Here is a 54,869-nt window from a genome sequence, read left to right as displayed (position 1 = left end):
CGAGGGTGCCGATGCCGAGATACAGGCCGCCCTGGAGACCGAACCCCTCCGCCGTGTCCTGGTCGGTCAGGGCGCCGACGGTCAGGTCGCCCCGGCGTCCGCCCTGGAACTCGGCGGGCACCGCGGTGCCCAGCCGCACGCCGTGCTCGCGCGCGAAGCCCACGTCCATGGCCAGGTGCCCGCCGGCCAGCGCCGTCGCGGTGTTCCCGGCCGCGTACGTCATGTGGGCGACGTCGTCCAGCTGACGGTCGTAGGCGGAGGCCACCGTCTCGACCCGCTTGCCGTCCGGCAGCCGCACCGCGATCGCCGCCAGCCGCTGCCGGACCACGAGACCCGCCCCGGAAGTGGCCCGGACGGTGTGTGTGACCTGCTGCGGGAACGGCATGAACGTACGGTTCTGCACGATGTAGTCGGCGCCGAGCGTGCGTTCGATCTGGTGGTCGATGGAACCGGTCATGGAGGCGCTGGCCACGGACATCCCGCCGACCAGGGCGAGGCCCACCATCAGGGCGGCGGCCGTGGCACCGGTCCGGCGCGGGTTGCGCAGGGCGTTGCGCTGGCTCATCCGGCCGACCGCGCCGAAGAGCGCGGGGAACCAGCCGCCCAGCACCCGGATCAGCGGACGCACCAGGAGCGGCCCCGCGATCACGGTCGCCACCAGCGTCAGGACGACACCGGACCCGAGGAGCGTGACGGCGGTCGCGGTCCGGCCGGCCGCGGCGCACCCCCCGAGCGCGACCGCACCCGCCGTGCCGAGCACTGCCCCGGCCACCGCGCGGACCTTCAGGGGGCGCCCCGCACCAGCGACCTCGGAGTCCGCGAGGGCCGCCATCGGGGAGACGGCCGCGGCGCGGCGGGCCGGGAGGCAGGCCGCCACGAACGTCACGCCGACCCCGATGACGTACGCGGCCAGGGGTGTCGTCCACCCGATCACCATCTCGGTCGTGCGCAGGTGCATGCCGAAGACGCCCAGAAGACGGATGAGGCCGGCCGCGAGACCGATGCCGGCCGCCACGCCCACCGTGGAGCCGGCCAGCCCGAGCAGCACCGCCTCGGTCAGCACCGACCGGCGCACCTGCCGCCGGTCGGCGCCCAGGACGCGCAGCAGACCCAGCTCGCGGGTGCGCTGGGCGATCAGCATCGCGAAGGTGTTGACGATCAGGAAGACACCGACGAGGACCGAGATCCCGGCGAAGCCGAGCATCACGAACTTGATGATCGCCAGGAAGGGGCCGAGGCTCGCCGCGGCCGACCTGGCGTGCTCGGCCGCCGTCTTCACGTCGTACGCCCCGCCGCCGCTGCCCAGCGCCGCCACGATCCGCTCTCGCAGCCGGGCGTCCGTGACGCCCGCCGCCGCGTCGACGGAGATGCTGGTCGCGCGGGCCGTCGAGCCGAGCAGCCGGGTCTGCGCGGTCGGCGTGTCGAGGTACAGCAGGGCCGCGCCCGGATTGGTGGTGGTGAAGGTGGCGATGCCCACCACCCGCACCCGGAAGGTGCCCGGCTGCGCCTGGACCGTCAGCACGTCGCCGGTCCGCACGTGCTGGTGCGCGGCCGTGTCCGCGTCCAGCAGGGCCTCGCCGGGGCCGTGCGGGGCGTGTCCCGAGGTCAGTCTCACCGGGCTGTGGTCGGTGACCTGCCAGTTGCGGGCGACGGTCGGGGCGCCGGTGGTCGGGCCGACCGGCCGGTTCCGGCTGTCGACGACGGCCACCGTGTCGACCGAGGCGTCCACGTGGGTGGCCGCGACGCCCGGCACGCGGGACAGCCGTCCGGCGAGCGAGGCGGGCAGGGTCTGCACGGCCCCTGTGTGCAGGGGCGATCTCAGCTCCTGCCGGGGCGCCACGGTGACATCGGCCGCGGTGGAGGCGAAGAGCCGGTCGAAGGTGCGGGAGACGGTGTCGGAGAAGATCGTGCTGCCCGCGACGAAGGCCACGGACAGCACGATGGCCAGGGCGGAGAGCAGCAGCCGCCCCTTGTGGGCGAGGAAACTGCGCAGCGTCGCCTTGAGCACGCCGGTCAGGCCTCCTCGACGGCGGTGCCGTCCCCGTCGCGCAGCAGCGGGCCGCCGGTCAGACCGGGGGCGGGCGTGCGCCGGTCGACCCCGGCGAACAGGCGCACGCGCTCCAGCACCGCCTCGGCGGTCGGTCGGGCCATCTCGTCGACGATCCGGCCGTCCGCGAGGTAGAGCACCAGGTCGGAGTGGGCGGCGGCGCCCGGGTCGTGGGTCACCATGACGACGGTCTGTCCGAGGCGGTCGACGGCGTTCCGCAGGAAGCCGAGCACCTCCAGGCCCGCCCGCGAGTCGAGGTTGCCGGTCGGCTCGTCCGCGAAGATCAGTTCCGGCCGGGAGGCGAGGGCCCGCGCGCAGGCAACCCGCTGCTGCTGGCCGCCGGAGAGCTGCGCGGGCCGGTGCCCGAGCCGGTCCCTCAGCCCCAGCGTGTCGACGACCTGGTCCAGCCACCGCGCATCGGGCCTGCGGCCCGCGATGTCCATCGGCAGGGTGATGTTCTCCAGGGCGTCGAGCGTGGGGATGAGGTTGAACGACTGGAAGACGAACCCGATCCGGTCCCGCCGCAGCCGGGTCAGCTCGCGGTCCTTCAGGGCGGTGATCTCGGTGTCGCCGATCCACACCCGCCCGGCCGACACGGTGTCCAGCCCCGCCAGGCAGTGCATCAGCGTGGACTTGCCGGAGCCGGAGGGACCCATGACCGCCGTGAAGCGGCCGCGGGCGATGTCCACGTCCACCGAGTCCAGGGCGAGGACGGCGGTCTCGCCCGCCCCGTACGCCTTGGTCAGCCCGCGGGCACGGGCCGCCGCGCCCGCGGCCGGCGCACGGCCCGGCGTGACGTCGGGTGGGGACACGGTGGCCTCCTCGGCGGCGGGTCGGACCGGAATGTCCTGACTCATTACTTTTCTCTCCCCGGTCGAGCGTAGTGTGACCGACCACCCGGCCGGTATCCCTCCAAGGGCCGAGCCGGTTCCGCGGGCGCCGCCGCCGTTCCTGTCCTCCTGTCCTCCCTTGCCGTTGCTAGCGGTCCGGCGCTAGCGTCGAGGCATGGCGAAGACCCAGCTGAACGTGCGGGTGGACGAGGGCACGGCCCGCGCCGCCCGCGAACGCGCCCTCGCCCGCGGCATGAGCGTCAACCGCTACATCGAGGAACTGGTCCGTCAGGACACGGGCGAGATCGGCCGCACCTTCGTGGAGGCCGCCGCCGACTTCATGAAGAGCTACGAGGCCATCTTCGCGCAGGAGTTCGACGGAGCGTCCGTACGCCGACCGGTGCCGGGCGCGGCCGAGGACCCCGCGGCCGGCGCGGACGAGGAACACCCGAAGGCGGCGGACGGGGGACACCCGACCGTCGGCGACGAGGACCGCGCCCTCGCCGTGGGCGAGGGTCCCGCGACCGTCGCCGGCGAGGAGCGCGCGAGCGTCGCGGACCGCGCCACGCACCACGGCGAAGGGCGTCGCTGAGCCCTTGAGCGACGTCCGCATCGACCTTGCCTGGCTGCTCATGCTCGCCGAGCGCATGACACCCGGAGACCCCCAGGTCACCGACTGGGGCGCCCTGGTGGCCGCGGTGGCGCGCCACCGCGCCGAGATCTTCGACGTGCCCGTCTACGACTCCCCGCAGGCGCGCGCCGCCGCACTGCTGCAACTCCTCGTCCACGTCCCCGCCCTGGAGCGCTCCAACGCGCTGTTCGCCTCCGCGGTGGCGTACGCGTACCTGGTCGCCAGCGGACTGAAGGTCTCCCCCTCGCCCGAACAGGTGCGTGATCTGGCGCGACTGGTCAAGCGGGGGGACGCCTCGGTGCACGAGATCGCCCGGGAACTGCGCCGGTGGAGCGCGTGACCGACTGATCAGGGGCCTGCGCCGGACCGGCCCCCTGCGCCCGGCTCGCCTGCCGCCCGGGAGCGGGGCCCTGGGCCGGGCCCGTCGCCCGGGTTCCGCCGTCCGTCCGCGGCCGGGCGCCAGGCCGTGCCCAGCGCGCAGTACGAACTCGGCAGGACCGGTCCCGTCTGCGGCAGCAGCACCCGGCGGTAGGGGCCCAGGACGAAACCGGCCGCCCGCAGCGCGGCCACCGGATCGCGGGACAGGTGGCAGCCGCCGCTCAACGGCGGCCACACCGTGCGGTCCAGGGCCCGCTGAGCGAGGCCCATCACCCGGCCGCCGCCCACCCCGTGCTCGAAGAACCGCACCTCGCCGCCCGGCCGCAGCACCCGCCGTGCCTCGGCCAGGGCCCGGGACACGTCGTGCACGCTGCACAGCACCAGCGAGAACACCACCGCGTCGAATGCCTCGCTCTTGACCGGCAGCGCCTCGGCGCACCCCGGCACCACGTCGACCGGCACGTCGGCGCGCAGGGCAGCCGCCACGGCCTTGTGCCGCAGCAGGCGCTCCGGCTCGATCGCGACGACCTCCGCGACCCCGCCGGGGTAGTGGGCGAAGTTCAGCCCGTTGCCCGCCCCGATCTCGATCACCCGTCCCGTGAGACCGGCCAGCAGCCGCTCGCGCAGCCCAGCCATGCCCAGCCGGGTCTCCGCGGCCACGCTGAAGCGGGCGTAGCAGCGGGCGAACAGCGGATGACGGACGGGATCGCGCCCGGCCCTGCCGGAGCCCGCGGTGGAGCAAGGCGGCATGGCGACCTCCCGGTCCTTAGCGGTGCCTGGGGTGAGTGTCCCCCGCCCGGCCGCCCGGCACGCGCGGGAACGCCCCGCGCCGGGAGCACGGCCGCTGCCACGCGCGGGAGCGCGAGGAGCTGTCAGTGCGCGGGAGTACGCCCGGCCTGACCGAACGGCGCGGGTGCCTCGCGCACCGTGAAGGCCGCCGCGTCCCAGCTGCCGTCGAGGCGCGGCGCGAGCCACTGCCCGGCGTCCCGGCGGAAGGCGGCCGGCGCCAGCGCCCCCGCACCCTCGGGCAGCGCGCCGAGCAGGGGGGCGCCGGCCACCAGCGGGAGGTCGGCGACGTTGCACCGGCAGGCGAGGTCGGGGCGGGCGGGCCAGCTGCCGATCACCACACCGAGCAGGGCCAGCTCGCGCTCGCGCAGCGCACGGGCGGTCAGCTCGGTCGTGTTCAGCGTGCCGAGCCCGGCGGAGGCGACCACGAGCACCGGGGCCCGCAGCAGCTTCGCGGCGTCCGCGAGGGTCCCGCCCGCCGCGTCGAACCGCACCAGGAGGCCGCCGGCGCCCTCCACCAGCACCAGGTCGTGCTCGGTCGCCAGCTTGGCGGCGGCCTCGGCCACCTCCTCCGGCCGCACCGGCGCCCGTCCGGCGCGCAGCGCGGCCGTGCCCGGAGCCAACGGCTCGGGGTAGCGGGCGACCTCACGCGCCGTCACCGGACCCGCGAGCCGCGCGACCTCGTCGGCGTCCCCGCGCTCGTCCGGGCCCACACCCGTCTGCGCGGCCTTCAGCACGGCCACCGACCGGCCGGCCGCGAGAGCCGCCGCGGCGACGGCGGCCGTCGCGACGGTCTTGCCGACCTCCGTGCCCGTCCCCGTGATCACCAGTACCGGCATCTCATCCCTCCCGCGCCGCCGCGCACACCGCGCGGGCGATCCGTGCCAGGTCCGCGTCGTCCGTGACGTACGGCGGCATCGTGTACACCAGGTCCCGGAACGGCCGCAGCCACACGCCCTCGCGCACGGCGGCCCGGGTCGCCGCCGCCATGTCCACCGGACGGTCGAGCTGGACGACTCCGATGGCGCCCAGCACGCGTACGTCCCGCACGCCCGGCAGCCGCGCCGCCGGAGCCAGTCCCTCCCGCAGGCCCGCCTCGATCCGTTTGACCTCGCCGAGCCAGTCCTGCCCCAGCAGCAGTCCGATCGAGGCGCACGCCACGGCGGCGGCCAGCGGATTGCCCATGAACGTCGGGCCGTGCGCCAGCACCGGCACCTCGCCGCGCGAGATCCCGTCGGCCACCCGCGCCGTGCACAGCGTCGCGGCCATGGTCAGGTAGCCACCGGTGAGCGCCTTGCCCACGCACATCACGTCGGGGGTCACCGCCGCGTGGTCGGCCGCGAACAGCGCGCCGGTGCGGCCGAACCCGGTCGCGATCTCGTCGAACACCAGCAGCACCCCGTGCGCGTCACACGCCTCGCGCAGCACCCGCAGGTAGGCGGGGGAGTGGAACCGCATCCCGCCCGCGCCCTGCACCACCGGTTCGACGATCACGGCGGCCAGTTCGCCCGCGTGGCGTTCGATCAGCTCATGCAGGTGCGCCGCGTACGTCTCGTCGTACCCGGCCGGCGGCGCGTCCGCGAACACCTGGCGCGGCAGCACGCCCGACCACAGCTCGTGCATCCCGCCCTCGGGGTCGCACACGGACATCGGCTGCCAGGTGTCCCCGTGGTAGCCGCCCCGCCAGGTCAGCAGCCGCCGCTTCTGCGGGCGGCCGAGCGAGCGCCAGTACTGCAGGCACATCTTCACCGCGACCTCGACCGAGACCGAGCCGGAGTCGGCCAGGAAGACGTGCTCCAGACCGTCGGGAGACATGTCGACAAGGAGCTTCGCGAGCCGGACGGCGGGCTCGTGGGTGAGCCCGCCGAACATCACATGGCTCATCCGCGCCAACTGCGCGCGGGCGGCCTCGTCGAGCACCGGGTGGCGGTAGCCGTGGATCGCCGCCCACCACGACGACATCCCGTCCACCAGCTCGCCCGCGCCCTCGGCGAGTCTCAGCCGCACCCCGCTCGCCGACTCCACGACCAGCGGTTCCTGACGGCCCGGCATCGGGCCGTAGGGGTGCCACACGTGCCGCCGGTCGAGGTCCAGCAACTCCGGCACCCGCCGGCCGGACGGGTCAGGCATTGGGCGCGAGGTCCGTTCCCGCACCGCGGTGGCGCAGCGCGACCAGGTCGGTGCGGGGCTCGGCCGGGCTCGCGGGGCCGGCCGGGGCCGTCGCCGCACCGCAGACACCACCGTCCGCGTGCGAGGCGCACCCGCCGCTCCCGTGCGAGGCGCACCCGCCGTCCCCGTGCGATCCGCACCCGCCGTCCTGCGGGGCGCCGGCGTCCGCGCCCGCGTGCGAGCCGCAGCCGGCCCCGGCCCGCGCGCGGTGTTCCGGCAGCGTCACCTGGTCGGTGCCCTCCACCTCGAAGCCCGCGTCCGCGATCATGTCCAGGTCGTCCTTGCCGGCCTGGCCCTCGGTGGTCAGGTAGTCGCCGAGGAAGATCGAGTTGGCCAGGTGCAGGGCGAGCGGCTGCATCGTCCGCAGATGGACCTCGCGGCCACCGGCGATGCGCACCTCGATGTCCGGGCACACGAACCGCACCATCGCGAGGATCCGCAGGCACCGCTGCGGGGTGAGGTTCCACTCCGCGGCCAGCGGGGTCCCCTCGACCGGGATGAGGAAGTTGACCGGCACCGAGTCCGGGTCCAGCGCGCGCAGCGAGTAGACGACGTCGACCAGGTCCTCGTCGCTCTCGCCCATGCCGGCGATGAGTCCCGAACACGCGGACAGCCCCGCCGCGTGCGCCTTGTTCACCGTGTCCACCCGGTCGGCGTAGGTGTGGGTGGTCGTGATGTCGCCGTACGTCGACTCGGAGGTGTTGAGGTTGTGGTTGTACGCGTCGGCACCCGCCGCGCGCAGCCGCTCGGCCTGGCCCTCGGAGAGCAGTCCGAGACAGGCGCACACCTCGACGCCCTCGTTCTGGTCCTTGATCGCCCTGATGGTCTCCGAGACCCGGTCCACGTCCCGGTCGGTCGGCCCGCGCCCGCTGGCCACCAGGCAGACCCGCTTGGCACCGCCCGCCAGGCCCGCCGCCGCGGCCCGGGAGGCGTCGTCGGGCTTGAGCCAGGTGTACTTGAGGATGTCCGCCTTGGAGCCGAGCCGCTGCGAGCAGTACGAGCAGTCCTCGGGGCACAGGCCGGACTTGAGGTTGACGAGGTAGTTGAGTTTCACCCGCCGGCCGAACCAGCGGCGGCGCACCTTCCCGGCCGCGGCCACCACATCGAGCAGGTCGTCGTCGGAGGTGGCCAGGACGGCCAGAGCTTCCTCACGGGTCGGCAGTTCGCGCCGAAGCCCCTTGTCCACCAGCGTGTTCAGCAGGTCCATGAGAGCCGATCCTGTCCTACGGGGCCGTCCGGGGCCAAGGAGAGTTTGCACAACAGAGACGGTTCGACGTGTGGGTATTGCCACACCATGCGGGGCGTTTCCTGCGGCTAGTGTCTGTCCACTGCCTACAAAAGTCCCGGAGGAGCCATGGCGTTCGGCTGGATCGACGAGCAGGCGGACACCCGCCGCCGCGCCGGGCTCGTACGGACGCTGCGGCCCCGCCCGGCCGGCTCGCCCCTGCTGGACCTGGCGAGCAACGACTACCTGGGCCTGGCCCGCCACCGGGAGGTCACCGAGGCCGCGGCGGAGGCGGCCCGCACCTGGGGCGGCGGCGCCACCGGCTCCCGCCTGGTCACCGGCACCACCGCGCTCCACCGCGAACTGGAGGGGGAACTGGCGGAGTTCTGCGGTGCCGAGGCGGCCCTGGTCTTCTCCTCCGGGTACGCGGCCAACCTCGCCGCGGTCACCGCGCTCGCCCCGCACGGTTCGCTCATCGTCTCCGACGCGGGCAACCACGCCTCGCTCATCGACGGCTGCCGGCTGGCCCGCGCCAGCACGCAGGTCGTCGCCCACGCGGACCCGGACGCCGTGCGCAAGGCGCTCGGCACGCACGCGGGTGAGGCCGTCCTCGTCTGCGACACGGTGTTCTCCGTCGACGGCGACGCCGCCCCCCTCGGCCGCCTCGCCGAGGTCTGCCGGGAGCAGGGCGCCGGCATGGTCGTCGACGACGCGCACGGTCTCGGCGTCCTCGGCGCCGGCGGCCGGGGAGCCCCCCACGCGGCGGGACTCGCGGGCGCGGACGACGTGGTCGTCACCGTCACGCTGTCGAAGTCCCTGGGCAGCCAGGGCGGAGCGGTGCTCGGACCGGCCCGGGTGATCGACCATCTGGTCAACACGGCCCGGACGTTCATCTTCGACACCGGACTCGCCCCCGCGGCGGCGGGCGCGGCCCTGGCCGCACTGCGCCTGCTGCGCCGTGAACCGGAGCGCGCGGCGCGGGCGCGGGCGGTGGCGGCCGGACTGCACGCGCGCCTGACCGCCGCGGGACTGCGGGCGGTGCGCCCGGACGCTGCGGTGGTCTCCGTGCGCGCGCCCTCTGCGGGGGACGCCGTGCGGTGGGCGGCCGACTGCCGCGCGGCGGGCCTGGCCGTGGGCTGCTTCCGTCCTCCTTCCGTGCCCGACGGCGTGTCACGGCTCAGGCTGACCGCCCGCGCGGACCTGTCCGCTGCACAGATCGAACGTGCTGTACGAGTGATCGGGGAGACCCGGCCACGAGAGGGCGGGACGCGACCGTGAGCCGGGGGGACACGGCCGTGCGCCGCGGGTGACGGCGGGGGCCGGGAAACGCCCGACGGTGTCGCGACGAACCTCAGAGGTGGCGCACCGCGGCCGTGAACTCCGCCCAGCTCCCCGGGGAGAAGAGCAGTGCGGGCCCGGCCGGGTCCTTGGAGTCGCGCACGGCGAGCAGTCCGGGGTACGGCGGCGCGGCCGGCCGGGCTGTCTCGACGCAGTTGTTCGCTCCCGTGCTGTAGCTGCTGCGAAGCCACCGCACGCCGGGCAGACCGGTCGCGGAAGGTACGTGACGAGGCAGAGCGGACATGGTGCCTCCTTGACGTCCGACAAGGCGTGACCCGTTCGCGCGCCGTCACCTGCCCTGGTGCATCCCGGCGATGAAGGCCGACGAGTCCTCGATCGACAGTGCGTGGAACCGAAGGGTGTCGAAGGCCTCGGTGTAGGCCTCCACATCTTCTTTCCGCTCCAGATGGAGGCTACTCGTCAAGTGGTCAAGAACGACCACATCCAGATCAGAAGTGTTCTTAAATGAGAAGATGACGAAAGGGCACGTGAGGCCGATATGCGCCCCCGCGGTGAACGGCAGGACGCGCAGGGTCACTTGGGGCAGCCGCGCCGCCTCCGACAGCCGCTCGAGCTGCCGCGCCATGATCTCGGGGCCGCCGACCTCCCGGCGCAGCACCGCCTCGTCCAGCACCGCCTCGAGTGTCAGCGGCGGGTCGCCCCGCAGCACGGCCTGACGGGCCAGCCGCACCTCCACCAGCGCGTCCAGCCGGTCCTCGTCGAGCCCGTCCACGGCGGCCCGGGTCACCGCGCGGGCGTACTCCGGTGTCTGCAGCAGCCCCGGGACGACCGTCGTCTCCAGCGTGCGCATCGCGCTCGCCTGCGACTCCAGACTGATGAAGTCCCGGTACGTCGGCGGCAGGACCCCGCGGTAGGCGTGCCACCAGTGGTGCCTGCCGTCACCGTCGTCGGAGCCGGCCAGCATCATCAGCAGGTCCCGCAGCTGGGCGTCGCGGACCGCGTACGCGTCCAGCAGGGAGCGCACGTCGGACGGTTTCACGCCGCTGGCGCCCGTCTCGATCCGGCTCACCTTCGACTGGTGCCAGCCCACGAGCCGGGCCGCCTCGCCACTGGTGAGACCCGCATCGCTGCGCAGCGCGCGCAGTTCGGCGCCGAGCTTGCGGCGGCGCACCGCGGGACCGTGCTGCATGGAACCGGCTCCTCACTTCTTCCCGAACGGGCGTCACCCACGGCCTCCCGCCGCAGAGTTCACCGCTTCGAGGGACAGATATATGCACATCTTGGCGGATCGCCACCCGTGACCCGCCCGGCGGTGGCACTCTGACGGCGAAGCACCAGTCCGGGACCGTACTCGAAACCATCCGCTCCGTGTCCGACCGCGGTCCCGCGGGAAAGGGACGACGTCGCCATGGCAGACCACCTGGAAGCATCCGTCACCCTGCCGAGCGATCCCGCCTCGGTGGCGGCCGCCCGTACCTACGCGGTCGGCGCGCTGGCGGAGTGGGGTCTGCCGTCGGACACGGACACCGCCGACACCGTGCGGCTCATCGTCTCGGAACTGGCCACCAACGCGGTACAGCACACCCTCGGCCAGTCGCCCACCTTCAGGGTGGACCTGGTCCTCGACCGCGACGAACAGCTGCGCATCGGGGTCACCGACAGCCACCCCCGGTTCCCCAGACGCCTGCCGGCCGCCGTCCAGCAGGACAACGGCCGGGGCATGGTGATCATCCGTTGGCTCACCGCCGAGTGCGGCGGCAGGGTGACCGTGCGTCCCACCCGCGAGGGCGGCAAGACGGTCAGCGTGGACCTGCCGTGGCCGGTGCACACCCACCCGGTCACGGCACCGGGCGTGCGGCAGCCCTAAGAGCTGCGAAGGACCTGGGTCCCGCCGTCACCCGCGCGGCACGGCAGCCGCCGCGGTGTACTCAGCCGTCAGCCGTCAGCCGTCAGCCGTCAGCCGTCAGCCGTCAGCCGTCAGCCGTCAGCCGTCAGCCGTCAGCCGTCAGCCGTCAGCCGGCCGCGTCGTTTTCGCGCCCGTGGCCCGTCGGGCGTGTGCGCCGCCCGGGGGTGCCGGCGGTCTTCCGCGGCGCCGCCGGCACCCCCGGGCGGGTCAGCTGACCCGGCCGTACCAGACGCTCCTGGTCCAGATCTTCTCCAGCTTCACCACGTCCCCGGTCTTCGGCGCGTGCCAGATCTTGCCCGAGCCGGCGTAGATGCCGACGTGGTAGACGTACGAGCCCGAGTGGAAGAACACCAGGTCCCCGGCCCGGCGGCTCTTCGAGGAGATGTGCCGCGACTTGTTGTACTGCTGCGCGGCCGTGCGGGGCAGCTTCTTGCCCGCCCTCTTGAAGGAGTACAGCGTGAGCCCGGAGCAGTCGAACCTGCGGGGTCCCGTGGCCCCCCACTGGTAGGGGGAGCCCTTCTTGGACGCCGCGATCTGCAGCGCCTTCGTCGCCATGGTCGCGGCCGAGGCGTCGGAGGCGACGCCGGGCACCACGATCGAGCCGCCGACGGCGGCGAGGGTCAGGGCCGAGGCCGTGCCGGCCCGGGCCATGAGCGACGGGACACGATTGAGCGCAGTCATGCGCAACCCTTCGTCAGCCGCCTGTGAAGGATGACCTGTCGGATTCGGGCTGGCGAAGTAGCCCGGCCGCGCGGCGCGCGGCTTCACCCCAAGGGCAGCTCGATCCGGCCATGGCGTGACCGTTCCGGCGACCCGTCGTGCTTGGGTCCTCCACTCCTGCCGATCCACTCCTGTCGACCGGTCATCCGGGCGGCGGCAGGACTCGGCGTCCGCCCGGACCGCCCCGCCGTTGTGGCGGGGGCTTGTCGTCAGACAGGGATCTTCACCTATGGATGTCCGAAAATCCCAACGGAACCGGAGGTTTGTGTTGTTACTCACCGCTCGCCCGTTCGGGTGGACACCTCTGCGCTCGAACGGCTGTCCCCACCTCCGGCGAGCCCCGGACCAGCAGCGGAAGAAACCGTTCCGCCATCCGGGCAGACGCGCCGCGCAACCCGAACGGCCCCGGAAAAAGGACGTTTTCCTACGCCGAAAGGCGGTACGTCATTTGGGCCGTTTCGGCTCCGCCGGCGCAGCGGCGGGGCCGGCCCGCGGCGCCGGGGAGCCCGTGCCGCCCGTTCCGGTCGTGCGCGTGGCCCTCATGGAGCAAGCTGGAGTCGGAACTGTGGCCGCTCGACGACCCAGGGGATCTCCATGGCGTTCTTCGCGATGTCCAGGCGGCATCCGCTCCAGCCGCTGTCCGTCACCGACCTGGTGGCGGAGCACGAGCGGCTGCACGAGGAGAACGAGCAGTTGCAGCGTGCCCTGACCTCGCACGCCGTCATCGACCAGGCCATCGGGGCCCTGGTGGCCGTCGGACGCGTCCCTCCGGAGAGCGCCTGGCGGGTCCTGCGCGAGGTCTCGCAGCGTACGAACACGAAAGTGCGTACGGTCGCCGAGCACATCCTGAAGTTCGCCCAGGGCGGCGCCCTGTCCGGCGCCGAACTGGAGGAGCTGAGACGGGCGCTCGACCGGCACGCCGCGCGCGGGCCGGCGCGCCACTGCGCGCCCTGAACGCCACCGGAAGCACCCCTGCCACCCCGGCCCGGCCTCCCGGCCAACCCGCCCTCCCTGTCCTCCGTGCCGTCCACCCCGCCTTCCTGTCCTCCGTGCCGCCGGCCCGGGGACCGGCCGGTCCCCGGCCACCCCTCTCGTCGGCCGGCACCGGACGGCGCGGCCCCGCCCCTGGCGGCACCAGGGCCGCCCCCGGACTCCGCGACGCAGCCCGGGCGGTACCGCCCCCACGGCCCCGATCGCCCGGCCCCGGCCGGGCCCCCCTCCCGTCTCCGCTGAGCGGAACACCATACGCCGGTTATCGGATTGGCAAAGAAGGTCAACGACCCCTGTTCTCAGGCGCCTCACAGCCGGAAGGATCCCCCGTACCCAATTCGCAACGATGTACGGGGAGGTCCCACTTGAGGGCTATGAGACCGAAGAACCGCGCTGTGGTGTTCGGTTCGGCCGGCGCGCTGGTCACGGCGACCCTGATAGCCGGTGCCGTGGCGGCCCCCGCGGCCAGTGCGGACAGCCGTCACGGCCAGGACCGGGAGGCCCGCGGCGCGGCCGTCGCCGCGGACCGCGCCGCCAGGGCCGGCATCGACTGGCAGGACTGCCCCGCCGACTGGGGGCTCGCCAAGCCGATCCAGTGCGGCTACGTCTCGGTTCCGCTCGACTACGCCCACCCGTACGGCAAGCAGATCAAGCTCGCCGTCGACCGGATCGGCAACACCGGCACCAAGGGCGAGCGCCAGGGCGCCCTCGTCTACAACCCGGGTGGTCCGGGCGGCTCCGGCCTGCGCTTCCCGGCCCGGGTCACCTCCAAGAACCCCGTCTGGGCCAACGTGGCGAAGGCCTACGACTTCGTCGGCTTCGACCCGCGCGGCGTCGGCCACTCCACGCCCATCTCCTGCGCGGACCCGCAGGAGTACGTCAAGGCGCCCAAGCCGGACCCGGTGCCCGACTCCGAGGCCGACAAGCTGGCCCAGCGCAAGCTGGCGCGTGAGTACGCGGAAGGCTGCTACGAGCGCACCGGCCGCGCGATGCTCGAGCAGATGACCACCCCGAACACCGCCCGCGACCTGGACGTCATCCGCGCCGCGCTCGGCGAGAAGAAGATCAACTACCTGGGTGTCTCCTACGGGACCTACCTCGGCGCCGTCTACGGCACGCTGTTCCCCGGCCACGTGCGCCGGATGCTCGTCGACAGCGTCGTCAACCCGGCCCGGGAGAACATCTGGTACGAGGCCAACCTCAACCAGGACATCGCCTTCGAGGGCCGCTGGAAGGACTGGCAGGACTGGGTCGCCAAGAACGACGCCAGCTTCCACCTGGGCACCACCCGGGACGCCGTCCAGGCCAAGTGGCTCCAGCTGCGCGCCACCGCGAAGAAGAACCCGATCGGCGGGGTCGTCGGCCCGGCCGAACTGCTCGGCTTCTTCCAGACCCCCCCGTACTACGACTCCTCCTGGGTGCCGGTGGCCACGGCGTTCAGCAAGTACTTCGCCGGTGACCCCCAGCCGCTGATCGACGCCGCCGCCCCCGACATGTCCGACACCGCGGGCAACATCGCCACGGAGAACGGCAACGCGGTGTACACCGCCGTCGAGTGCGCCGACGCCAAGTGGCCCACGAGCTGGCACAAGTGGGACCGGGACAACACCCGGCTCAACGCGAAGTACCCGTTCCTGACCTGGTCCAACGCCTGGATGAACCTGCCGTGCGCCACCTGGCCGGTCAAGCAGCGGACCCCGCTGGAGGTCAAGACCGGCAAGGGGCTGCCGCCGGTCCTGATCGTGCAGTCCACGCGTGACGCCGCCACCCCGTACCCGGGCGCCGTCGAGCTGCACCAGCGCTTCAAGGGTTCGCGTCTGATCACCGAGAAGGACGCGGGCTCCCACGGGGTGACCGGCCTGGTCAACCCGTGCATCAACAGCCGCGTGGACGCCTACCTGCTCACCGGCGAGGTGGACGGGGCGGACGTGACCTGCGGTCCGCACGCCACGCCGAAGCCCTAGCGGTCCGGCAGGCGCGGTGAGGGGCGGCCGGATCTCCCGGCCGCCCTTTCGCCGTGCCGCAGCCGCCGGCGGTAGCTTCACCGTGCGGCAGCCGCAGACGGTCCCTTCGCCGTGCGGCAGCCGACGGTCGTCCTTTTGCGTGCGGCGCCGCTGGCCGTCCTTCGCCGTGCCGCAGCCCGCGGCTGTCCTTGGGCCGTGCGGCGGCCGCCGGTCGTCCCGTGGCCGTGCCGCAGCCGCCGGTCGTCCCCTCGCCGTGCCGCAGCCGCAGGCCGTCCTTTCGCCGTCCGCCGCCGGTCAGGTCAGCGGCGCCCGCGGGAACCTGCGGTCCCGGCCGGCCTGTGCCGCGCTCTGCTCGGCCTTGGCGTCGGCCGCGTACCGGTCGACGTACTCCTGCCCGGACAGCGACAGGATGGCGTACATGATCTCGTCGGTGACGGCGCGCAGGACCGCCTTCTCGCCCTCCATGCCGGCGTAGCGGGAGAAGTCGAGCGGCTCGCCGAAGCGGATGACGACGGGGTGGATCCGCGGGACGGCCCGGCCCGGCGGCTGGGCCTCGAACGTGCCGATCATCGCGCACGGAACCACCGGCACCCCCGCATCGAGCGCCATCACCGCGACGCCCACCTTGCCCTTGTACAGGCGGCCGTCGTGCGACCGGGTGCCCTCCGGGTAGATGCCGAGGAGTTCGCCCCTGCGGAGCACCCCGAGGCCCTCCCGGATGGCGGCCCGGCCCGCTTCCTTGCCCGACCGGTCGACCGGGATCTGCCCGGCGCTGCGGAAGAAGGCGGCGGTGAGCCGTCCCTTGAGACCGGGGCCGGTGAAGTACTCGGCCTTGGCCAGGAAGGTGATGCGCCGCCGGAGCACCGCGGGCATCAGGAAGTGGTCCGAGAACGACAGGTGATTGCCCGCGACGATGGCGGGACCGGACCGGGGCACGTGCTCCAGTCCTTCGATGCGCGGCCGGAAGAACAGCCTCAGCAGCGGGCCCAGCAGCACGTGTTTCAGCAGGTGATAGAACACGACTCGCCCCTCACTCCGGTGTCTTGTACAGCCATGCCCCCTCCGTTTCCCGCCGACTCCTCGCCCGCCGCCCGGGCCGCCCCCCGCCACGGTCCGCCGCCCGTGAGCGGGGCGGTAGCGTCGCCTCATGGCTGACGTGCGGTTGACGACCTCCTCCTTCCTCGTGCTCGGGATCATCGACGAACTGGGCGAGGCCAGTGCCTATGACGTCAAGGTGCAGGCGGCGCGGACGGTGGCGCCGTTCTGGTCGGTGCCGCACGCGCAGGTGTACGCGCAGTGCGACCGTCTGCTGGAGGCGGGGCTGCTGGAGCAGGTACGGCAGGAGAGCGGGCGCAACCGCAGGGTGCTCGCCCTCACCGAGCACGGCCGGACCGCCCTGCGGGAGTGGCTCGGTGACCCGGAGTTCGAACCGGTGGAGGCCAGGGAGCGCGGCATCCTCAAACTCTGGTTCGGGGCGCGGCCGCAGGTGCTGGCCCCGGTCCAGCTGGACGAGCACCGGAGCACCCTGCGCTCGTACGCCGAACTCGCCGAGGAAGTGGGCGAGTTGCTGACGCCGGGGCAGCGGGAGGCGCTGGAGTTCGGCATCCGCTACGAGCAGATGATGGTCGACTTCTGGACCTGGGTGCGCGGACGCGAGGAACTGCGCGGACCGGCCGAGGACTCCTGAACCGCGACGGACCGTTGAGCCCGCGCGGACTGTTGAGACCACCACGGACTGCTGAGACCACGACGGAGTGTTGAGCCCGCGACGGACCGTTGACCCGGGCCGCGGCCCGCTCTACCGTGTCCATGGTCCAGCCTGGACAGTCCAATCCGGACTATTGAGGGATCGGGGGCGGGGGCGCCGACCGTCCGCGCCGCGGCCAGGAGAGGGGGTTCGCCGTGCGCCGTCCGACGGGCAGCACCTGGCGCCGGGCCGCCGCGGTCACGGTGACCGCGGTCTGCCTGGCCTACGCGCCGGTCGCGGCGACCGGGCTGTGGCCCTACGCCCGTCCCGGTGCCCCCGCGTTCGGCGAGTGGCTGCTGTCGCACGCCGTCTCACCGCGTTACGTGGCCGACGCCGTGGCCACCCGGTCCGGGCCCTACCGGCACGGCCTGCTGCCGCTGGTCCTGCACACGGTGCTCGGAGGTGCGCTCATGCTGCTGGGCCCCGCGCAGTTGCTGACGGCGGCACGGCGGCGCGTACGCCTGCACCGGGCGCTCGGCGTGGCCTTCGCCGTCACGGTGTACGGCTCGATGGCGGGTGCCGGGCTGTACCTCGCGCGCACCGCTCCCGAGGACGCCTTCAGCGGGGCGGCGTTCTGGATCGTGCTCGCCACCCTCCTGGCCGGCACCGTGATGAGCGTGACCTGCGGCGTCCTGGCCGCAGTCAGAGGCCGGCCCGACCTGCACCAGCGGTGGATGCTGCTGTGCTGCGCCTTCCTGCTGACCGCGCCCCTGCTGCGGCTGGAATGGGGCGTCCTGCCGTGGCTGCTGCCGGGACTGTCCCTGGCCGAGATCAACCAGGTGGCGATCCTCCACCTGGGTTCGGTGGCCGTCCTCGGCGCGCTCGTCGCCTCGCGCGGCCTGGACCGGCGCGGGCGGCTCGCCGGCCTGTCCGGCACCTGGGCACCGCCGCCGGTGGCGGCCGCGGCCCACCTGGCCGGGGCCGCGGCGCTGGCCTGGACCGTCCGCTCCTGTCTGACCTGGGGAGCGGGGGGACGGCGGATGCTGGCGGCCTCCCTCGTGCCCTACGCCCTCTCCTACACCGTCATGGCCGTCTGCGGGCGGCGCGCGGCACGTCAGGGGCGTACCTGGGCAGGCGAGGAGTGGCGGCTGCACCTGACGGCGCTGTGTCTGGCACCGGTGCTGACGGCCGGCACGGCGCCGGTCTTCGAGCGGGTCATGGGCCTGGACGCGCGCACCGCGCTCTTCGCCGCCGTCGCCATCGGCTGCGGAGTCCTCGCCACCGCGGCGACCGGGGTGGTGAGCCTGCGCGTCCTGCGGGCCGCGCGGCCCGCGCCGGAACGCCGGCCGTCGGCCCGGTCCTCGTCGCCGCCGTCTCCCGCGTCTTCCACGTTTTCCACGCCTTCCGCGGGTGCGGAGGCAGCCCAGAGGAGTGCCGATGAAACTCTCACGCATCGACCGGTCCGTCACCAAGCTGCTGCAGCGGCGGAAGCTCTTCCTCAAACAGGAACGGGAGGACGGCCTCGGTGACGTGGTGTACGTCTGCGTGGACGACGGCGAACCGGGGGGCTTCCCGGTGGGCCACGTCATGCCGGTGGCCGGTGGACGGGCGTGGCTCGCGTTCGCCCGGGTACGTCCCGGCCACCCCTTTGGCACCGACCAGGTGGCCGCCGGGCTGCCGAGCGTGGAGGACGCCCTGCGTGCCGTCCTCGACCACGCCCACTACGGGGACATCATGGCTTCCCTGGCACAGGAGTCCGGCTCCAACGCGACGTACACCGCCGACGTGGACGTCGAACAGGCCGTCTGGCTCGCCAAGCTGGACGAACCGGCGGGCATGACCCACCTCGGCAGGGGCCGGGTCCGGTTCACCGAGTCCGCCGTGGCCTACCTGCGCAGCCTTCCGGAACACCTCGACTGCCACGTCGACCACAAGGACCGGCTCTGGCTGGCGGGCGACGCGTACCCGTTGAAACGGGAGTGACGGCCCGGCGTGGACGTACGGTGGGGTCCATGGCTCCTCCGCTTCCGGGTCCGCTGGAGCACCTGGCACCGCTGCTCAGCCACTACGGCTACCTTGCCGTCGGGGGCGTCGTCCTCGTGGAGGACTTCGGGGTCCCCGCGCCGGGGGAGACGATGCTCATCGCGGCGGGCGTGTATGCCGGGGCGGGGGAGCTGAACGTGGTGGCCGTGGGCCTCATCGCCTTCGCCGCCGCGGTCGTCGGTGACAACATCGGCTACCTGATCGGCCACTTCGGGGGCCGCGCCTTCGTGCACCGCTGGGGCAAGTACGTCTTCCTGACGCCGCAGCGGTTCGCGACGGCGGAGCGGTTCTTCACCCGCCACGGCGGAAAGATCGTCACGGTGGCACGCTTCATCGAGGGGCTGCGGCAGGCCAACGGCATCATCGCGGGCACCACCGGCATGCACTGGCTGCGCTTCCTCGCCTTCAACGCCCTGGGCGCGGCCCTGTGGGTGGGGCTGTGGGTCTCCCTCGCCTACTTCGCGGGGACCCACATCAACGCCGTCTACGACACGATCAAGCGGTACGAGGTCTACGTCCTGGTGGCACTCGCCGTCCTCGTCGCCGCCTTCGTCGTCCGGCACCTGGTGCGCCGCCGCCGGCAGCGGCGGCAGGAGCAGTGAGCGTCCGCGCCGTCCGGTCCACCGGGGCAGGGGGGCGCCGCGCCGGGCGGCCGGCCCTCCGTAGGATGGGCCCATGACGTCCGGCGCCCGCCCCCGCTCACCCGAGCACCGTGCCCGCCGGACGCTGCTCCTCCTGGCCGTGCTGGCCGGGATCCTGGCGATGCACGGGCTGGCGCCCGGCGGGATGTCCGTGCCGGGCGGCCGCGGGAGGACCTCCCTGGGGCACCTCGGCGGGATGTCCGCGACGGGGCACCACGGTGAGGCGGTCGCGGCGGTGAGCCGCGGCGAGACGTCCGGGCCGGGGGAGCACGGCGCGAGCGCGACGACCGCGGCCGCGGAATCCGCCGGAGGCGACGCCTGCCGGCATGCGTCCGGTGCCGGCGGCGGCACGACCGTGCACCACGCGGACGCCACCTGCGCGGCCGCCGGTACGGCCACGGGGTACGCGCCGCCCGCGCTGCTGCCCACGCCGGTCCCCGCTGCCGCGCCGCCCCCGGCCCGCCCCGCCCCGGCCGGCCGCACCGTCGAGGGCCGGGCGCCGCCCGACCTGGCCGAGTTGCAGCTCCTGCGGATCTAGAGGCACCCGCGCGGCATCCCGCTCGCTCCGGGGTGGCGTGCTCCGGTCCCGCACCTGATCCGTCGTTCCCGCGCGCCCGCGCGGGTGTTCTCCAAGGAGCTGTACGTCCATGGCAACTCGCCTGACGACCCCCCGAATCCGTCTCCGTTCCCGGCGCACCGCCGCCGCGGCCGCGGCCGTGACCGCCGCCCTGGTGCTGGCCGGCTGCGGCAGCAGCGGCACCTCCACGCCGGCCCACTCCGCCCCCGGGAACGGTTCCACCGCCCACCCGTCCGCCGCCCCCTCGGCGGGCAGGGGCGGCCACAACGCGCAGGACGTGGCGTTCGCGCAGCAGATGATCCCGCACCACCGCCAGGCGGTGGCCATGGCCGCCCTCGTGCCGACGCGCGCCGCGTCACAGCAGGTCAAGGACCTCGCCACGAGGATCAGGAAGGCCCAGGACCCGGAGATCGCGACCATGACCGGCTGGCTGAAGGCGTGGGGCGCGGCCGTACCCGGCGCCGGCGCCACGGACACGACCGACATGCCGGGGGACATGCCCGGCATGGACCACTCGGGCTCGACGGCGTCCGGGCACTCCGCCTCCGGGGACTCCGCTTCGCCGATGCCCGGGATGATGTCGGACGCCGCCATGAGCGAGCTGGCGAAGCTCTCCGGGAAGGCCTTCGACCGCGCGTTCCTGCGCATGATGGTCGACCACCACGCGGGCGCCGTCGCCATGGCGCGCACGGAACGGGACAAGGGCGCCGACAGCGCGGCCACCGCACTGGCGGAGTCGGTCATCACCTCGCAGTCGGCGGAGATCGCCGAGATGCGCAGGGCGCTCGCCGGGCAGTAGGCCCTGACTCCTCCGGGACGGCGGCTGTCCGCACCCGCCGTCCCGGAGGACGCCGTACACGGGATCCAGCAGCCGGAATACCCCCCGGGGGTATGACGTTCTGTACTCCCGCAGCCACATCGACAGGGGAGCGAAGATGGCACACCACGAACACCACGGCCTCGGCGACGACGCACACCACGGTCCCGGCCACGACGCACACCACGGGCAGCAGACACGGCACGCACGGCACGACCCGCATCACGCTCCTGACGGGCACGGCGGCCATGACGGGCCTCATCACCCCGCTCTCGGGGCCACTTCCTGGCGCATGGCCGCGCAGGCCACGCTGCACTGCCTCACCGGCTGTGCGATCGGCGAGGTGCTCGGCATGGTCGTCGGGACGGCCGCCGGCCTGCACAACGGTGCCACCGTCGCCGTCTCCGTCGCGCTGGCCTTCGTCTTCGGCTACGCGCTGACCATGCGCGGCGTCCTGCGGGCCGGTCTGCCCGTACGGCAGGCGCTCAAGGTCGCACTGGCCGCCGACACCGTGTCCATCGCGGTCATGGAGCTGATCGACAACACCGTCATGGTCGGCGTGCCCGGCGCCATGGACGCCGGTCTGGCCGACGCCCTCTTCTGGATCTCCCTGCTTCTCTCCCTGGCCCTCGCCTTCCTGCTGACCACCCCCGTCAACCGGTGGATGATCGGCCGGGGCAAGGGCCACGCCGTGGTGCACGCGTACCACTGACCCGCACCCGGGGCGCGTCACGGACGGCCGCGTCCCGGGTCACGTCAGGGATAGCGGCGGTCGTCCGGACGGGTCGTCCCGCTCGCCGGGCCGGTGTCGGTCCGGCCGCCGTACCGCGCGACGCGGTGGTTGTGCCGGTGGTGGGTGGCCGCGCCGGCCAGCAGGGACAGGCCGAGGCAGAAGAGCAGGGCGAGCGCGAGTCCGGTGCTGAAGATCGCGAGGGTGTTCATCGTGACGATGTCGTTGCCGAGTATCGACACCGTGTACCGGGGGCCGCCCGACATGTTGCCGGCGATGGCCAGTCCGGTGAAGGCGCCCGTGGCAGCGAGGAGGAGCAGGCCGATGAGCAGCATGGGAGTCATCTCCTCAAGGGAAGTGCCGTCGCCGCTCGGGTACCCGCATCCCGCGCGGCCAACGTTCGCGTGTGAGGGCCGGAGGCCCCTGGGGAACGGGGGCGGGCCGGGGCCGATGTGCGGTGCGGTGCGGCAGGTGCGGCGCGGCTCGGGCCGGGTACCCGGCCGGAGCAGTTGCGGTGAACGGCATCGCAGGACCCGACGAAGGGAGGCGTCATGGCTCAGCACGTACGCGACATCATGACCAGCCGACTGGTGACGGTGGAGCCGCAGGCCTCGGTCACGGCGGTGGCCCAGAAGATGCGGGACGAGGACATCGGGATCGTCCTGGTCACCGAGGGCGACGAACTGCGCGGCCTGGTCAGCGACCGCGACCTGGTGGTCCGCTCGCTGGCGGAGGGCGGCGACCAGGAGCAGAGGACGGTCGCCTCCGCGTGCAGCGGCGACCTCTTCACCGTGGGCCCCGACGAGGAGGTCGACCACGCGGTGGAGCTGATGCGCGAGCACTCCGTGCGCCGTGTGCCGGTCGTCGACCACGGCCACCCGGTGGGGATCGTGTCCATCGGCGACCTGGCCATCGAACGGGACCCGGGCTCCGCGCTCGGGGACATCAGCGCGGCACGGCCCAACGACTGAGGTTGCTCGTCGCTCGTCCGAGCCGCGCCACCGAGCGGCGGCGGCACCCGGGCCGCGACGACACTGGGGGCGCCCCCGAGCGGGGCGCCCCCAGCCGTGCCGTCCGTCCGCCAGGCGGTCAGGCGGCCGGACCGTCAGGTTCAGGAGGCCAGTACCCTCTCCAGGGAGCCCAGGGCGGAGCGCAGTTCGTCCTCGGTGACGGTCAGCGGCGGCGCCAGGCGGATCGTGGAACCGTGGGTGTCCTTGACGAGGATCCCCTCCCGCATCAGCCGTTCGCTGATCGCGCGGCCGGTCCCGAGGGCCGGGTCGACGTCGACGCCGGCCCACAGGCCGCGGGAGCGGAAGCCCACCACGCCCTTGCCGACCAGCTCGGTCAGGCCGTCGCGCAGGACCGTGCCGAGGCCGGCGGCCCGGCGCTGGAACTCGCCCGTCTCCAGCAGCTCGACCACCGCCGTGCCGACCGCCGCCGCCAGCGGATTGCCGCCGAACGTCGACCCGTGCTCGCCCGGCCGCAGCACCCCCAGCACCTCCCGGCTGCCCACGACCGCCGACACCGGGACGATGCCGCCGCCGAGCGCCTTGCCGAGCAGGACGACGTCCGGCACCACGCCCTCGTGCTCGACGGCGAGGGTCCGGCCCGTGCGGCCCAGACCCGACTGGATCTCGTCGGCGACGAACAGGCAGCCCGCCCGCCGGGTCAGCTCCCGCACCCCGGCGAGGTAGCCGTCGCCCGGCACGATCACCCCCGCCTCGCCCTGGATCGGCTCGATCAGGACGGCGGCCGTGGTCTCGTCGACCGCCGCCTCCATCGCCGCCAGGTCGTCGTAGGGGACGATCCGGAATCCGGGCGTGAAGGGGCCGAAGCCCGACCGTGCGGTCTCGTCCGTGGAGAAGCCGACGACGGTCGTCGTGCGGCCGTGGAAGTTGCCCGCCGCGACCACGATCGTCGCCCGGTCGGCCGGGACGCCCTTGACCTCGTACGCCCACTTGCGGGCGACCTTGATGGCGCTCTCCACCGCCTCGGCGCCGGTGTTCATGGGCAGCACCATGTCCTGCCCGGTGAGCGCCGCCAGCCGCTCGGCGAACTCGGCGAGCCGGTCGTTGTGGAAGGCCCGGGAGGTGAGGGTCAGCCGGTCGAGCTGGTCGCGGGCCGCGTCGATCAGCGCGGGATGGCGGTGGCCGAAGTTCAGCGCCGAGTAACCCGCCAGCATGTCGAGGTAGCGGCGGCCCTCGACGTCCTCCACCCAGGCGCCCTCGGCCCGGGCGACCACCACGGGCAGGGGATGGTAGTTGTGCGCGAGCACCGGCTCCTCCGCCCGGATCAGCTCGTCGGAGGTACGGGTGTCTGCGGGTGCGGTCATGAGCGGATCTCCTGGGTGCAGCACTTGATCCCGCCGCCGGCCTTGTGGAACTCCGACAGGTCGACGGGAACGGGCAGGTAACCGAGGTGCGCGAGGCGGTCGGCGAGGGCGGTCGCGCCGGGGGAGATGAACACGTGCCGCCCGTCGGAGACGGAGTTGAGCCCGAAGGCCGCGGCGTCCTCCTGGGTGGCGATCACCGCGTCCGGGTACAGCCGGGCCAGCACCTCGCGGCTGCCGGGCGAGAACGCCTGCGGGTAGTAGGCGATGTTGTCGTCGTCGAGGACGAACAACGCCGTGTCGAGATGGTAGAAGTACGGGTCCACCAGGGTCAGGCCGATCACCGGCACCCCCAGGAACTCCTGGGCCTCGCGGTGGGCCTCCCGGGTGGTGCGGAAGCCGGTGCCGGCCAGCAGCCAGCGGCCGGCCGGCACGAGGTCGCCCTCGCCCTCGCACACCGACTCGGGCCGGTACACGTCGAACCCGGCGGACTTGAACCAGGTGTCGTAGGGCACGGATTCAGGGCGCCGCTCGGGTGCCTTGAAGAGGGAACCGAAGACACGGCCGCCGACGACGACCGCCGCGTTGGCGGCGAAGACCATGTCGGGCAGTCCGGGGACGGGTTCCACGGTCTCCACGAGGTGACCGTGGGCGCGGTAGGCGTCGGTCAGCGCCTGCCACTGGGCCTGGGCGAGTCCGGTGTCGACGGGTCGGTCCGGGTGCATCCAGGGGTTGATCGCGTACTGCACGGCGAAGTGTCTGGGTTCGCAGACGAGGAAGCGCCGCCGGCGCGGCACACGGGATTCGGGCACAGAGGGGTTCCTCCGCTTCCTGGGGTGTCGACTGAGGGTTGACACCACGGTAGGAAGCGGCGGATACGACCGACAAGGAACGGAAGCTGCGTGTCGGCGCAGGAATACTGCGTCTTCCCTCCCCTCAGCGCACGTCTGCTGCGCCTTCGGGGGCGGCCTGGCTGGCCCCCGCCTCCGGGCTGTCCGGCAGCAGATGGGAGAGGACCATGACGCTGATCGTCTTGCGGATGAACGGCTCGACCCGGATCCGCTCCAGCACCTCCTCGAAGTGCGCCACGTCCCGCGCCCGCACGTGCAGCAGCGCGTCCGCGCCGCCGGTCACGGTCATCGCCGCCGTGATCTCCGGGTGGTTGCGCACCACCTCGGCCAGCCGCCGGGGCGGTGCCGCGCCCTCGCAGTACACCTCGACGTACGCCTCGGTGCGCCAGCCCAGCGCGGAGGGTTTCACCGTCGCCGTGAACCCGGTGATCACCCCCGTGTCGCGCAGCCGGTCCACCCGGCGCTTGACGGCCGTGGCGGACAGCCCGACGGCCGCACCGATCTCCGCGAAACTCGTACGGGCGTTTGCCATCAGAGCGGTGAGGATCTTGCGATCCAGCTCGTCGAACGGCGTGGGCCTGCTGTTCATGCCCGCACTGTATCCAGCGTGGCGGCCCGCGCCCGTCGAGCGTGCACGCGCACGCCGTCGGAGGGTCAGCGCCCCCGCTGCCCGGCAGGAACGCCTGCGACGGCCGCGGAGGAGCGCCCGCGACAGCCGCCGCGCGCGCCCGCGACGACCACCGGGAACGCCTGCGACGGCCACGGGGAGCACCTGCGACGGCCGTCAGCAGCGCCCGCGACGGCCGCCGTGAGCGGCCGGCGCCGTCCGGCATCAATGCCCGCACCCTCCGACGTGAGCGCCCCTTCCCTTCGACAGGAATCCCCGCGTCCTCCGGTGGGTACCGCCGCGCCCTCGAACGGGAACCCCGGCGCCCTCCGGCAGGAACCCCCACACCCTCCGGCGCGAACGGCCGTGCCCGTCGCATGTCCAGGGCCGCCGCCGGCCCCTACACTCCACGTTCATGCTGCGCGCCCTCGCCGTCGACGACGAACGCCCCTCCCTGGAGGAACTGCTCTACCTGCTCGGCGCCGACCCCAGGATCGCGGGCGTCGAGGGCGCGGGGGACACGACCGAGGCGCTGCGCCGCATCAACCGGGCGCTGCGGTCGGGGCCCGGCGGGCCCGACGCGATCGACGTCGTCTTCCTCGACATCCAGATGCCCGGCCTCGACGGCCTCGACCTGGCCCGGCTGCTCACCGGTTTCGCCGAGCCGCCGCTGATCGTGTTCGTCACCGCCCACGAGGACTTCGCCGTGCAGGCCTTCGACCTGAAGGCCGTCGACTACGTCCTCAAACCCGTCCGCGGGGAACGCCTCGCGGAGGCCGTGCGCCGCGCGGACGAGCTGCGCCGTACCGCCGTACGGATCCCCGTCAGCGAACCCGACCCCGACCAACTGCCCGTGGAGCTCGGCGGCGTGACCCGCTTCGTCGCCGTCGAGGACATCACCCACGTCGAGGCGCAGGGCGACTACGCCCGGCTGCACACCGCCCGGGGCAGCCACCTCGTCCGCATCCCGCTCTCCGCGCTGGAGGACCGCTGGCGCGCACGAGGCTTCGTCCGCATCCACCGCCGCCATCTCGTCGCCCTGCGCCACATCCGCGAACTGCGCCTGGACGCCGGTTCGGTGAGCGTCCTCATCGGCGCCGAGGAACTCCAGGTCAGCCGCCGCCACGCGCGTGAACTGCGGGACCTGCTGATGCGCCGCACCGCGCGCTAGGGGACGCCCGCCATGCCGCAGGACCCCGCCGAACGCCGCGTCACCGTCACCGGTCCGCCCCGCCGCACCCGCCGGGCCACCGGCCACTACCGGCCACGCACCGAGATCGACGAACAGACCACCCTCGGCCACACCTACGTCCGCTCCCTCATGCGCACCCAACTGCGCACCGCGCTCGCCGCCTTCGGCGTGCTCGTCCTGCTCGTCGGGCCGCTGCCGCTGGTGTTCGCCGCGGCCCCCGACGCCCGCCGCCTGCGCTGGGCGGTCCTCGGCTTCTGCCTCTACGCCCCCCTCGTCCTGCTCGCCCGCTGGTACGTGCGCCGCGCCGAACGCAACGAGCGCGACTTCGTCCGCCTGACCGAGGACCGCTGAGGCCGCATCCCCGTGAACTCCGCCTACACCGTCCCCGCCGTCGCCCTCGTCGTCGTGGCCACCGTCCTCGTCGGCGCCTTCGGCCTGCGCATATCGCGGACCACCTCCGACTTCTACGTCGCCTCCCGCACCGTCGGCCCCCGCCTGAACGCCGCCGCGATCAGCGGCGAGTACCTCTCCGCGGCCTCCTTCCTCGGCATCGCCGGACTGGTCCTCGTCCAGGGCCCCGACATGCTGTGGTACCCGGTCGGCTACACCGCCGGCTACCTCGTCCTGCTCCTGTTCGTCGCCGCCCCGCTGCGCCGCTCCGGCGCCTACACGCTGCCCGACTTCGCCGAGGCCCGGCTCGCCTCCCAGGGGGTGCGGCGGCTGGCGGGCGCCTTCGTCGTCGGGGTCGGCTGGCTGTACCTGCTGCCCCAGCTCCAGGGCGCGGGACTGACGCTCGCCGTGCTCACCGGAGCACCCGGGGCCCTGGGCGCGCTGATCGTGGCCGCCGTCGTGGTGGCGACCGTCGCCGCGGGCGGCATGCGCAGCATCACCTTCGTCCAGGCCTTCCAGTACTGGCTGAAACTGACCGCCCTGCTCGTCCCCGCCCTCTTCCTGCTCCTGGCCTGGCAGGGCGACGGCGCGCCCCGGCACGCCTTCGACGAGCCCGCCGCCTTCCGCGAGCGGCGCACCGTGCGCGTCGACGCCGCCCTCGGCCTGCGGCTGGAGCGTCCGCTCACCGTCACCGTCCACGGCACCGTCGACGGCCGCCCCCACCACGGCGAACGCGTCAGCCTGCCGGCCGGCACCCATCACGTCCAGCGCGGCACCCGCCTCACCTTCGACCCGGGCGCCAGGGTTCCCGCCGCGGACCGGGCCGGCGCCGGCGGCCTGTCCAGAACGCCGGCCGCGAGCCGTGAGGAACGCCCGCTGTACGCCACGTACGGACTCATCCTCGCCACCTTCCTCGGCACCATGGGCCTGCCGCACGTCGTCGTCCGCTTCTACACCAGCCCGCACGGCGTCGCCGCCCGCCGCACCACGGTGGCGGTGCTCGGCCTGATCGGCGCCTTCTACCTGCTGCCCCCGGTCTACGGCGCCCTGGGCCGCCTCTACGCCCCCGAGCTGACGCTCACCGGCGACGCGGACGCCGCCGTGCTGCTGCTGCCCGACCGTCTGGTCGGCGGTCTCGGCGGCGACCTGCTCGGCGCGCTGGTCGCGGGCGGCGCCTTCGCCGCGTTCCTCTCCACCGCCTCCGGCCTGACCATGGCGGTGGCCGGAGTGCTCACCCAGGACGTCCTGCCCTCGCGCGGCCCGCTGCCCGCCCGCGGCGTCCGGCACTTCCGGCTCGGCACGGTGCTCGCGATGGCCGTGCCGCTGGCCGCGAGCGCCCTGGCCGGAGGACTGCCGGTGGCCGACGCCGTCGGCCTCGCCTTCGCCGTGTCCGCCTCCTCCTTCTGCCCGCTGCTCGTCCTCGGCATCTGGTGGCGGCGGCTGACCCCGCCCGGCGCGGCGGCCGGGATGCTGGCGGGCGGCGGGGCCGCGTTCGTCGCCGTCGCCGTGACCATGGCCGAAGTCCCGGGCACCGGCCCGCTGCACGCGCTGCTGGCCTGGCCGGCCCTGTGGTCGGTGCCGCTGGGCTTCCTCACCATGGTGCTGGTGTCCCTGGCCACCCCGGGCCGGGTGCCGGCCGGCACGGCGGCCGTCCTCGCCCGCTTCCACCTGCCCGAGCAACCGGAACCGGCCACGGAGGTGAAGGGGTGAGCGGTTTCCTCGCCGGGCTGTGCGTCGCCGTCCTGCCCCTGCTGGCCGCCGGGTTCTGGCTGGGCCGGCGCACCGCCCGCCCGCGCCACCTCGGCGGACTGGGAACCCCCGTCGAGCACGCCACCTTCCGGACCCTGCACACCGCCTCCCTCGCCGCGCCCCCGCTGCGGGCCGGCCTGACCGAGGAGACCGCGCGGAAGGCGGCCCGCCGGCTGCGCTCGCTGCTCGGCACCGACGCGCTCTGCCTCACCGACGACAGCCGGGTGCTCGCCTGGGACGGGACCGGCAGCCATCACCGCGACGAGATCATGGACCGCCTCACCGGGGCGCTGGACACCGGCCGCGGCGAGGCGTTCCCGCTCACCTGCCGGGCGCCCCACTGCCCGGTGCGCTGGGCCGTCGTCGCCCCGCTCACCGTGGACGACCGGGTGCACGGCGCCCTGGTCGCCTGCGCGCCCCGCGAGTCCGCCGTCCTGGTCCGCGCCACCGCCGAGGTCGCCCGCTTCGTGTCCGTCCAGCTCGAACTGGCCGAACTCGACCGCTCCCGCACCCGGATCGTCGAGGCCGAGATCAAGGCCCTGCGCGCCCAGATCTCCCCGCACTTCGTCTTCAACTCGCTCGCGGTGATCGCCTCCTTCGTGCGCACCGACCCCGAGCGCGCCCGCGAGCTGCTGCTGGAGTTCGCCGACTTCACCCGCTACTCGTTCCGCCGGCACGGCGACTTCACCACGCTCGCCGACGAACTCCACGCCATCGAACACTACCTGGCGCTGGTCCGGGCACGCTTCGGCGACCGCCTCGCCGTCACCCTGCAGATCGCCCCCGAGGTGCTGCCGGTCGCGCTGCCCTTCCTGTGCCTGCAACCGCTGGTGGAGAACGCGGTCAAGCACGGTCTGGAGGGCAAGGCCGGAACCTGCCGCATCCGCATCACCGCCCAGGACGCGGGCGCCGAGGCGCTGGTCGTCATCGAGGACGACGGCGCCGGTATGGACCCCGGGCTGCTGCGCCGCATCCTCGCGGGGGAGGAAAGCCCCTCCGGCGGCATCGGCCTGTCCAACGTCGACGACCGGCTGCGCCAGGTCTACGGCGACGACCACGGCCTGGTCATCGAGACCGCGCCGGGCGCCGGCATGAAGATCACCGCACGGCTGCCCAAGTACCAGCCGGGCGTGCACTCCGGGCGGCCCGGGAGCCTCTCCGGGGACTGACCGGCGCGGCAGCGCCAGGGCGGCACAGCGCGGGGGAGGGGGCTCACGTGCCGTGGGAGACGATCATCCCCAGGGTGGCCAGGCCCAGCACGACCCAGCCGAACCACAGCCAGCCGTTGCCGCCCAGCGCCACCGTGTACGCCGTCACCGCGACCAGCGTGCCGACGGTGAGCACCCCCATCGCTCTCGTGGAACCGTCCGTCGAGCCGGGCATCGGCACCCTCCTCCTCGTCCGTCCTGCCTCCATGGTGCCCCGGTTCCGCGTTCCGGGAGGCGGTGGTGCGCGCAGAGGACGCGGGAGAAGGGGGAGCGGTCAGTTGCCGCGCGCGTCCAGCGAGGCCAGGTAGGCGTTGTAGGCGGCCAGCTCCTTGTCGCCGTCGCGCTCCGCGGCCCGGTCCTTGCGCCGGGCCTGCCGCTGCTCGGAGCGGTACCACTGGAACAGCAGCGCGAGGAGCACCAGCACCGAGGGCACCTCGCTGAACGCCCAGGCGATGCCGCCGGCCGCGGTCTGGTCGGACAGGGCGTCGATGCCGAGCGAGGCGGGCGGGTTGCGGAAGGTGTCCACCATGGGCGTCGACCCCATCATCAGCGCGATGCCGAAGAACGCGTGGAACGGCATGCCCGCGAACAGCTCCAGCATCCGCATCAGGTAGCCCGGCCGGTGCGGACCCGGGTCGATGCCCATGATCGGCCAGAAGAACGCCACCCCCACCGCGAGGAAGTGCACCATCATCGCGATGTGCCCCGCCCTGGACCCCATCAGGAAGTCGAAGATCGGCGTGAAGTACAGCGCGTACAGGCTGGCGACGAACAGCGGGATGGTGAAAGCGGGGTGCGTGATGATCCGGACGTAGCGGCTGTGCAGCAGGGCGAGCAGCAGCTCGCGCGGACCCTTGCGGCCCCGGACCGCCGCCACCGGCAGCGCGCGCAGCGCCAGCGTGATCGGGGCGCCGAGCAGGATCAGGATCGGCGAGAGCATGCTGATGACCATGTGCTGCACCATGTGCACGCTGAACATGACCATGCCGTAGTCGTTCAGCTTGGTGCACATCACCAGCGCCACCGTCAGCACCCCGACGACGTATGCGATCGTGCGGCCCACCGGCCAGGAGTCGCCGCGCCGCCGCAGCCGCACCACACCCCAGCCGTACAGGCCCAGACCGAGCAGGCAGGCGACGAGGAAGAACGGGTCCGCGGACCATTCCAGGCCGCGTCCCAGCGTGAACGGCGGCAGATCCATGGTCATGCCGTGCCCGCTGTGATCCATCCGCCGGCTCCTGATTCGTGGGGGTGCGCACTGTCCGACCACAGCTGGGGGTGTCCGTGACCGTCTGTCCCCAGCTGTCTGTCCGCACCCAGGGTAGAACCGCCCCCGGCCGCGCTCGCGACCGGGGGCGGCCCGCACCGGCCGTGTCCTACAGCACGCACTCCGCCTCGGCGTACCGGTCGGCGGGCACCGTCTTCAGCGTCTCCACGGCCTCGGCCAGCGACACCATCACGATGTCCGTGCCGCGCAGCGCCGTCATCCGGCCGAACTCGCCGCGGTGCACGGCCTCCACGGCGTGCCAGCCGAACCGGGTGGCCAGCACCCGGTCGTACGCGGTCGGGGTGCCGCCGCGCTGGACGTGCCCGAGGATGACCGGCCGCGCCTCCTTGCCCAGGCGCTCCTCCAGCTCCACGGAGAGCTGCCGGGCGATCCCGGCGAACCGCTCGTGGCCGTAGACGTCCTTGCCGCCCTCTTCGAAGTCCATCGTGCCGGGCAGCGGCTTGGCGCCCTCGGCGGCGACGACGATCGCGAACCGCTTGCCCGCCGCGAACCGCTCCCCGACCTTCTTCGTCAGCTCGTCGATGTCGAAGGGCCGTTCGGGGACGACCACGGCGTGCGCGCCGGCCGCCATGCCGGACTGCAGCGCGATCCAGCCGGTGTGGCGGCCCATGACCTCCACGATCAGCACCCGCTGGTGGGACTCGGCGGTGGTCTTCAGCCGGTCCAGGGCCTCGGTGGCGACGGTCACGGCGGTGTCGAAACCGAAGGTGACGTCGGTGACCGCGATGTCGTTGTCGATGGTCTTGGGCACCCCGACGATGGGCAGCCCGTTGTCGGACAGGAGCCGGGCCGCCTTCAGGGTGCCCTCGCCGCCGATCGGGATGATCGCGTCGAGCCCCAGTTCCTCGACGTGGCCCCGGGCCCGCTCCACCCCGTCGCGCAGGTGCTCCGGCCGGACCCGGGAGGAGCCGAGGATGGTGCCGCCACGGGCCAGGATGCCGCCGACGGCGTCGAGGTCGAGCTTGAGGTAGTCGCACTCCAGGAGGCCCTTCCAGCCGTCCCGGAAGCCGATGACCTCGTCGCCGTGGTCGGCGACGGCGCGGTGCACGACGGACCGGATGACGGCGTTCAGGCCGGGACAGTCGCCGCCGGACGTGAGGACACCAATGCGCATAGCCCGAATAACCTTCTCCACGTGGGCCGGGACCGGACCGCGCTGTCCGGCTCGATCCCGGCCACCCTACCGGCGTCAGGGGGTGGTGCCGCACGGCCCGTCCGGCTGGTGGACGCGGGTGCACAGGTGAGCGGCCGCCTCGTCAGGCGGGCCCCGTCACGAGCCTCGCGCACCCGCCTTGCGGGCAGCTTGCGAGGAGGTGGAGAGCACGCTGCGCACGGGCGAAGACGACGGAACGCGCCCGGGGTCGTCCCCGGGCGCGTTCCGGTGCGGCGGCGCGGTGGTGCGCGGTCAGGCGGGCTGCTCCGCCGCCGCGATGCGCTCGGCGCGCAGCGCCTCGTACCAGCGGTCGTCGATGGGCGGCAGCGCGTTCACGTCGAGCGCCAGCTTCAGCAGCAGGTCCGCGATCTGCGGGTTGCGGGCGAGCACCGGGCCGTGCATGTAGGTGCCGAAGACGGTGTCGTTGTACGCGCCCTCGGTGCCGTCGCCCGTGCCGTTGCCCCGGCCCACGCGGACCTGGGCGAGCGGGCGGGCGGCCGGGCCGAGGTGGGTGACGCCCTGGTGGTTCTCGAAACCGGTCAGCGGCGGCAGCCCGAGGCGCGGGTCGACGTCGCCGAGGACGTCGCCCACGCACCGCTCGCCCTCGCCGCGCACCGACACCACGTCGAGCAGGCCGAGACCCGGCTCGCGCTGGCCGAGGTCGTTGACGAACTCGTGGCCGAGGATCTGGTAGCCGGCGCAGACCGAGAAGACGATCGCGCCGTTCTGCACCGCCTGGTACAGGTGCCCGTCCCGGCGCAGCCGCTCCGCCGCGAGGCGCTGCGGACGGTCCTCGCCGCCGCCGATCAGGTAGATGTCGCCGGAGGTCGGGATCGGCTGGTCGCTGCGCACGTCCAGGCGGGCCACGTCCAGGCCGCGCTGGCGCGCCCGGCGTTCCACGACGAGCGCGTTGCCCTGGTCGCCGTAGGTGCTCAGCAGGTCCGGGTAGATCCACACCAGCCGCAGTTGGTTGTCGCTCATGAAGTGGTCGTCCTCCGTGATCAGTTGCCGACGCGGCGGCGCAGGTCCTGGAACGCGGTGTAGTTGGCGATGACCTCGATCCGGCCGGGCGGCGCCTGCTGCACGGCCTGGTCGAGGTTCTCGCAGACCTGGAAGTGCTGGTTGGCCACCTCCAGACGCACCGCGAGGTCCAGCTTCCGGTCGCCGATCACCAGCAGCGGGTGGCCGGTCAGCCGCGTGTAGTCCACGTCCCACAGCCAGGAGGTGTCGGTGCCGTCGGCGCCGCGCGCGTTCACGGAGAGGATGACGGGGGTGGGCGGCGGGTCGATCAGGGAGAAGGTCTCCAGCCAGCCGGCCGGGTTCTTCGCCAGCAGCAGGCGCAGGTCACGGCCCTGGAACTGCACGACGTCATAGCGTCCGGCGACCGCCTGCACCTGGTACATCCGCTCCAGGGCCACCTGCGGCGGCACACCGAAGACGGCGGCGACGGCCGCGGAGGAGGCGGCGTTGGCCTTGTTGGCGCGGCCCGGGAGCTGGAGGTGGATCGGCCAGCCCGAGCCGTGCGGGTCCAGGACGTGGTCGCCCGACAGCGCCCAGCTCGGCGTGGGCCGGCGGAAACCGCACTCGGCGCAGAACCAGTCGTCGCCCGGACGCTGCATCACACCGCCGCAGGACGGGCACGACCAGGCGTCGTCCTTCCACATCTGGCCGGCGGCCACCCAGATCACGTTCGGCGAGGAGGACGCGGCCCACACCACCAGCGGGTCGTCGCAGTTGGCGACGACCACGGCCTTGGAGCCGGCGAGCCCCTCACGCCAGTTCTCGGCGAGCATCCGCGTCTCGGCGGCCCGGTCGAGCTGGTCGCGGGAGAGGTTGAGCAGCGCGATGCACTTGGGGTCGGTGTCCCGGGCCACGCCCGCGAGGTACTTCTCGTCGACCTCGATGACGCCGAACTTCGCGTCCGAGCCGCCCGCCAGCGCCGAGGTGATGCCCGCGGGCATGTTGGCGCCGAGCGCGTTGGAGACCACCGGTCCGGCGGCCCGCAACGCCTCGGCGATGAGCCGGGTGGTGGTGGTCTTGCCGTTGGTCGCCGACACCAGGACGACGTCCAGGTTCTGGGCGAGCCGGGCCAGCAGGTCGGGGTCGAGTTTGAGCGCCACCCGGCCGCCGATCACCGAACCGCTGCCGCGCCCCGCGGCGCGCGATGCCGCCGCGACCGCCTTGCCCGCGGTCACGGCCAGCTTGGCCCGCGGCGTGAGCGGGTCCGAGTTGCCTGCCATCAGTTCTCGATCCTCCTTGCGTACGCGCCGCGCCTGAGCCATCCGGCAACGTGGTGTGGACCTCAGCCTATCGAGATCCGATCGTGCTCCCGAATCCCGGCACCCACGCGGCGCCCGCGCGCCGTTCGCGCGTGCAGAGAGGACCGTACCCTTGCCGCCATGCGACACGGCTCGATCCCGGGCGCCCGCGGGCGCGTACGGCCCCTCACCCTGCTCGGCGACGACGCGCTGCGTGCGCCCTGCCGGGAGGTCACCGACTTCGGCCCCGGACTGGCGGCGCTCGTCGAGGACTTGTTCGCCACGATGTACGCCGCGCGGGGCGTGGGACTGGCCGCGAACCAGGTGGGGGAGGCGCTGCGCGTCTTCGTCTACGACTGTCCGGACGACGAGGACGTACGGCATGTGGGGCATGTGGTGAACCCCCGGCTGGTGGCCGCCGACGGTGTGGTACTGCGCGGCCCGGAAGGCTGTCTCTCGCTGCCGGGACTGGAGGCGGGCACCGAGCGCCACGACCGCGCGGTCGTGGCGGGTCTCACAGTGAGGGGGGAGCCGGTCACCGTCGAGGGGACGGGCTTCTTCGCCCGCTGCCTCCAGCACGAGTGCGACCATCTGGACGGCCGCCTCTACGTCGACCGCCTCACCGGGTGGCGCCGGCGCAGGGTGCTGCGGCAGGCGGCCAGGGCGTCCTGGGGGCGCCCGGGGTGAGCCCCGGGGCGGGACCTGGCCGGGCGGCGGCGGTGTCGAAGGCGCGGCCGGGAGCGGCGCGGGGGCTCCGGAAGCCGGGTTCCGTCAGAAGCCGGGGCCGCCGGCCTTGTCGCCGGCCGCCGCGAGCCGGCCCCACAGGAGGTCGGCCAGGCTGCGCACCAGTTCCGCGCGCGAGCAGGGGCGTTCGCCCAGCCACCAGTCGCCCGCCGCGTGCATCATGCCGACGATGCCGTGGCCCCAGACCCGGGCCAGTCGCTGTCCGCCCGGTCCGAGGTCGACGCGTTCCTCGATGACCTGGGCCAGCTCCTCGCCCATGCGGCGCAGCAGCGGCGCGGAGTGCTTGCCGACGTCGAAGCCCGTCTCGCCGCCCTGGCCGCCCTCGGCCGGGTGCATCAGGAACCGGTACACCTGCGGCCGGGCCTCTATGGCGGCGAGGTAGGTGTCCAGCGTGGCCTCGACGCGCTCGCGCCGTTCGGCCGGGGCGTCGAGCGCGGCCCGCAGCGAGTCGAGCAGGGCGTCCGTGTGCCGCTTGGCGAGGGCGGCGTACAGCCCGCCCTTGTCGCCGAAGTGGCGGTAGAGGATCGGCTTGGTGATGCCGGCCTCGGCGGCGATGGCGTTCATGGAGGCGTGCGGGCCGTCGCGCAGCACCACCCGGTCGGCGGCCTCCAGCAGCTCGCGCCGTCTGCGGTCGGCGGACCGCTGCTGCTCGGTCCGCTGCGTGGTGTCCATGATCTCTCCCCACCCGTGCTGATTCGGTGACGCCTGCGCAAACTAACACTGACCGGGCCCCGGACCTCGAACTGGCTGCCGAGACGACGGCGGGGGAACGGCGGGACTTGACTTCTCCTACTGGTCGGTAACACAGTACGGTTACCGCAAGTAACACCGCATGGGTACCGCTGGAGGGGACATGGCCGAGTTCACCATGGAGCTCAACGACGAACAGAAGGAGGTCCGCACCTGGCTGCACGGCTTCGCCGCCGACGTGATCCGCCCCGCGGCCGCCGAATGGGACGAGCGTGAGGAGACTCCCTGGCCGGTCATCCAGGAGGCCGCCAAGGTCGGCATCTACTCCCTCGACTTCTACGCCCAGCAGTACTTCGACCCGACCGGTCTCGGCATCCCCATGGCCATGGAGGAGCTGTTCTGGGGCGACGCGGGCATAGCCCTGTCCATCGTCGGCACCGGTCTGGCCGCGGTCGGCGTCCTCGCCAACGGCACCGAGGAGCAGATCGGCACCTGGATCCCCCAGATGTACGGCGACGCCACCGACGTCAAGGTCGCCGCCTTCTGCTCCTCCGAGCCCGACGCCGGCTCCGACGTCGCCGCGATGCGCACCCGCGCCGTCTACGACGAGGCCAAGGACGAGTGGGTCATCAACGGCACCAAGACCTGGGCCACCAACGGCGGTATCGCCAACGTCCACGTCGTCGTCGCCTCCGTCGACCCGGAGCTGGGCTCCAAGGGGCACGCCTCCTTCATCGTCCCGCCGGGCACCCCGGGCTGCTCGCAGGGACAGAAGTTCAAGAAGCACGGCATCCGCGCCTCGCACACCGCCGAGGTGATCCTCGACGACGTGCGCGTCCCCGGCTCCTGCCTGCTGGGCGGCAAGGAGAAGCTGGACGAGCGCCTCGCCCGCGCCCGTGAGCGGGCCAAGGCGGGCGGGGAGAGGGTGAAGAACGCGGCGATGGCCACCTTCGAGGCGTCCCGCCCCGCCGTCGGCGCCATGGCGGTCGGCACCGCCCGCGCCGCCTACGAGGTCGCCCTCGACTACGCCAGGACCCGCGAGCAGTTCGGCCGGCCGATCATCGACAACCAGGGCGTGGCCTTCCAGCTCGCCGACATGGCCACGTCCATCGACGCGGCCCGCCTGCTGGTGTGGCGCGCCTCCTGGATGGCGATCAACGGCAAGCCGTTCACCGCCGCCGAGGGCTCGATGTCCAAGCTGTTCGCCAGCGAGACCGCGAAGAAGGTCACCGCCCAGGCGGTCCAGATCCTCGGCGGCAACGGCTACACCCGGGAGTACCCGGTGGAGCGGATGCACCGCGACGCGGCCATCTACACCATCTTCGAGGGCACCAGCGAGATCCAGCGGCTCGTCATCTCCCGCACCGTCTCGGGCCTGCCGATCCGCTGACGGCCCCGGCCGGCGGCCGCCACCACGCCCTCTGGTCCGCCCCCGGCCGCCCGGCTGCCTTGAGGGCGCAGACGTCACCGGCAGCCAGGGGGGATTCGTGGCGACGACCGCGCAGCAGCAGCTCAAGGACGCGGAGAGCAAGCACCAGCAGGTGTCCGGGCGCAACGCGCTCACCGCCCATCCCACGGCGATCGCCGAGGCCGAACGCACGATCGGCCTCGGCGTGGCCAGGAGCAACCTGGAACTGGCCGCGGCCGTCCAGGGCCTGACCGAAGCGCTGGGCAAGAGCCAGGCGGACCTCGGCAAGGCCGTGGACGCCCTGACGGCCAAGGTGGCGAAGCTCGCCGAACGCTGAACCGCCCGCAGCACCCGTGCCCCGCCCGTCGTACACGGGCGGGGCACTCGGTGCCGGGACTCAGCGGTGCCTGAGCGGCGTCAGCTGCTCGATGTCGTAGCGGCGTCGCAGGGCCTCGATCGCCGCGTGGTCCGGCGGGCCCCCGTTGCCGAGGATCTCCAGCAGCTCCTCGAAGTACCGCTCGTGGTCCGGCGGCGGGGACGCCTGGAAGAACATCTTCGCCGGGCTGTCCGTGGGGTTGGCGAAGGCGTGCGGGCAGCCCGGGGGCACCACGATGACCGTGCCCGGCGTCGCCCGCACCACACGGTTGCCCGAGCGGGACTCCCACTTCTGCCAGCGGTCGGGCGTCCGGATCCGCGGCTCGAAGGCGAGCACGTCCAGCTCACCCTCCAGTACGTAGAACAACTCCTCGCTGCGCGTGTGCACATGGGCCCCCACGTCGAAGCCCGGCGGGACCTCCACCTCGAAGGTGGAGGCGGTCCGCGAGTGCGAACCGGTCACCTTGAACGTCACGCGCTGGGCGGCCGTCTCGACCACCCGGCCGTGGCCCGGCGGCACGAGCAGACCGTCCGCCGCGCCGACGCCGGACACGGCCAGCTCCGGATCGTCGAGCGTGGTCAGCGGCGGCTCGATCGTCGTCATCGGCGCTCACCACGCCACCGGCAGGGCCTCGGGCCCGCGGATCAGCGCGCCCTTCCTGAACGGCACCTCGTCCGGCGCCACCGCGAGCCGCAGGGCCGGCAGCCGGTCGAGGAGGGCGTCCACCAGCAGCTCGGACTCCATCCGGGCCAGCTGGCCGCCCGGGCAGTAGTGCGGGCCGAAACCGAACGCCACGTGCGGGTTGGGGCTGCGCGAGAAGTCGATGCTCTGCGGGTCGGTGAAGACGTCCGGGTCGCGGTTGGCGGCCAGGTAGGAGACGTAGACCGGATCGCCCGCCCGGATCCGCACCCCTTTGATCTCCACGTCCTCCAGGGCGATCCGGGACAGCCCGACCGCGTTGCGGTGCGGGATGTAGCGCAGCAGTTCGTCGATGGCCTGCGGGCGGACCGAGGGGTTCGCGCGCAGCCGGTCGGCCAGCTCCGGTCGGGTCAGCAGCAGGTAGAACATCTGCCCGCTGTTGTTGGTGACCGCCTCGCCGCCGATCTGCAGGAGCACCGCGAGTCCCACGGCCTCCTCCAGGGTGATCTCACGGCGCCCCACGGCGGTGCCGAGCAGCGAGGCGACGTCCTCGCCCCCGCCGTCCGCGCGCGCGTCGATCAGTTCCGTGAAGTAGGCGCCCATCTCCTCCTTGGCCTGCTCGCTGACGTCGGCGCCGTGCGAGGAGGACAGGATCAGCTGGGTCCAGGTGTGCATGCCGTGCCGGTCGGCCGCCGGGACGCCCATCAGTTCGCAGATCACCGCGATCGGGAACGGACTGAGCACCGCGGCGGTGAGATCGGCGGGCGGGCCGGCCGCGATGAGGCCGTCGACCAGTTCGTCCAGCATCCGCCGCGCGCTGTCCCGTACCCGGTCCACCCCGCGCGCCGTGAAGGCGGGGGCGACCGAACGGCGCAGCCGGTTGTGGTCGGGCGGGTCCAGGAAGCCGACGGCGCCGCGGGACGGGATGAAGTGCGGGGCCAGCCGCGTGACCTGCTGGTCCATCACGGCCTCCCGGCTGAACCGGGCGTCGTTGGTGACCAGCCGGACATCGTCCATGCGGGTCACCAGCCAGGCCCAGCCCTCGCCGTTGGGCAGTTCGATCCGGGTGACCGGCCCCTCCTCCATCAGGTCGGCCAGCACCGGGTCGAAGTCGACACCGGTCAGGTCGAGGGCGGGCCAGTGCCGTACCGGGCACAGTTCCTCACCGGCCCGGTCGGGCGGGACGAGTGTGTTCTCGGTCATGCCCCGTCCCCGATCTGCCAGTTGCCCAGGGACATCTCGGCGGTGATGCCGGGCCCGAACCCGGCGAGCAGTCCGCGGGCACCGTCCTCCACGCCGCCCTCGTCGCACAGCCGGCGCAGCGCGTCCAGGACGACGGCGCTCGCGATGTTGCCGTACTCGGTGAGCGTGGCCCGGCTGAACCGGAACGCGTGCGGGTCGACCTTCAGGAACTTGCTGAGGTCGTCGAGGATGCGCGGACCGCCCGCGTGGATGACGTAGAAGTCGAGGTCGGAGGCGTCCCAGCCGTGCGTGCCCGCCAGGTCCTGAAGAGCCGGCGCGAGCGGCTCCATGGTGGCGGGCACCCGCTTGTCCAGCAGGAAGTGGAAGCCGGTCTCCCGGACGGCGTACGCGATCCAGTCCTCGGTCTTGGGGATCAGGTACGAACCGTTGCGCTCCAGGCGCACCCCGGTGCCGCCGGTGCCGCGGACCACGGCGGCGGCGATGCCGTCACCGAACAGGCCGTTGGACAGGAGCGAGCCGACGCCGAGGTCGGTGGGCTGGTAGCACAGCGAGCAGAACTCGCAGGCCACGATGAGCGCGTTGGCGTCCGGGTAGGCCGTGCAGAAGTCGTGCGCGCGGTTGATCGCCGCGCCGCCCGCCGCACAGCCCAACTGGGCTATGGGTATCTGACGGGTGGTCGAGTCGAAGGCCATCTCGTTGATCAGCCACGCCGTGAGCGAGGGCATCATGAAGCCCGTGCACGAGACGTAGATGATCACGTCGATGTCGGTGGTGAGGAGTTCCGCGTCGTCGAGCGCCCGCTGGATGACCGCGGGGACCCGGGCCTTGGCCTCGTGTTCGTAGAGCTTGTTGCGCTCCTCGAAGCCCGGGTGCTTCAGGGTCTCCTCGATGGGCTGCACGATGTGCCGGGTACGCACGCCGGTGTTCTCGATCAGCCGGAGGGCCAGCGCGAGTTGCGGGTGGTCCGCGTGGTGGGACCGTGCGAGTTCCAGCGTCTCCTCCATGGTGATGACGTGCTCTGGAACGGACACCGAGGGCCTGCACAAAGTCGCCATGATCCGTGCCTGCTTTCGCCTTCCGGGAGGCGGGTGGCCTCCCGGTCAGAGGGTGGTGCACCCAGAAGGGTGGTCCACCCACGATCACCCGGGAGAGCGACGATCTCGCGCCGGACTACTCCAATCCGGCGACGGCGGCGCGGGGCCCCACGGGCCCGGCAGCCCCGCCGGCGCGGTGCGGACACCGGGCTCGGCGGCGGGTGAACTGCTGGTCAGAGGGGTCGGCCCGGAAGTCCGGAGGGGACGGCGTGAGCGGGCGGAGGCGCCGCTCGCCGACGGCACGACGAACGGGGCCGCGCGCGCCGTGTGCGGGGGGCGAGGGAGGACCGGACGCCACGGGGGAGTGAGCGCGGGGGCCGGGCCGGTGTCGCGGGGAGGGGGCGGCGTGGCCGGCGAGGCGGCCGGCAGGCGCGGGGCGCGCGGCGCCGGGCGATGTGGCGAGGCGGCCGGGAGGTGTGGTGCCGGGCGGTGCGGTGTGGCCGGCGAGGCCGGTCGGGGGTGATGCGCCGTGAGGTGCGGTGGGGTGCGGCCGCGAGGCGGGCCGGGGAGGCGCGGGAACGTGCGGTGCGTGCGGTCGGCGTGGCCGCTGGTGATGCGGTGTGCTCCGGGAAGTGCGGTGCGATGCGCCGGGTGTTGCGGTCGCCTCGCCGGACGTCGCGGGGTGCGCGCCGCCCGCCCCCCGTCCGCGGTGGTGAGGCCGCCCGCCCCGGGGCCGCCCGCGCCGCGCGACTCAGCCCGAGGCCGCTCCGCTGCTGTGCGCGATGCACGCCACGTCGATCCGGTCGGCCAGCTTGGCCAGTTCGATGGTCAGGGCGGCCACCGTGTCCTCGTCGAGCCCCTCCTGCCCGGCCTCCACCAGCCGCAGCCACCGGCCGCCCACCGTCCGCAGCAGCTTGCTCACGTCGGCCGCGGACACCTGCAAGGTACCGCGGTCGTCGACGATCAGAGGGAGTGTCACTTCGCGGTTCACAAAGGCGATCGTAGCCGCGGAAGCCTCACGCTCCGTGCCACACCGTGGTGATGTTGCAGAACTCGCGGATTCCGTGCCCGGACAGCTCACGCCCGTACCCCGAGCGCTTCACCCCGCCGAACGGGAACGCCGGGTGGGAGGCGGTCATCCCGTTCACGTACACCCCGCCCGCCTCCAGGTCCCGTACGAACCGGTCCACGTCGGCCTCGTCCCGCGTCCACACGTTCGAACTCAGGCCGAAGGGCGAGTCGTTGGCGATCAGCACCGCCTCGTCCAGGTCGGCGGCGCGGTAGAGCGTGGCGACCGGGCCGAAGGCCTCCTCGCGGTGGATGCGCATCTCCCGGGTGATGCCGGCCAGGACGGTCGGCGGGTAGTACCAGCCGGGGCCGTCGGGCCGTTCGCCGCCGCACAGGACGGCCGCCCCGCCGCGGCGGGCGTCGTCGACCAGTTCCTCCAGGTCGGCCCGGCCCCGCTCGCTGGCGAGCGGCCCGACCTCGGTGTCCTCCCGCATCGGGTCGCCCGTCCGCAGAGCCCGCATGCCGGCCACGAACCGCTCGGCGAAGGCGTCGTGGACGTCCGTGTGCACGATGAACCGCTTGGCGGCGATGCACGACTGCCCGTTGTTCTGCACCCGCGCGGTCACCGCGACCTCGGCGGCCCGGTCGATGTCGGCGGACGGCATCACGACGAAGGGGTCGCTGCCGCCCAGCTCCAGCACCGTCTTCTTGATCATCTCCCCGGCGGTGGACGCCACCGCCCGGCCCGCCGGTTCGCTGCCCGTCAGGGTCGCCGCCTTCACCCGCTCGTCGCGCAGGATGTCGTCGACGGCGCCGGAGCCGATCAGCAGCGTCTGGAAGCAGCCCTGCGGAAAGCCCGCCCGGTGGAACAGGTCCTCCAGGTACAGGGCGGTCTGCGGCACGTTCGAGGCGTGCTTGAGCAGGCCCACGTTCCCGGCCATCAGCGCGGGGGCCGCGAACCGCACGACCTGCCACAGCGGGAAGTTCCACGGCATCACCGCGAGCACCGGCCCCAGCGGCCGGTAGCGCACCAGGGCGCGCGAGGCCCCGGAGTCCTCGACGTCGGCGGCGGCCGGTTCCTCGTCGGCGAGCAGTTCCTCGGCGTGCCCGGCGTACCAGCGCATCGCCTTCGCGCACTTGGCGGCCTCCGCGCGCGCCTGCTTGACCGGCTTGCCCATCTCGGTGGTCATCACCCGGCCGATCTCCTGCTGGTCCTCGTCGAGCAGATCGGCGGCCCGGTTCATCAAAGCGGCCCGCTCGGCGAAGGACGTCGTCCGGTACGTGCGGAAGGTGGCCTCGGCGAGCTGGAGCCGGCGCTCGGTCTCCTCCTCGCCCATGGCCTCGTACGTCTTGATCGTCTCGCCGGTGGCCGGGTTCACCGTGGCGATGGACATGGCTGACCTCCCTGCAGGCGGGCTGTGCTTCGACCTTCGCGCGCCGCGCTGCCCGCCGCAACGCGTGCGGCCCTCCTCAGCGCGAGTGCTCCGCCAGCCGGTCGAGAAACGCGCTCTGGGCGGTGACGATCAGCGCACGGGCACGGTCGAGGCCGAGCCACGCCACCCGGTCCAGCTCCGGGAACTCCTGCGTCCGCCCGGAGCGCGGCGGCCACTCCATCGTGAAGGTGCCGGGGACGACCGCCGCCGGGTCGAGATCGCCCTCGACCGCCCAGACGGTCACCGTCTTGCCGCCCGCCTGCCGGACCTCGCCGAGCGGCAGCGCCGGACCGTCGGGCGGTGCCACGCCCAGCTCCTCGCGGAACTCGCGCCGGGCGGCCCGCAGCGCGGGTTCGTCCGGCGCGTACTCGCCCTTGGGCACGGTCCAGGCGCCCGCCTCGCGGCGGGACCAGAACGGGCCGCCCATGTGGCCGAGCAGCACCTCGAGGCCGCCGTCGCCGGCACCGGCGCGCCCGGCGCCGTCCGTCCCGCCGCACCGCGTGTCTTCCGCGCCGGTGCGCCGGAACAGGAGCAGCCCGGCGCTCCGTCTGCTCCGCCGGTCCGCTCCGCCCCGTGTGTCGGTCACGGCCGTACCTCCGGGTGCGCGGCCAGCAGCGTCTCCACGGTGTCCGCGTCCTCGGGGCGCTTGTCCTCGCGGTAGCGCACGACCCGGGCGAAGCGCAGGGTGACGCCGGCCGGATAGCGGGTGGAGCGCTGCAGGCCGTCGTAGGCGATCTCGACGACCAGTTCGGGACGTACGACCACGCCCCACGCCTTCTCCTCGACGGCCAGCTCCTGGAGCCGCCCGGTCTGCCAGGCCAGCAGGGCGTCGGTCATGCCCTTGAACGTCTTGCCGAGCATCGCGAAACCGCCGTCGGCCCTCCGGGCGCCCAGGTGCAGGTTGGACAGCCTGCCGGTGCGGCGGCCGTGTCCCCACTCGGCGGCCAGCACCACCAGGTCCAGCGTGTGCACCGGCTTCACCTTCAGCCAGGAAGCGCCGCGCCGGCCCGCGCTGTACGGCGCGTCGAGCGCCTTGACGACCACGCCCTCGTGACCGCGCCCGAGGGTGTCCGCGAGGAAGTCCTCCGCCCGGCCGACGTCCTCGGGCCCGGCGACCAGCGCCCGTCTGACCCGCATCGGCTCGGGGACCAGCCGGGCCAGCTCGGCGTGCCGCTCGGCGAACGGCAGGTCGAGGAGGTCGCGGTCGCCGACCGACAGGGCGTCGAAGAAGACCGGCGAGACGGGAACCGCCCCGGCGGCCGTGGTCACGTCCAGCCGGGAGCCGACGCGTCCCGCGGTCTCCTGGAAGGAGCGCGGCCGGCCGTCGGCGGTGAAGGAGAGCACCTCGCCGTCCAGGACGAACCGTTCGCCCGGCAGTTCCAGGGCGGCCGCGCTCACCTCGGGCAGCCGGTCGGTGATGTCGTCCAGCGTGCGGGTGTGGATGCGGACGGTGCCGCCGTCGCGGTGCACCTGGACCCGGATCCCGTCCAGTTTCTCCTCCACGGCGCAGGCGCCCAGCTTCTCCACGGCCTCCGCGACCGAGGAGGCGCTGTGCGCGAGCATCGGCAGCACCGGGCGCCCCACGGTGAGCCGGAAGTGCGCCAGCGCCGGCGGGCCCTGTGCCAGCAGTGCCTGCGCCACCGTCTGCAAGGACCCCGCCAGCATCACCGCCCGCCGTACGTCCGCCGCCGGGGTGCCCGTCGCCGCCGCCAGCCCCTCCGTCGCGACCGCGTCCAGCGCGCCCTGGCGGACCTCGCCGGTCAGCAGCCCCCGCAGGAACCGCTGCTCGTCCGGCGTCGCCGCGCCCATCAGCTCGCCCACCAGCCGGGCGCGTTCGCTCTGCGCACCGGCTCCGGAGACCTTGCCCAGCTCGCCGAGCCGGGCGTCCACCTCCCGCACGGTGAGGGAGGGCTCGGTGGCCGGCGGCACCGGGCGGCCGAGCGCCTTCCACCCGACGCCGATCCGCCCCTGCGGGAGCCTGCCGGCCAGGTACGGGATGACGATCGGCACGTCCTGCGCCGACGCCTCCCGGAACAGTTCCGCGAGCAGGGCGGTCTTGCGGGACCGCGCGGAAGTGGCGGCGACTTCCTGGGACACCTGTGCGAGCCGGGCGAGCAACATGCAGTAAGGGTGCACCGCCGGGCGCGCTCCTACACCCCTCGCGCCGGTGTGCGGTGCGTGGTGCGTGTGCGCGGGTGGACGGACCGGGCGGGCCGGGGGCGGTTTCCTGGCGCTGTGCTGTCCCGCGCCGCCGCGCGGGGGTACGGGGCCGTAGCCCGCACCGCCGCGACGCGGGCTACGGCTTCGCGGGCCGCTACGCCTGCGCCGCCCCGATCGCCGCGTCCAGGTCGGCGAAGAGCAGTTCACCGTTGATCGCCGCGCCGGCGCGGTAGCCACGGCTGGCCGAGTTGATCACCTGTTCGGCGAAACCGCTCGCGTTGCCCGCCGCCCACAGACCGGGCACGGTGGTCAGGCCCCGTTCGTCGGTCACCGGGTAGGCGCCGAACGGTGTCTCGCGCAGTTCCGCGCCCAGCCGCAGCAGCAGGTCGTTGCGCGGCACCGCGCGCGGCGCGACGAACAGGACGTCGCGGGGGTGCGTCGCCCCGTCCGCGAGGCGGACCCCGGTGAGCCGGCCGGATCCGGTGACCACCTCCGTCACCTCGCCGGGCACGACCTTCACGCCCGCCGCCGCGAGCCTGCGCAGATCGGTGTCGGACAGTTCGTCCTCGCCGACCTGGTGCAGGAACAGGACCACGTCCTTGGACCACTGGCTCACCATCAGCGCCTGGTGCACGCTCAGCGGGGTGGTGGCGAGCACGCCGAAGGCCTGGTCGCGCACCTCCCATCCGTGGCAGTAGGGGCAGTGGAGCACGTCCTGGCCGAACCGCTCGGCCAGGCCCGCGATCCCGGGCAGTTCGTCCCGCAGCCCGGTGGCGAGGACCAGGTGCCGGGCGTGGACGGTGCGTCCGCTCGCCAGGGTCACGTCGAACTCCCCGTCCGCGTCCCGCACGGCGTCGACCGCCCGGTCCCGGACCAGACCGACCCCGTACCGTGCGATCTCCTCCCGGCCGACGGCCAGGAATTCGGCCGGTGACATCCCGTCCCGGGTCAGGAAACCCTGCATGTGCGCGGCGGGCGCGTTGCGCGGCTCGCCCGCGTCGACGACCAGCGTGCGCCGCCGGGCCCTGCCGAGCACCAGCGCGGCGGACAGCCCGGCCGCGCCGCCGCCGACGACGACGACCTCGTGCCTGTCGGGCCCGCCGGTGACTTCGTGTCCTGCGGCCGCGGCGGCGTTCTCGGTCTCGGTCATGGTGACCACCTCCCTCTCCGGCACGACGGTCGCGCGAAGGCCGCGGGATTGACAAACGCCTTTGCCGAAACTGCAATGGCTGGATGACGACGGACGATGTACTGGCGGGTGTGGGACCGAGACTGCGGCGGATCCGCAAGGAGCGGGAGGTGACCCTGGCGGCCCTGTCGGAGACGACCGGGATCTCCGTCAGCACCCTCTCGCGGCTGGAGTCCGGCCTGCGCAAGCCCAGCCTGGAACTGCTGCTGCCGATCGCGCAGGCCCACCAGGTGCCGCTGGACGAACTGGTCGGCGCGCCCCCGGTCGGGGACCCCCGGGTGCGTGCCAAGCCGATCGTGCGCGGAGGGCGCACGCACTGGCCGCTGACCCGGCAGCCCGGCGGTCTGCAGGCGTACAAGGTGCTCGAACCGCAGCGCAAGGAGGAACCGGTCACGAGCTCCCACGAGGGCTACGAGTGGCTGTACGTGCTGTCCGGGAGGCTGCGGATCGTGCTGGGGGACCACGACGTGGTGCTCGGGGCGGGGGAGGCCGCCGAGTTCGACACGCGCGTGCCGCACTGGTTCGGTTCGACGGGGGAGGGGCCGGTGGAGTTCCTCAGCCTGTTCGGCCCGCAGGGCGAGCGGATGCACGTACGGGCGCGGCCGTCGCGGCGCGGCTCCGGCGGCGAGGACGACTGAGGGGCCTCGTCCCCGAGGCGCTCACCCTGGGGCGTTGTTCTTCTGGCGGGACCCCTGCGTCTTGCCGGCCCGGACTGACCGGGAAGACCGTACGGAAGGGGGCCCCGGGCGCCGGGCGGGCCGTCCCTCGCCCGGGCGGGCCGTCCCTCGCCCGGGCGCCGTGCTCGCCCGGGCTCCCCGCGCCGGGCCGGGTTCCGCGTCAGCCGAGGATCCCTGTCCGCCCGGGACGCCTGTTCCCCTGAGAGCAAGCGACCGCTTAGTATGCCGTCGACCGGACGGACCACGCGGTTCCTGACCCAGTACCTGTGGAGGCGGCGCATGCGGGCATGGCGAGTGCACGAGAACGGTGAGCCGGGCGAGGTGATGCGCCTGGAGGAGACCGGCCGGCCCACACCGGGCGAGGGCCAGGTCCTGCTCGCGGTACGGGCGGCCAACATCAACTTCCCGGACGCGCTGCTGTGCCGGGGCCAGTACCAGGTCCGGCCGCCGCTGCCCTTCACCCCGGGCGTGGAGATCTGCGCGGAGACCGAGGACGGCCGCAGGGTCATCGCCACCCCGGCCCTGCCCCACGGCGGCTTCGCCGAGTACGCCGTCGCCGACGCGGCCGCCCTGCTGCCCGCCCCGCAGTCGCTCGACGACGCCGAGGCCGCGGCCCTGCACATCGGCTACCAGACGGGCTGGTTCGGCCTGCACCGCCGGGCCCGTATCGAGGCCGGGGAGACGCTGCTCGTGCACGCCGCGGCCGGCGGCGTCGGCAGCGCGGCCGTCCAGCTCGGCAAGGCGGCCGGTGCCACCGTCATCGGTGTCGTCGGCGGCCCCGCCAAGGCGGCCGTGGCCCGTGAGCTGGGCTGCGACGTCGTCGTCGACCGGCGCGGCGAGGACGTCGTCGCCGCCGTCAAGGAGGCCACCGGCGGCCGGGGCGCCGACGTGATCTACGACCCCGTCGGCGGCGAGGCGTACGCCCAGTCCGCCAAGGTCGTCGCCTTCGAGGGCAGGATCGTCGTGGTGGGCTTCGCCGGCGGCACCGTCCCCAGTCCGGCGCTGAACCACGCCCTCGTCAAGAACTACTCGATCCTCGGCCTGCACTGGGGCCTGTACACCACCAGGAATCCCCAGCTCGTCCGCCACTGCCACGACCAGCTCACCGAACTGGCCGCCCGGGGCGCGATCAAGCCGCTGGTGAGCGAGCGGGTGCCGCTGGACGGCGCCGCGCACGCCGTGCAGCGGGTCGCCGACGGTGTCACCACCGGACGGATCGCCGTGGTGCCCGGACCGGAGAAAGGAGCCGCCGCATGAGCGGCAACGCCCTCGACGCGGACGGACTGCGCCGCCGCACCCGCGAACTGCTCGCCGCGCATCCGCCCCGCGGCACCGACCGCCTCGACTTCCTCCGCGCCCGTTTCGACGCGGGCCTGGCCTGGGTGCACTTCCCCGAAGGCCTCGGCGGCCTCGGCGCCCCGCGCCCCCTGCAGGCCGTCGTGGACGCCGAACTGGAGGCGGCGGGCGCCCCCGACAACGACCCGCGGCGCATCGGCATCGGCCTCGGCATGGCCGCCCCGACCATCCTGCGCTACGGCACCGACGAGCAGAAACAGCGCTTCCTGCGGCCGCTGTGGACCGGTGAGGAGGTCTGGTGCCAGCTCTTCAGCGAGCCCGGCGCCGGATCCGACCTGGCCGCGCTCGGCACCCGCGCCGTCCGCGACGGCGCGGGTGACTGGGTGGTCGACGGGCAGAAGGTGTGGACCTCCAGCGCCCACCTGGCCCGCTGGGCCATCCTCATCGCCCGCACCGACCCCGCCCTGCCCAAACACCAGGGCATCACCTACTTCCTGTGCGACATGACCGACCCCGGCGTGGAGGTCAGGCCGCTGCGCCAGATCACCGGGGAGGCCGAGTTCAACGAGGTCTTCCTGACCGGCGTCCGCATCCCCGACGCGCACCGCCTCGGCGAGGTCGGCGACGGCTGGCGGGTCGCGCAGACCACCCTGATGAACGAGCGCGTCTCCATCGGCGGCATGCGCCTGCCCCGCGAGGGCGGCATGATCGGCCCGGTGGCCCGCACCTGGCGCGAACGTCCCGCCCTGCGCACCCACGACCTGCACCAGCGGCTCCTGAAGCTGTGGGTGGAGGCGGAGGTGGCCCGCCTCACCGGTGAGCGGCTGCGCCAGCAGCTCGCCGCGGGACAGCCCGGCCCCGAGGGCTCCGGCATGAAACTCGCCTTCGCCCGCCTCAACCAGGAGATCAGCGGCCTGGAAGTGGAACTGCGCGGCGAGGAGGGGCTGTTGTACGACGACTGGACCCTGCGCCGTCCCGAACTCGTCGACTTCACCGGTCGCGACGCCGGCTACCGGTACCTGCGGTCCAAGGGCAACAGCATCGAGGGCGGGACCAGCGAGATCCTGCTGAACATCGTCGCCGAACGCGTGCTGGGCCTGCCCGCCGAACCGCGCACCGACAAGGACGTCGCCTGGAAGGACCTGGCCCGATGAGCACCCAGCCGGACCTCCTCCACTCCGAGGAGGAAGAGGCGCTGCGCGCAGCCGTACGCGACCTGCTCACCGATCACTGCCGGCCGGCGGACGTGATCGCGCGGGTGGAGTCGGACACCCCGCACGACGTCCCCCTGTGGAAGACGCTCGCCGACGGCATGGGCCTGGCCGGTCTGCTGGTGCCCGAGGAACTGGGCGGCCAGGGCGCCACCCACCGGGAAGCCGCCGTCGTCGTGGAGGAACTGGGCCGCGCGGTGGCGCCCGTGCCCTATCTGACCAGCGCCGTCGTGGCCACCGAGGCGCTGCTGGCGTGCGGGGCGGACGACCTCGTCGCCGAGCTGGCGTCGGCCGCGTCGATCGGCGCGCTCGCCGTCGGCCTGCACACGGCTCCGGGCGCCCCCTTCGCCGTCGTACGGCGGGAGAACGGCGTCCTGACCGGGGAGGTGACCGCCGTCGCCGACGCCGCGATCGCCGACGTGCTGCTGGTCCCCGCCGACGACGGAGGCCTGTACGCGGTGCGGGCCCCGGCCGCGGCCGTCACCGCGCAGGTGTCCCTGGACCTGACCCGCCCGGTGGCACGCGTGCGGCTGGACGGGGCCGAGGGCCGTCGGCTGGGCGATGCCGGACCCGCCGTGCGCCGCGCCCTGCGGGCCGGTGCCGGGCTGCTCGCCTCCGAGCAACTCGGCCTGGCCGACTGGGCTTTGACGGAGACCGTGCGTCACCTGAAGGAGCGCAAGCAGTTCAACCGGCCGGTCGGCGGCTTCCAGGCGCTCAAGCACCGGCTCGCCCAGCTGTGGCTGGAGACCGTCAACCTGCGCGCCGCCGCCCGCAACGCGGCCGACGCGCTCGCCCGCGGCGAGGACGCCGACGTGGCGGTCGCCGTCGCCCAGGCCTACGCGGCGACCGTCGCCGTGCACGCCGCCGAGGAAGCCCTTCAACTGCACGGCGGTACCGGCATGACCTGGGAACACCCGGTCCACCTGTATCTGAAGCGGGCCAAGGCCGACTCGATCGCCTACGGCACCGCGGGCGCCCACCGCGAAGCGCTGGCCTGGCTCGTCGACCTCCCGGGGCCGCCCGCCGCGCCCGAGCCGGCTCCCTGACCGGCGCCTCGCCAGTCCCGTCCCCTCGTCCGCAGCGGGGACGGGCCTGCGCGGCGCCCGCTGCCGACGGGTGAACGGACGCGTACCATCCGGCCAACTCCTCACCGGCGCACGCCGCCCCCGCACCCGCGCCCCGCATACTCCCCGCAGGCCCCGTACGTCCCCCGTACGCCCCTCAAGGGAGGCAGAGCATGGCCCTCACCACCCGTCGCAGAGCCCTCACCACCCTCGGCGCCGCCCTCGCCGGCACCGCGGCGCTGCCCGCCGCGCACGCCGCCGCAAGTCGACGGCGGCACGGCCCGCATCCGCTGGGGCACGCCCACGCCCACAACGACTACGCACACCCGCGGCCCCTGCTGGACGCCCTCGACCACCGCTTCACCAGCGTCGAGGCCGACATCCACCTCGTCGACGGCGAGCTTCTGGTCGCCCACGACCAGGCCGGCCTCGACCCCCGGCGCACCCTCGCATCCCTCTACCTCGACCCGCTGGCCGCGCGCGTCAGGGCCAACCACGGCTGGGTCCACCGGGGATGGCCCAGGCCCCTGCAACTACTGATCGACATCAAGACGGAGGGCGCCGCCACCTACCTCGCACTCGACCGTCAGCTGACGCGCCACCGGCACCTGTTCACCACGTACGCGCACGGGCGCGTCCGCCCCGGCCCCGTCACCGCCGTGATCTCCGGCGACCGCGCGGCCCGCGCGCCCATGGAGGCGCAGACGGTACGCAGGGCCTTCTACGACGGCCGGCTCACCGACCTCGGCGGCCCGGCACCCGCCTCCTTCGCGCCGCTGATCAGCGACAACTGGACGTCGGTCTTCACCTGGCTGGGCTCCGGCCCCTTCCCGCAGGCCGAGCGGCGCACGCTGCGCGGCATCGTCGGCCAGGCGCACGCCCGCGGACAGAAGGTGCGGTTCTGGGCCACCCCGGACGAGGCCGGACCGGCCCGCGACGCGTTCTGGGCCGAACTCCTCTCCGCCGGCGTCGACCACCTCAACACCGACGACCTGGCCGGCCTGGAATCCTTCCTGGACGCGCGCGAGGACCGGAAGGCGCGGCCGTGAGCCGGCCTCAGAGCTGGGAGCACAAGGGGAGTCCGATCGGCTCGCGGTGTCCGGCGCCGGCGATCGCAAGGCGCCGGAAGGCCCTTGCAGCGGAGCTACCAGGGCCTTTCGGCGACGCCGCGAGTGTGCGTGGCGGGCGTCGCGAGCCGGGCGCCCCTTTTGTTCGCAGCTCTTAGTCCGGCCGCAGAACCACACGTTCGGCGGACACGTCAGCCGCCCGGACGAACCCTCCGCTACGCCACACTTGCCGCCGAAAGCCGCGAAGTGGGCGTGGCGGAGGAGGTTGACGATGGCCATTTCCATCTCTGTGGTGCTGTTGCTCGCGATCCTGGCGATCATCTTCGTGCGCAACTGCTCGCTGAAGTTCTCGCACGCCCTCGTCTGCGGTCTGCTCGGCTTCTTCCTCGCCGGCTCCAGTATGGCCCCCACCATCCACGACTGCCTGGTGGTCACCGCCGAGATGGTCAGCAGCCTGCGGCCCTGAGACCCCCCCGGGCCGGGGCCCGTTCCCCCGCTCCGAGCGCGCCTGGCAGCGGGAGCGGTGCGCCTCACGCGCCGGGGAACACCCCTACCCCGTTCGCGACCGCTCGTTCGGCGCCCCCGCTGGGGTGGTTGAGGACGCTGACCGCACCCGCACCCGCTTTCCGGGCGACCAGCGTGCTGGAGCCGCCGCCGTCCAGGTTGAACCCCTCCGTCGCCCCCAGGTCCCGCAAAGTGGCGGCGACTTCCGCGACGGTCAGGCCGGCGCGGTACTCGGCCGCGCCGTCCAGCGCCATGAGCAGCAGCCGGTGCCCTCCGTCCGCGATCCCCACGGCGGTGCGCACGGCCGGTGTCGTGCCGTCGAGCCCCGGCAGCGCGGCGCCCCCGCGCAGCACCGGAAACCCCCCGATCGCGAAGGTGTACGCCCGGCCGGAGGCCGCCGTCAGCCGGTGCTCGACGCTCACCGACTCGCCCTTGGACAGCTTGCGCAGCCGCTGCGCCCCCGCCTCCCTGCCCACCAGGACCGTGGTGCCCGCGGGAACGTCGCCGCTGCCGGGAGTGTCCGCCGTGGCGACGACCCGGCCGTCCCGGACCGTCACCTCGTAGGTGTCCGTACTGCACGGAGCGCCGCGGTCCCCGTCCGTGCCGCACACGGCCCGTTCCCGGGAGAGAGCGCCCCAGTCGGAGGTGTACGCGCCGATCGAACCGACCGGCAGCGCGTACTGGTTGAACCCGCCGAGCCCCAGCTTCGCATCGGGCGTGGTCACCGAGCCCGACAGGGCCAGCCGGTCGATGCGGGCCGTACGGTCCGCGCCGATGCCGAGCACGTCCTCGGTGGTGGCGCCGGCCGGCAGGGCGGGCCCGAAGCGCTGCCCGCGCGGCACGGCGGCCTTGAGCGCCTTCCCGTCCGCGATCTCCGGTCCGACCGACGAACCGGTCGCCGGGACGCCCGGATGCTGGGTCTCGGTGATGTCGAAGAAGTCGCCGTTGACACCCGCGAGCGCTCCCTGGGAGCCGGCGAGCCGGGAGACGGTGCTCCGCGCCGCCACGGCACCCGGGTGCAGCAGGCCGACGCGGACGTGCTTGTTGTTCAGATCGACGCTGACCAGGTGCGCGCGGGCCTTCCCGTGGGCCCCGGAGAGGTCGATCTCGCGGTACTCCACACCCGGCGCGATCTCCTCGGCGCGGTGCGTGCCACCGGGCCGTCCCGCCGAGCCCGCGAGGCCCGCCCCCGCAAGAGCCGTCCCGGCCTGTGCCGTGCCCGCGTGGGCCGTTCCCGTTCCCGTCAGTGCGCCGCCGGCGAGGAGAACGCTCACCACCGCCGCGAACCGCCCGGCGCGGCGCCTCACCACACGTCCCGCTGTGCTCACCCTGCCCCCTGATGCCTCGTCAACTCCGTGCGGACTCAGGGAAGTGCAGCAGAAGCCGGCGGCCCGGGCGGTGACCGGCGGCCGACGGCACGGCGACGGACGGGAAAACGCACTCCTTCGGGTGTCTTCGAGCTTCCTCGGCTGCCGTCAGCGGTGTCCCAGCACGTTGACGACGCGGCCGTCGGGATCCCGGACGAAGAACCGGCGTACGCCCCACTCCTCGTCGGTGAGCGGGTACACGATCTCCGCGCCGCGCTCGCGCAGCGCGGCGTGGGCCGCGTCGACGTCGTCGACCTCGACGCTCAGGTCGGGTGTGAGGGGAGCCGTGCGGTCCTCGCCCATGAAGCTGATCTGCGCGGCCGGATTCACCGCGGAGGCGAGCGTCCTGATCCAGCCGTGGTTCATGACCTCCTCGAAGCCCAGCAGTCCGTAGAAGTCCGCACTCTCCTCCAGGCACTCGGAACGGACGTTGGGGACGACGCGGCGGACCTGCATCGGGCGACTCCGGTGATCGCTGGGGGTGCCGCGTGCCGCGCGGCGGCCGCCCAGGAGCGGCACCGCGGGCGCGCGCGCAGGGGCGCGGTCAGCGTAGCGAAGCGGCGCGGGTGTCAGTGGCCGTCGCCCGCCAGGGACTGCTCGGTCCACACGGTCTTGCCCGCCGCCGTGTACCGCACGCCCCAGGCCCGGGCCAGCTGGGCGGCGACGAACAGGCCGCGTCCGCCCTCGTCCGCGGTCCGGGCGTGGCGCAGGTGCGGAGCGGCCTGACCGGCGTCGCGCACCTCGCAGGTGAGCGTACGGTCGTGGATCAGCCGGAGTTCGATCGGCGCGCTCCCGTACCGCAGCGCGTTGGTGACGAGTTCGCTGACGATGATCTGCGTCTGGTAGGCGGTCTCCTCGTCCACGCCCCACGCGGCGAGCTGGTCACGTGCGCGGGCGCGGGCGGTCGCCACCGACGCGCGGTCGTCGTCGAGCCGCCAGTCGGCGAACGCGCCGGACGGGAAGGACCGGGTGCGCGCGACGATCACCGCGGCGTCGCCCGCACCGAGGCCGTCCGGGAGGGCGTAGACGACGGCGTCGCACAGGTCCTGCAACGGCCGCTCGGCATAGTCCGAGACGGCCCGCAGCTGCCGGCACGAATCGGCGAGGTAGGCCGTGACCAGGGGATCGCTGGTGAACACCAGCACGCTCCCGGCGGGCACGTCGATCTCGGCGGTCGCGAACGGCGAGTCCTCCGCCACGCCCAGCGGCGGCCCGGCCGGTGTGTCGGGGATGCTGACGGTGCGGTCGGGACGGATCACGACGGGCGCCAGATCACCGGCCGCCGCCATCACACAGGTGCCGGTCAGCGGATCGTGGACCGCGTACACGCAGTT

The 54,869-nt window shown here is 73.6% G+C and carries 56 protein-coding genes, 2 pseudogenes and 1 riboswitch (2 of these 59 cut by a window edge); of the genes and pseudogenes, 27 read left to right on the top strand and 31 right to left on the bottom strand.

Annotated features, from left to right (window positions below; genetic code table 11):
- Positions 1-2,008: the 5' portion of an ABC transporter permease gene (locus tag ABZ719_RS06930; protein WP_366724170.1), read on the bottom strand. It extends 566 nt beyond the left edge of the window; only the first 2,008 of its 2,574 coding nucleotides appear in the window; it begins with the start codon at positions 2,006-2,008; the stop codon falls past the left edge of the window.
- 5 nt (positions 2,009-2,013) lie between these two features.
- Entirely contained in the window at positions 2,014-2,904 is an 891-nt protein-coding gene (locus ABZ719_RS06925; RefSeq protein ID WP_366724169.1) for an ABC transporter ATP-binding protein, read from the bottom strand.
- 148 nt (positions 2,905-3,052) lie between these two features.
- Here ABZ719_RS06925 and ABZ719_RS06920 point away from each other — a divergent pair.
- Together ABZ719_RS06920 and ABZ719_RS06915 are read left to right on the top strand one after the other, a co-directional pair.
- A pseudogene (locus ABZ719_RS06920) lies at positions 3,053-3,253 on the top strand (toxin-antitoxin system HicB family antitoxin); the annotation flags it as partial.
- A gap of 220 nt (positions 3,254-3,473) precedes the next feature.
- Positions 3,474-3,848 carry a hypothetical protein gene (locus ABZ719_RS06915; protein WP_037856590.1) on the top strand — a complete coding sequence of 125 codons (375 nt, stop codon included), beginning with the start codon at positions 3,474-3,476 and terminating at the stop codon, positions 3,846-3,848.
- Between the two features lie 8 nt (positions 3,849-3,856).
- Here the strand turns inward: ABZ719_RS06915 and ABZ719_RS06910 are convergent, their stop codons facing one another.
- The 4 genes from ABZ719_RS06910 to bioB form a co-directional block, all read right to left on the bottom strand.
- Positions 3,857-4,636: a class I SAM-dependent methyltransferase gene (locus ABZ719_RS06910; protein ID WP_366724168.1), complete on the bottom strand. Its 780-nt coding sequence runs from the start codon at positions 4,634-4,636 to the stop codon at positions 3,857-3,859.
- A 122-nt stretch (positions 4,637-4,758) separates the two neighbouring features.
- On the bottom strand, positions 4,759-5,511 hold the full coding sequence (gene bioD, locus ABZ719_RS06905) for a dethiobiotin synthase (protein WP_366724167.1): 753 nt from the start codon (positions 5,509-5,511) through the stop codon (positions 4,759-4,761).
- Position 5,512: 1 nt separating this feature from the next.
- Positions 5,513-6,802, bottom strand: a complete 1,290-nt coding sequence (locus ABZ719_RS06900) for an adenosylmethionine--8-amino-7-oxononanoate transaminase (protein WP_366724166.1) — start codon at positions 6,800-6,802, stop codon at positions 5,513-5,515.
- Complete coding sequence (bioB, locus tag ABZ719_RS06895) at positions 6,795-8,048, bottom strand: biotin synthase BioB (protein WP_366724165.1); 1,254 nt, start codon at positions 8,046-8,048, stop codon at positions 6,795-6,797. The genes ABZ719_RS06900 and bioB overlap by 8 nt, the downstream gene beginning before the upstream one ends.
- A gap of 147 nt (positions 8,049-8,195) precedes the next feature.
- Between bioB and ABZ719_RS06890 the strand changes: the two genes are divergently transcribed.
- Positions 8,196-9,344 (top strand): 8-amino-7-oxononanoate synthase, encoded by a 1,149-nt coding sequence (locus tag ABZ719_RS06890; RefSeq protein ID WP_366724164.1) that lies wholly within the window; start codon positions 8,196-8,198, stop codon positions 9,342-9,344.
- A gap of 73 nt (positions 9,345-9,417) precedes the next feature.
- Here the strand turns inward: ABZ719_RS06890 and ABZ719_RS06885 are convergent, their stop codons facing one another.
- Positions 9,418-9,648, bottom strand: coding sequence for a DUF397 domain-containing protein (locus tag ABZ719_RS06885; protein ID WP_366724163.1), 231 nt, complete (start codon positions 9,646-9,648; stop codon positions 9,418-9,420).
- Positions 9,649-9,693: 45 nt separating this feature from the next.
- Entirely contained in the window at positions 9,694-10,554 is an 861-nt protein-coding gene (locus ABZ719_RS06880; RefSeq protein ID WP_366724162.1) for a helix-turn-helix transcriptional regulator, read from the bottom strand.
- A gap of 219 nt (positions 10,555-10,773) precedes the next feature.
- On the opposite strand from ABZ719_RS06880, the gene ABZ719_RS06875 reads away from it, so the two are divergent.
- Positions 10,774-11,232: an ATP-binding protein gene (locus ABZ719_RS06875; RefSeq protein WP_366724161.1), complete on the top strand. Its 459-nt coding sequence runs from the start codon at positions 10,774-10,776 to the stop codon at positions 11,230-11,232.
- Between the two features lie 246 nt (positions 11,233-11,478).
- Here ABZ719_RS06875 and ABZ719_RS06870 read toward each other — a convergent pair whose 3' ends face one another.
- The gene (locus ABZ719_RS06870) at positions 11,479-11,952 is read right to left on the bottom strand and encodes a C40 family peptidase (protein WP_037856608.1); all 474 of its coding nucleotides are present in this window, start codon (positions 11,950-11,952) and stop codon (positions 11,479-11,481) included.
- A 3-nt stretch (positions 11,953-11,955) separates the two neighbouring features.
- Positions 11,956-12,170: riboswitch (cyclic di-AMP (ydaO/yuaA leader) on the bottom strand.
- Positions 12,171-12,585: 415 nt separating this feature from the next.
- Between ABZ719_RS06870 and ABZ719_RS06865 the strand changes: the two genes are divergently transcribed.
- Both ABZ719_RS06865 and ABZ719_RS06860 read left to right on the top strand, forming a co-directional pair.
- Complete coding sequence (locus tag ABZ719_RS06865; protein ID WP_366724160.1) at positions 12,586-12,945, top strand: ANTAR domain-containing protein; 360 nt, start codon at positions 12,586-12,588, stop codon at positions 12,943-12,945.
- 410 nt (positions 12,946-13,355) lie between these two features.
- Positions 13,356-14,945 (top strand): alpha/beta hydrolase, encoded by a 1,590-nt coding sequence (locus ABZ719_RS06860; RefSeq protein ID WP_366724159.1) that lies wholly within the window; start codon positions 13,356-13,358, stop codon positions 14,943-14,945.
- A 294-nt stretch (positions 14,946-15,239) separates the two neighbouring features.
- Here ABZ719_RS06860 and ABZ719_RS06855 read toward each other — a convergent pair whose 3' ends face one another.
- Positions 15,240-15,965, bottom strand: a complete 726-nt coding sequence (locus tag ABZ719_RS06855) for a lysophospholipid acyltransferase family protein (RefSeq protein ID WP_366724158.1) — start codon at positions 15,963-15,965, stop codon at positions 15,240-15,242.
- A 127-nt stretch (positions 15,966-16,092) separates the two neighbouring features.
- Here ABZ719_RS06855 and ABZ719_RS06850 point away from each other — a divergent pair, with 127 nt between their 5' ends.
- From ABZ719_RS06850 to ABZ719_RS06820, 7 genes are all read left to right on the top strand, one after another.
- A complete protein-coding gene (locus ABZ719_RS06850; RefSeq protein WP_366724157.1) occupies positions 16,093-16,632 on the top strand; it encodes a PadR family transcriptional regulator in 540 nt (179 codons plus the stop codon).
- A gap of 215 nt (positions 16,633-16,847) precedes the next feature.
- Positions 16,848-18,161: a DUF2306 domain-containing protein gene (locus ABZ719_RS06845; RefSeq protein ID WP_366724156.1), complete on the top strand. Its 1,314-nt coding sequence runs from the start codon at positions 16,848-16,850 to the stop codon at positions 18,159-18,161.
- Entirely contained in the window at positions 18,070-18,615 is a 546-nt protein-coding gene (locus ABZ719_RS06840) for a hypothetical protein (protein ID WP_366724155.1), read from the top strand. Before ABZ719_RS06845 ends, ABZ719_RS06840 begins: the two co-directional genes overlap by 92 nt.
- 29 nt (positions 18,616-18,644) lie before the next feature.
- Positions 18,645-19,277: a DedA family protein gene (locus ABZ719_RS06835; protein WP_366724154.1), complete on the top strand. Its 633-nt coding sequence runs from the start codon at positions 18,645-18,647 to the stop codon at positions 19,275-19,277.
- 73 nt (positions 19,278-19,350) lie between these two features.
- Positions 19,351-19,854 (top strand): DUF6153 family protein, encoded by a 504-nt coding sequence (locus ABZ719_RS06830; RefSeq protein WP_366724153.1) that lies wholly within the window; start codon positions 19,351-19,353, stop codon positions 19,852-19,854.
- Between the two features lie 109 nt (positions 19,855-19,963).
- Positions 19,964-20,692: a DUF305 domain-containing protein gene (locus tag ABZ719_RS06825; protein WP_366724152.1), complete on the top strand. Its 729-nt coding sequence runs from the start codon at positions 19,964-19,966 to the stop codon at positions 20,690-20,692.
- 310 nt (positions 20,693-21,002) lie between these two features.
- Positions 21,003-21,422 (top strand): DUF4396 domain-containing protein, encoded by a 420-nt coding sequence (locus ABZ719_RS06820; protein WP_366724244.1) that lies wholly within the window; start codon positions 21,003-21,005, stop codon positions 21,420-21,422.
- A gap of 44 nt (positions 21,423-21,466) precedes the next feature.
- Here ABZ719_RS06820 and ABZ719_RS06815 read toward each other — a convergent pair whose 3' ends face one another.
- Positions 21,467-21,775 (bottom strand): hypothetical protein, encoded by a 309-nt coding sequence (locus ABZ719_RS06815; protein ID WP_366724243.1) that lies wholly within the window; start codon positions 21,773-21,775, stop codon positions 21,467-21,469.
- 216 nt (positions 21,776-21,991) lie between these two features.
- Between ABZ719_RS06815 and ABZ719_RS06810 the strand changes: the two genes are divergently transcribed.
- Positions 21,992-22,411 carry a CBS domain-containing protein gene (locus tag ABZ719_RS06810; RefSeq protein WP_037856633.1) on the top strand — a complete coding sequence of 140 codons (420 nt, stop codon included), beginning with the start codon at positions 21,992-21,994 and terminating at the stop codon, positions 22,409-22,411.
- Between the two features lie 140 nt (positions 22,412-22,551).
- Here ABZ719_RS06810 and rocD read toward each other — a convergent pair whose 3' ends face one another.
- The 3 genes from rocD to ABZ719_RS06795 form a co-directional block, all read right to left on the bottom strand.
- Entirely contained in the window at positions 22,552-23,772 is a 1,221-nt protein-coding gene (gene rocD, locus ABZ719_RS06805; RefSeq protein ID WP_366724151.1) for an ornithine--oxo-acid transaminase, read from the bottom strand.
- A complete protein-coding gene (gene ddaH / locus ABZ719_RS06800) occupies positions 23,769-24,581 on the bottom strand; it encodes a dimethylargininase (protein ID WP_366724150.1) in 813 nt (270 codons plus the stop codon). The genes rocD and ddaH overlap by 4 nt, the downstream gene beginning before the upstream one ends.
- Before the next feature lie 124 nt (positions 24,582-24,705).
- Positions 24,706-25,209, bottom strand: coding sequence for an Lrp/AsnC family transcriptional regulator (locus tag ABZ719_RS06795; protein ID WP_366724149.1), 504 nt, complete (start codon positions 25,207-25,209; stop codon positions 24,706-24,708).
- A 433-nt stretch (positions 25,210-25,642) separates the two neighbouring features.
- Between ABZ719_RS06795 and ABZ719_RS06790 the strand changes: the two genes are divergently transcribed.
- Genes ABZ719_RS06790 through ABZ719_RS06775 form a run of 4 tightly spaced genes read left to right on the top strand, consistent with a single transcriptional unit; the run spans position 25,643 to position 29,727 of the window.
- The gene (locus ABZ719_RS06790) at positions 25,643-26,398 is read left to right on the top strand and encodes a LytTR family DNA-binding domain-containing protein (RefSeq protein WP_366724148.1); all 756 of its coding nucleotides are present in this window, start codon (positions 25,643-25,645) and stop codon (positions 26,396-26,398) included.
- 12 nt (positions 26,399-26,410) lie between these two features.
- A complete protein-coding gene (locus tag ABZ719_RS06785; protein ID WP_366724147.1) occupies positions 26,411-26,770 on the top strand; it encodes a hypothetical protein in 360 nt (119 codons plus the stop codon).
- Positions 26,771-26,782: 12 nt separating this feature from the next.
- Complete coding sequence (locus ABZ719_RS06780; RefSeq protein WP_366724146.1) at positions 26,783-28,519, top strand: cation acetate symporter; 1,737 nt, start codon at positions 26,783-26,785, stop codon at positions 28,517-28,519.
- Positions 28,516-29,727 (top strand): histidine kinase, encoded by a 1,212-nt coding sequence (locus tag ABZ719_RS06775; RefSeq protein WP_366724145.1) that lies wholly within the window; start codon positions 28,516-28,518, stop codon positions 29,725-29,727. The genes ABZ719_RS06780 and ABZ719_RS06775 overlap by 4 nt, the downstream gene beginning before the upstream one ends.
- Before the next feature lie 43 nt (positions 29,728-29,770).
- On the opposite strand, the gene ABZ719_RS06770 is transcribed toward ABZ719_RS06775, so the two are convergent.
- The 5 genes from ABZ719_RS06770 to ABZ719_RS06750 form a co-directional block, all read right to left on the bottom strand.
- Complete coding sequence (locus ABZ719_RS06770; protein WP_366724144.1) at positions 29,771-29,941, bottom strand: hypothetical protein; 171 nt, start codon at positions 29,939-29,941, stop codon at positions 29,771-29,773.
- A 99-nt stretch (positions 29,942-30,040) separates the two neighbouring features.
- Positions 30,041-30,994, bottom strand: a complete 954-nt coding sequence (locus ABZ719_RS06765) for a cytochrome c oxidase assembly protein (RefSeq protein WP_366724143.1) — start codon at positions 30,992-30,994, stop codon at positions 30,041-30,043.
- Positions 30,995-31,142: 148 nt separating this feature from the next.
- A complete protein-coding gene (locus ABZ719_RS06760) occupies positions 31,143-32,168 on the bottom strand; it encodes a 6-phosphofructokinase (RefSeq protein WP_366724142.1) in 1,026 nt (341 codons plus the stop codon).
- A 291-nt stretch (positions 32,169-32,459) separates the two neighbouring features.
- On the bottom strand, positions 32,460-33,188 hold the full coding sequence (locus tag ABZ719_RS06755) for a glutamine amidotransferase (RefSeq protein ID WP_366724141.1): 729 nt from the start codon (positions 33,186-33,188) through the stop codon (positions 32,460-32,462).
- Between the two features lie 20 nt (positions 33,189-33,208).
- The gene (locus ABZ719_RS06750; protein WP_366724140.1) at positions 33,209-34,447 is read right to left on the bottom strand and encodes a MurT ligase domain-containing protein; all 1,239 of its coding nucleotides are present in this window, start codon (positions 34,445-34,447) and stop codon (positions 33,209-33,211) included.
- 159 nt (positions 34,448-34,606) lie between these two features.
- Between ABZ719_RS06750 and def the strand changes: the two genes are divergently transcribed.
- Positions 34,607-35,152: a peptide deformylase gene (gene def / locus ABZ719_RS06745; protein ID WP_366724139.1), complete on the top strand. Its 546-nt coding sequence runs from the start codon at positions 34,607-34,609 to the stop codon at positions 35,150-35,152.
- 84 nt (positions 35,153-35,236) lie between these two features.
- On the opposite strand, the gene ABZ719_RS06740 is transcribed toward def, so the two are convergent.
- Positions 35,237-35,881 (bottom strand): TetR family transcriptional regulator, encoded by a 645-nt coding sequence (locus tag ABZ719_RS06740; protein WP_366724138.1) that lies wholly within the window; start codon positions 35,879-35,881, stop codon positions 35,237-35,239.
- Positions 35,882-36,062: 181 nt separating this feature from the next.
- Here ABZ719_RS06740 and ABZ719_RS06735 point away from each other — a divergent pair, with 181 nt between their 5' ends.
- Entirely contained in the window at positions 36,063-37,289 is a 1,227-nt protein-coding gene (locus ABZ719_RS06735) for an acyl-CoA dehydrogenase family protein (RefSeq protein ID WP_366724242.1), read from the top strand.
- A 97-nt stretch (positions 37,290-37,386) separates the two neighbouring features.
- The gene (locus ABZ719_RS06730; protein ID WP_366724137.1) at positions 37,387-37,644 is read left to right on the top strand and encodes a hypothetical protein; all 258 of its coding nucleotides are present in this window, start codon (positions 37,387-37,389) and stop codon (positions 37,642-37,644) included.
- 60 nt (positions 37,645-37,704) lie between these two features.
- On the opposite strand, the gene ABZ719_RS06725 is transcribed toward ABZ719_RS06730, so the two are convergent.
- From ABZ719_RS06725 to ABZ719_RS06690, 8 genes and pseudogenes are all read right to left on the bottom strand, one after another.
- A complete protein-coding gene (locus ABZ719_RS06725; protein ID WP_366724136.1) occupies positions 37,705-38,286 on the bottom strand; it encodes a cupin domain-containing protein in 582 nt (193 codons plus the stop codon).
- A 6-nt stretch (positions 38,287-38,292) separates the two neighbouring features.
- Positions 38,293-39,525 (bottom strand): cytochrome P450, encoded by a 1,233-nt coding sequence (locus ABZ719_RS06720; protein ID WP_366724135.1) that lies wholly within the window; start codon positions 39,523-39,525, stop codon positions 38,293-38,295.
- Positions 39,522-40,586, bottom strand: a pseudogene (locus ABZ719_RS06715) (type III polyketide synthase); the annotation flags it as partial. The gene ABZ719_RS06720 and the pseudogene ABZ719_RS06715, both read right to left, overlap by 4 nt.
- Positions 40,587-41,310: 724 nt before the next feature.
- Positions 41,311-41,550 carry a DUF6213 family protein gene (locus tag ABZ719_RS06710; protein WP_366724134.1) on the bottom strand — a complete coding sequence of 80 codons (240 nt, stop codon included), beginning with the start codon at positions 41,548-41,550 and terminating at the stop codon, positions 41,311-41,313.
- 25 nt (positions 41,551-41,575) lie between these two features.
- Complete coding sequence (locus ABZ719_RS06705; RefSeq protein WP_366724133.1) at positions 41,576-42,961, bottom strand: NADP-dependent succinic semialdehyde dehydrogenase; 1,386 nt, start codon at positions 42,959-42,961, stop codon at positions 41,576-41,578.
- 76 nt (positions 42,962-43,037) lie between these two features.
- Positions 43,038-43,586 carry an NUDIX domain-containing protein gene (locus tag ABZ719_RS06700; protein WP_366724132.1) on the bottom strand — a complete coding sequence of 183 codons (549 nt, stop codon included), beginning with the start codon at positions 43,584-43,586 and terminating at the stop codon, positions 43,038-43,040.
- Positions 43,583-45,121 carry an ATP-dependent DNA ligase gene (locus ABZ719_RS06695; RefSeq protein WP_366724131.1) on the bottom strand — a complete coding sequence of 513 codons (1,539 nt, stop codon included), beginning with the start codon at positions 45,119-45,121 and terminating at the stop codon, positions 43,583-43,585. The genes ABZ719_RS06700 and ABZ719_RS06695 overlap by 4 nt, the downstream gene beginning before the upstream one ends.
- Positions 45,122-45,314: 193 nt before the next feature.
- Positions 45,315-46,310 (bottom strand): NAD(P)/FAD-dependent oxidoreductase, encoded by a 996-nt coding sequence (locus ABZ719_RS06690; RefSeq protein WP_366724130.1) that lies wholly within the window; start codon positions 46,308-46,310, stop codon positions 45,315-45,317.
- Between the two features lie 83 nt (positions 46,311-46,393).
- Between ABZ719_RS06690 and ABZ719_RS06685 the strand changes: the two genes are divergently transcribed.
- From ABZ719_RS06685 to ABZ719_RS06660, 6 genes are all read left to right on the top strand, one after another.
- The gene (locus ABZ719_RS06685) at positions 46,394-46,987 is read left to right on the top strand and encodes an XRE family transcriptional regulator (RefSeq protein WP_366724129.1); all 594 of its coding nucleotides are present in this window, start codon (positions 46,394-46,396) and stop codon (positions 46,985-46,987) included.
- 318 nt (positions 46,988-47,305) lie between these two features.
- Positions 47,306-48,283 (top strand): NADPH:quinone oxidoreductase family protein, encoded by a 978-nt coding sequence (locus ABZ719_RS06680; RefSeq protein ID WP_366724128.1) that lies wholly within the window; start codon positions 47,306-47,308, stop codon positions 48,281-48,283.
- The gene (locus tag ABZ719_RS06675; RefSeq protein ID WP_366724127.1) at positions 48,280-49,476 is read left to right on the top strand and encodes an acyl-CoA dehydrogenase family protein; all 1,197 of its coding nucleotides are present in this window, start codon (positions 48,280-48,282) and stop codon (positions 49,474-49,476) included. Before ABZ719_RS06680 ends, ABZ719_RS06675 begins: the two co-directional genes overlap by 4 nt.
- Positions 49,473-50,579 (top strand): acyl-CoA dehydrogenase family protein, encoded by a 1,107-nt coding sequence (locus ABZ719_RS06670; RefSeq protein WP_366724126.1) that lies wholly within the window; start codon positions 49,473-49,475, stop codon positions 50,577-50,579. Before ABZ719_RS06675 ends, ABZ719_RS06670 begins: the two co-directional genes overlap by 4 nt.
- 191 nt (positions 50,580-50,770) lie before the next feature.
- Positions 50,771-51,646 carry a phosphatidylinositol-specific phospholipase C/glycerophosphodiester phosphodiesterase family protein gene (locus ABZ719_RS06665; protein WP_366724125.1) on the top strand — a complete coding sequence of 292 codons (876 nt, stop codon included), beginning with the start codon at positions 50,771-50,773 and terminating at the stop codon, positions 51,644-51,646.
- 289 nt (positions 51,647-51,935) lie between these two features.
- Positions 51,936-52,130 carry a hypothetical protein gene (locus tag ABZ719_RS06660; protein ID WP_078883938.1) on the top strand — a complete coding sequence of 65 codons (195 nt, stop codon included), beginning with the start codon at positions 51,936-51,938 and terminating at the stop codon, positions 52,128-52,130.
- Positions 52,131-52,194: 64 nt separating this feature from the next.
- On the opposite strand, the gene ABZ719_RS06655 is transcribed toward ABZ719_RS06660, so the two are convergent.
- From ABZ719_RS06655 to ABZ719_RS06645, 3 genes are all read right to left on the bottom strand, one after another.
- Complete coding sequence (locus tag ABZ719_RS06655) at positions 52,195-53,415, bottom strand: phosphodiester glycosidase family protein (RefSeq protein ID WP_366724241.1); 1,221 nt, start codon at positions 53,413-53,415, stop codon at positions 52,195-52,197.
- 228 nt (positions 53,416-53,643) lie between these two features.
- Positions 53,644-53,991: a VOC family protein gene (locus ABZ719_RS06650; protein WP_366724124.1), complete on the bottom strand. Its 348-nt coding sequence runs from the start codon at positions 53,989-53,991 to the stop codon at positions 53,644-53,646.
- Between the two features lie 113 nt (positions 53,992-54,104).
- Positions 54,105-54,869: the final stretch of a SpoIIE family protein phosphatase gene (locus ABZ719_RS06645; protein ID WP_366724123.1), read on the bottom strand. Its footprint extends 1,320 nt past the window's final position; 765 of the gene's 2,085 nt are visible here — the last part of the coding sequence; its start codon lies off the right edge, out of view; its stop codon occupies positions 54,105-54,107.

It is taken from the genome of Streptomyces sp. NPDC006743, from assembly GCF_040703815.1.
Taxonomy (GTDB): Bacteria; Actinomycetota; Actinomycetes; order Streptomycetales; family Streptomycetaceae; genus Streptomyces.
This window is presented reverse-complemented; position numbering and strand designations above follow the sequence as displayed.

Coding starts and splice junctions, on each gene's coding strand:
- ABZ719_RS06790 (WP_366724148.1), top strand. CDS start 25,643: ATGCTGCGCGCCCTCGCCGTCGACGACGAACGCCCCTCCCTGGAGGAA.
- ABZ719_RS06810 (WP_037856633.1), top strand. CDS start 21,992: ATGGCTCAGCACGTACGCGACATCATGACCAGCCGACTGGTGACGGTG.
- ABZ719_RS06755 (WP_366724141.1), bottom strand. CDS start 33,188: ATGAGCGACAACCAACTGCGGCTGGTGTGGATCTACCCGGACCTGCTG.
- ABZ719_RS06875 (WP_366724161.1), top strand. CDS start 10,774: ATGGCAGACCACCTGGAAGCATCCGTCACCCTGCCGAGCGATCCCGCC.
- ABZ719_RS06670 (WP_366724126.1), top strand. CDS start 49,473: ATGAGCACCCAGCCGGACCTCCTCCACTCCGAGGAGGAAGAGGCGCTG.
- ABZ719_RS06695 (WP_366724131.1), bottom strand. CDS start 45,121: ATGTTGCTCGCCCGGCTCGCACAGGTGTCCCAGGAAGTCGCCGCCACT.
- ABZ719_RS06770 (WP_366724144.1), bottom strand. CDS start 29,941: ATGCCCGGCTCGACGGACGGTTCCACGAGAGCGATGGGGGTGCTCACC.
- ABZ719_RS06900 (WP_366724166.1), bottom strand. CDS start 6,802: ATGCCTGACCCGTCCGGCCGGCGGGTGCCGGAGTTGCTGGACCTCGAC.
- ABZ719_RS06675 (WP_366724127.1), top strand. CDS start 48,280: ATGAGCGGCAACGCCCTCGACGCGGACGGACTGCGCCGCCGCACCCGC.
- ABZ719_RS06735 (WP_366724242.1), top strand. CDS start 36,063: ATGGCCGAGTTCACCATGGAGCTCAACGACGAACAGAAGGAGGTCCGC.
- def (WP_366724139.1), top strand. CDS start 34,607: ATGCGACACGGCTCGATCCCGGGCGCCCGCGGGCGCGTACGGCCCCTC.
- ABZ719_RS06815 (WP_366724243.1), bottom strand. CDS start 21,775: ATGCTGCTCATCGGCCTGCTCCTCCTCGCTGCCACGGGCGCCTTCACC.
- ABZ719_RS06925 (WP_366724169.1), bottom strand. CDS start 2,904: ATGAGTCAGGACATTCCGGTCCGACCCGCCGCCGAGGAGGCCACCGTG.
- ABZ719_RS06835 (WP_366724154.1), top strand. CDS start 18,645: ATGGCTCCTCCGCTTCCGGGTCCGCTGGAGCACCTGGCACCGCTGCTC.
- ABZ719_RS06865 (WP_366724160.1), top strand. CDS start 12,586: ATGGCGTTCTTCGCGATGTCCAGGCGGCATCCGCTCCAGCCGCTGTCC.
- ABZ719_RS06885 (WP_366724163.1), bottom strand. CDS start 9,648: ATGTCCGCTCTGCCTCGTCACGTACCTTCCGCGACCGGTCTGCCCGGC.
- ABZ719_RS06860 (WP_366724159.1), top strand. CDS start 13,356: ATGAGACCGAAGAACCGCGCTGTGGTGTTCGGTTCGGCCGGCGCGCTG.
- ABZ719_RS06910 (WP_366724168.1), bottom strand. CDS start 4,636: ATGCCGCCTTGCTCCACCGCGGGCTCCGGCAGGGCCGGGCGCGATCCC.
- ABZ719_RS06740 (WP_366724138.1), bottom strand. CDS start 35,881: ATGGACACCACGCAGCGGACCGAGCAGCAGCGGTCCGCCGACCGCAGA.
- ABZ719_RS06680 (WP_366724128.1), top strand. CDS start 47,306: ATGCGGGCATGGCGAGTGCACGAGAACGGTGAGCCGGGCGAGGTGATG.
- ABZ719_RS06725 (WP_366724136.1), bottom strand. CDS start 38,286: ATGACGACGATCGAGCCGCCGCTGACCACGCTCGACGATCCGGAGCTG.
- ABZ719_RS06660 (WP_078883938.1), top strand. CDS start 51,936: ATGGCCATTTCCATCTCTGTGGTGCTGTTGCTCGCGATCCTGGCGATC.
- ABZ719_RS06840 (WP_366724155.1), top strand. CDS start 18,070: ATGAAACTCTCACGCATCGACCGGTCCGTCACCAAGCTGCTGCAGCGG.
- ABZ719_RS06830 (WP_366724153.1), top strand. CDS start 19,351: ATGACGTCCGGCGCCCGCCCCCGCTCACCCGAGCACCGTGCCCGCCGG.
- ABZ719_RS06795 (WP_366724149.1), bottom strand. CDS start 25,209: ATGAACAGCAGGCCCACGCCGTTCGACGAGCTGGATCGCAAGATCCTC.
- ABZ719_RS06870 (WP_037856608.1), bottom strand. CDS start 11,952: ATGACTGCGCTCAATCGTGTCCCGTCGCTCATGGCCCGGGCCGGCACG.
- ABZ719_RS06720 (WP_366724135.1), bottom strand. CDS start 39,525: ATGACCGAGAACACACTCGTCCCGCCCGACCGGGCCGGTGAGGAACTG.
- ABZ719_RS06765 (WP_366724143.1), bottom strand. CDS start 30,994: ATGGATCACAGCGGGCACGGCATGACCATGGATCTGCCGCCGTTCACG.
- ABZ719_RS06690 (WP_366724130.1), bottom strand. CDS start 46,310: ATGACCGAGACCGAGAACGCCGCCGCGGCCGCAGGACACGAAGTCACC.
- ABZ719_RS06685 (WP_366724129.1), top strand. CDS start 46,394: ATGACGACGGACGATGTACTGGCGGGTGTGGGACCGAGACTGCGGCGG.
- bioD (WP_366724167.1), bottom strand. CDS start 5,511: ATGCCGGTACTGGTGATCACGGGGACGGGCACGGAGGTCGGCAAGACC.
- ABZ719_RS06825 (WP_366724152.1), top strand. CDS start 19,964: ATGGCAACTCGCCTGACGACCCCCCGAATCCGTCTCCGTTCCCGGCGC.
- ABZ719_RS06785 (WP_366724147.1), top strand. CDS start 26,411: ATGCCGCAGGACCCCGCCGAACGCCGCGTCACCGTCACCGGTCCGCCC.
- ABZ719_RS06650 (WP_366724124.1), bottom strand. CDS start 53,991: ATGCAGGTCCGCCGCGTCGTCCCCAACGTCCGTTCCGAGTGCCTGGAG.
- ABZ719_RS06705 (WP_366724133.1), bottom strand. CDS start 42,961: ATGTCCATCGCCACGGTGAACCCGGCCACCGGCGAGACGATCAAGACG.
- ABZ719_RS06850 (WP_366724157.1), top strand. CDS start 16,093: ATGGCTGACGTGCGGTTGACGACCTCCTCCTTCCTCGTGCTCGGGATC.
- ABZ719_RS06820 (WP_366724244.1), top strand. CDS start 21,003: ATGGCCGCGCAGGCCACGCTGCACTGCCTCACCGGCTGTGCGATCGGC.
- bioB (WP_366724165.1), bottom strand. CDS start 8,048: ATGGACCTGCTGAACACGCTGGTGGACAAGGGGCTTCGGCGCGAACTG.
- ABZ719_RS06665 (WP_366724125.1), top strand. CDS start 50,771: ATGGCCCTCACCACCCGTCGCAGAGCCCTCACCACCCTCGGCGCCGCC.
- ABZ719_RS06760 (WP_366724142.1), bottom strand. CDS start 32,168: ATGCGCATTGGTGTCCTCACGTCCGGCGGCGACTGTCCCGGCCTGAAC.
- ABZ719_RS06890 (WP_366724164.1), top strand. CDS start 8,196: ATGGCGTTCGGCTGGATCGACGAGCAGGCGGACACCCGCCGCCGCGCC.
- ABZ719_RS06880 (WP_366724162.1), bottom strand. CDS start 10,554: ATGCAGCACGGTCCCGCGGTGCGCCGCCGCAAGCTCGGCGCCGAACTG.
- rocD (WP_366724151.1), bottom strand. CDS start 23,772: ATGACCGCACCCGCAGACACCCGTACCTCCGACGAGCTGATCCGGGCG.
- ABZ719_RS06750 (WP_366724140.1), bottom strand. CDS start 34,447: ATGGCAGGCAACTCGGACCCGCTCACGCCGCGGGCCAAGCTGGCCGTG.